Annotated in this window: 47 protein-coding genes (2 of these 47 running past the window's edge); 30 read left to right on the top strand and 17 right to left on the bottom strand. The window is 71.8% G+C overall.

What is annotated here, in order from left to right; genetic code table 11:
• The 7 genes in view from ACWDRB_RS31710 to ACWDRB_RS31680 are tightly spaced (at most 38 nt apart) and all read left to right on the top strand, a layout consistent with a single transcriptional unit that may run on beyond the window.
• Positions 1–171: the 3' portion of a type III PLP-dependent enzyme gene (locus ACWDRB_RS31710; protein WP_449899833.1), read on the top strand. Its footprint begins 1,077 nt before the window's first position; only the last 171 of its 1,248 coding nucleotides appear in the window; its start codon lies off the left edge, out of view; it ends in the stop codon at positions 169–171.
• 2 nt (positions 172–173) lie between these two features.
• Positions 174–428 (top strand): phosphopantetheine-binding protein, encoded by a 255-nt coding sequence (locus ACWDRB_RS31705; RefSeq protein ID WP_449899831.1) that lies wholly within the window; start codon positions 174–176, stop codon positions 426–428.
• Positions 425–1,639 carry an acyl-CoA dehydrogenase family protein gene (locus ACWDRB_RS31700; protein ID WP_449899829.1) on the top strand — a complete coding sequence of 405 codons (1,215 nt, stop codon included), beginning with the start codon at positions 425–427 and terminating at the stop codon, positions 1,637–1,639. The genes ACWDRB_RS31705 and ACWDRB_RS31700 overlap by 4 nt, the downstream gene beginning before the upstream one ends.
• 38 nt (positions 1,640–1,677) lie before the next feature.
• Positions 1,678–2,331: a 4'-phosphopantetheinyl transferase family protein gene (locus ACWDRB_RS31695; RefSeq protein ID WP_449899827.1), complete on the top strand. Its 654-nt coding sequence runs from the start codon at positions 1,678–1,680 to the stop codon at positions 2,329–2,331.
• Entirely contained in the window at positions 2,328–3,305 is a 978-nt protein-coding gene (locus ACWDRB_RS31690; RefSeq protein ID WP_449899825.1) for a hypothetical protein, read from the top strand. Before ACWDRB_RS31695 ends, ACWDRB_RS31690 begins: the two co-directional genes overlap by 4 nt.
• Positions 3,302–5,656 carry an amino acid adenylation domain-containing protein gene (locus ACWDRB_RS31685; protein ID WP_449899822.1) on the top strand — a complete coding sequence of 785 codons (2,355 nt, stop codon included), beginning with the start codon at positions 3,302–3,304 and terminating at the stop codon, positions 5,654–5,656. The genes ACWDRB_RS31690 and ACWDRB_RS31685 overlap by 4 nt, the downstream gene beginning before the upstream one ends.
• Complete coding sequence (locus ACWDRB_RS31680) at positions 5,649–6,626, top strand: Gfo/Idh/MocA family protein (protein ID WP_449899819.1); 978 nt, start codon at positions 5,649–5,651, stop codon at positions 6,624–6,626. Before ACWDRB_RS31685 ends, ACWDRB_RS31680 begins: the two co-directional genes overlap by 8 nt.
• Before the next feature lie 6 nt (positions 6,627–6,632).
• Here the strand turns inward: ACWDRB_RS31680 and ACWDRB_RS31675 are convergent, their stop codons facing one another.
• The 5 genes from ACWDRB_RS31675 to ACWDRB_RS31655 form a co-directional block, all read right to left on the bottom strand.
• Entirely contained in the window at positions 6,633–7,283 is a 651-nt protein-coding gene (locus ACWDRB_RS31675) for a hypothetical protein (protein WP_449899817.1), read from the bottom strand.
• Positions 7,273–8,439, bottom strand: a complete 1,167-nt coding sequence (locus ACWDRB_RS31670; RefSeq protein ID WP_449899815.1) for a hypothetical protein — start codon at positions 8,437–8,439, stop codon at positions 7,273–7,275. Before ACWDRB_RS31670 ends, ACWDRB_RS31675 begins: the two co-directional genes overlap by 11 nt.
• The gene (locus ACWDRB_RS31665; protein WP_449899813.1) at positions 8,426–9,736 is read right to left on the bottom strand and encodes a DegT/DnrJ/EryC1/StrS family aminotransferase; all 1,311 of its coding nucleotides are present in this window, start codon (positions 9,734–9,736) and stop codon (positions 8,426–8,428) included. Before ACWDRB_RS31665 ends, ACWDRB_RS31670 begins: the two co-directional genes overlap by 14 nt.
• 61 nt (positions 9,737–9,797) lie before the next feature.
• A complete protein-coding gene (locus ACWDRB_RS31660; RefSeq protein ID WP_449899811.1) occupies positions 9,798–10,916 on the bottom strand; it encodes a DNA glycosylase AlkZ-like family protein in 1,119 nt (372 codons plus the stop codon).
• Between the two features lie 83 nt (positions 10,917–10,999).
• Positions 11,000–12,109, bottom strand: a complete 1,110-nt coding sequence (locus tag ACWDRB_RS31655) for an acyl-CoA dehydrogenase family protein (RefSeq protein ID WP_449899809.1) — start codon at positions 12,107–12,109, stop codon at positions 11,000–11,002.
• A gap of 166 nt (positions 12,110–12,275) precedes the next feature.
• On the opposite strand from ACWDRB_RS31655, the gene ACWDRB_RS31650 reads away from it, so the two are divergent.
• The 16 genes from ACWDRB_RS31650 (at position 12,276) to ACWDRB_RS31575 (ending at position 32,656) form a co-directional block, all read left to right on the top strand.
• A complete protein-coding gene (locus tag ACWDRB_RS31650; RefSeq protein ID WP_449899806.1) occupies positions 12,276–13,880 on the top strand; it encodes a GMC oxidoreductase in 1,605 nt (534 codons plus the stop codon).
• The gene (locus tag ACWDRB_RS31645; RefSeq protein ID WP_449899804.1) at positions 13,834–14,157 is read left to right on the top strand and encodes an acyl carrier protein; all 324 of its coding nucleotides are present in this window, start codon (positions 13,834–13,836) and stop codon (positions 14,155–14,157) included. The genes ACWDRB_RS31650 and ACWDRB_RS31645 overlap by 47 nt, the downstream gene beginning before the upstream one ends.
• 11 nt (positions 14,158–14,168) lie before the next feature.
• The gene (locus ACWDRB_RS31640; RefSeq protein WP_449899802.1) at positions 14,169–15,419 is read left to right on the top strand and encodes an MFS transporter; all 1,251 of its coding nucleotides are present in this window, start codon (positions 14,169–14,171) and stop codon (positions 15,417–15,419) included.
• Positions 15,420–15,423: 4 nt separating this feature from the next.
• Complete coding sequence (locus ACWDRB_RS31635; RefSeq protein WP_449899799.1) at positions 15,424–16,662, top strand: sedoheptulose 7-phosphate cyclase; 1,239 nt, start codon at positions 15,424–15,426, stop codon at positions 16,660–16,662.
• A gap of 1 nt (position 16,663) precedes the next feature.
• A complete protein-coding gene (locus ACWDRB_RS31630) occupies positions 16,664–17,782 on the top strand; it encodes a sugar phosphate nucleotidyltransferase (protein ID WP_449899797.1) in 1,119 nt (372 codons plus the stop codon).
• Positions 17,779–18,825: an ROK family protein gene (locus ACWDRB_RS31625; RefSeq protein WP_449899795.1), complete on the top strand. Its 1,047-nt coding sequence runs from the start codon at positions 17,779–17,781 to the stop codon at positions 18,823–18,825. The genes ACWDRB_RS31630 and ACWDRB_RS31625 overlap by 4 nt, the downstream gene beginning before the upstream one ends.
• Entirely contained in the window at positions 18,822–19,745 is a 924-nt protein-coding gene (locus ACWDRB_RS31620) for an SDR family oxidoreductase (RefSeq protein WP_449899793.1), read from the top strand. Before ACWDRB_RS31625 ends, ACWDRB_RS31620 begins: the two co-directional genes overlap by 4 nt.
• Positions 19,742–20,878 (top strand): VOC family protein, encoded by a 1,137-nt coding sequence (locus ACWDRB_RS31615; RefSeq protein ID WP_449899790.1) that lies wholly within the window; start codon positions 19,742–19,744, stop codon positions 20,876–20,878. The genes ACWDRB_RS31620 and ACWDRB_RS31615 overlap by 4 nt, the downstream gene beginning before the upstream one ends.
• 42 nt (positions 20,879–20,920) lie before the next feature.
• Positions 20,921–22,153, top strand: coding sequence for a glycosyltransferase (locus ACWDRB_RS31610; RefSeq protein WP_449899788.1), 1,233 nt, complete (start codon positions 20,921–20,923; stop codon positions 22,151–22,153).
• Positions 22,143–23,120, top strand: coding sequence for an isopenicillin N synthase family dioxygenase (locus ACWDRB_RS31605; RefSeq protein WP_449899786.1), 978 nt, complete (start codon positions 22,143–22,145; stop codon positions 23,118–23,120). The genes ACWDRB_RS31610 and ACWDRB_RS31605 overlap by 11 nt, the downstream gene beginning before the upstream one ends.
• 34 nt (positions 23,121–23,154) lie before the next feature.
• Entirely contained in the window at positions 23,155–25,074 is a 1,920-nt protein-coding gene (locus tag ACWDRB_RS31600) for a glycosyltransferase (protein WP_449899783.1), read from the top strand.
• 46 nt (positions 25,075–25,120) lie between these two features.
• Positions 25,121–27,196 (top strand): aldo/keto reductase, encoded by a 2,076-nt coding sequence (locus ACWDRB_RS31595; RefSeq protein ID WP_449899781.1) that lies wholly within the window; start codon positions 25,121–25,123, stop codon positions 27,194–27,196.
• Positions 27,197–27,224: 28 nt separating this feature from the next.
• Positions 27,225–28,451 carry an MFS transporter gene (locus tag ACWDRB_RS31590; RefSeq protein WP_449899779.1) on the top strand — a complete coding sequence of 409 codons (1,227 nt, stop codon included), beginning with the start codon at positions 27,225–27,227 and terminating at the stop codon, positions 28,449–28,451.
• Between the two features lie 261 nt (positions 28,452–28,712).
• Complete coding sequence (locus ACWDRB_RS31585) at positions 28,713–28,958, top strand: SDR family NAD(P)-dependent oxidoreductase (protein WP_449899777.1); 246 nt, start codon at positions 28,713–28,715, stop codon at positions 28,956–28,958.
• Between the two features lie 300 nt (positions 28,959–29,258).
• Positions 29,259–31,079 carry a flavin-containing monooxygenase gene (locus ACWDRB_RS31580; protein ID WP_449899775.1) on the top strand — a complete coding sequence of 607 codons (1,821 nt, stop codon included), beginning with the start codon at positions 29,259–29,261 and terminating at the stop codon, positions 31,077–31,079.
• Positions 31,076–32,656, top strand: a complete 1,581-nt coding sequence (locus tag ACWDRB_RS31575; RefSeq protein WP_449899773.1) for an SMP-30/gluconolactonase/LRE family protein — start codon at positions 31,076–31,078, stop codon at positions 32,654–32,656. The genes ACWDRB_RS31580 and ACWDRB_RS31575 overlap by 4 nt, the downstream gene beginning before the upstream one ends.
• A 174-nt stretch (positions 32,657–32,830) precedes the next feature.
• On the opposite strand, the gene infA is transcribed toward ACWDRB_RS31575, so the two are convergent.
• The 6 genes from infA to ACWDRB_RS31545 form a co-directional block, all read right to left on the bottom strand.
• Positions 32,831–33,055 (bottom strand): translation initiation factor IF-1, encoded by a 225-nt coding sequence (gene infA, locus ACWDRB_RS31570; protein WP_350734166.1) that lies wholly within the window; start codon positions 33,053–33,055, stop codon positions 32,831–32,833.
• Between the two features lie 53 nt (positions 33,056–33,108).
• Positions 33,109–33,897, bottom strand: coding sequence for a GNAT family N-acetyltransferase (locus tag ACWDRB_RS31565; protein WP_449899769.1), 789 nt, complete (start codon positions 33,895–33,897; stop codon positions 33,109–33,111).
• Positions 33,898–34,138: 241 nt separating this feature from the next.
• Positions 34,139–35,782, bottom strand: a complete 1,644-nt coding sequence (locus ACWDRB_RS31560) for a RecQ family ATP-dependent DNA helicase (protein ID WP_449899766.1) — start codon at positions 35,780–35,782, stop codon at positions 34,139–34,141.
• Between the two features lie 146 nt (positions 35,783–35,928).
• Positions 35,929–36,834, bottom strand: a complete 906-nt coding sequence (locus tag ACWDRB_RS31555; RefSeq protein WP_449899763.1) for a carbohydrate ABC transporter permease — start codon at positions 36,832–36,834, stop codon at positions 35,929–35,931.
• Positions 36,831–37,745: a carbohydrate ABC transporter permease gene (locus tag ACWDRB_RS31550; protein WP_449899761.1), complete on the bottom strand. Its 915-nt coding sequence runs from the start codon at positions 37,743–37,745 to the stop codon at positions 36,831–36,833. The genes ACWDRB_RS31555 and ACWDRB_RS31550 overlap by 4 nt, the downstream gene beginning before the upstream one ends.
• Positions 37,742–39,100 carry an ABC transporter substrate-binding protein gene (locus ACWDRB_RS31545; protein ID WP_449899758.1) on the bottom strand — a complete coding sequence of 453 codons (1,359 nt, stop codon included), beginning with the start codon at positions 39,098–39,100 and terminating at the stop codon, positions 37,742–37,744. The genes ACWDRB_RS31550 and ACWDRB_RS31545 overlap by 4 nt, the downstream gene beginning before the upstream one ends.
• A gap of 177 nt (positions 39,101–39,277) precedes the next feature.
• Here ACWDRB_RS31545 and ACWDRB_RS31540 point away from each other — a divergent pair, with 177 nt between their 5' ends.
• The 3 genes from ACWDRB_RS31540 to ACWDRB_RS31530 are packed head-to-tail and all read left to right on the top strand — an operon-like array spanning position 39,278 to position 42,007.
• Positions 39,278–39,952 (top strand): GntR family transcriptional regulator, encoded by a 675-nt coding sequence (locus ACWDRB_RS31540; protein WP_357748999.1) that lies wholly within the window; start codon positions 39,278–39,280, stop codon positions 39,950–39,952.
• Positions 39,939–40,874, top strand: coding sequence for a dihydrodipicolinate synthase family protein (locus ACWDRB_RS31535; protein WP_449899755.1), 936 nt, complete (start codon positions 39,939–39,941; stop codon positions 40,872–40,874). The genes ACWDRB_RS31540 and ACWDRB_RS31535 overlap by 14 nt, the downstream gene beginning before the upstream one ends.
• Positions 40,871–42,007: a mandelate racemase/muconate lactonizing enzyme family protein gene (locus ACWDRB_RS31530; RefSeq protein ID WP_449899753.1), complete on the top strand. Its 1,137-nt coding sequence runs from the start codon at positions 40,871–40,873 to the stop codon at positions 42,005–42,007. Before ACWDRB_RS31535 ends, ACWDRB_RS31530 begins: the two co-directional genes overlap by 4 nt.
• 227 nt (positions 42,008–42,234) lie before the next feature.
• Here ACWDRB_RS31530 and ACWDRB_RS31525 read toward each other — a convergent pair whose 3' ends face one another.
• Complete coding sequence (locus ACWDRB_RS31525; protein ID WP_449899751.1) at positions 42,235–42,660, bottom strand: DUF4267 domain-containing protein; 426 nt, start codon at positions 42,658–42,660, stop codon at positions 42,235–42,237.
• A 42-nt stretch (positions 42,661–42,702) separates the two neighbouring features.
• A complete protein-coding gene (locus ACWDRB_RS31520) occupies positions 42,703–43,134 on the bottom strand; it encodes a hemerythrin domain-containing protein (protein WP_449899749.1) in 432 nt (143 codons plus the stop codon).
• Positions 43,135–43,236: 102 nt separating this feature from the next.
• Here ACWDRB_RS31520 and ACWDRB_RS31515 point away from each other — a divergent pair, with 102 nt between their 5' ends.
• Positions 43,237–46,479 (top strand): BTAD domain-containing putative transcriptional regulator, encoded by a 3,243-nt coding sequence (locus ACWDRB_RS31515; RefSeq protein WP_449899746.1) that lies wholly within the window; start codon positions 43,237–43,239, stop codon positions 46,477–46,479.
• A gap of 131 nt (positions 46,480–46,610) precedes the next feature.
• Here ACWDRB_RS31515 and ACWDRB_RS31510 read toward each other — a convergent pair whose 3' ends face one another.
• The gene (locus ACWDRB_RS31510; RefSeq protein WP_449899744.1) at positions 46,611–46,883 is read right to left on the bottom strand and encodes a hypothetical protein; all 273 of its coding nucleotides are present in this window, start codon (positions 46,881–46,883) and stop codon (positions 46,611–46,613) included.
• Between the two features lie 100 nt (positions 46,884–46,983).
• On the opposite strand from ACWDRB_RS31510, the gene ACWDRB_RS31505 reads away from it, so the two are divergent.
• Entirely contained in the window at positions 46,984–47,748 is a 765-nt protein-coding gene (locus tag ACWDRB_RS31505; protein WP_449899742.1) for a DUF4328 domain-containing protein, read from the top strand.
• A 246-nt stretch (positions 47,749–47,994) separates the two neighbouring features.
• On the opposite strand, the gene ACWDRB_RS31500 is transcribed toward ACWDRB_RS31505, so the two are convergent.
• Entirely contained in the window at positions 47,995–48,450 is a 456-nt protein-coding gene (locus tag ACWDRB_RS31500; protein ID WP_449899739.1) for a peptidase inhibitor family I36 protein, read from the bottom strand.
• A gap of 510 nt (positions 48,451–48,960) precedes the next feature.
• Between ACWDRB_RS31500 and ACWDRB_RS31495 the strand changes: the two genes are divergently transcribed.
• Positions 48,961–52,512 (top strand): nSTAND1 domain-containing NTPase, encoded by a 3,552-nt coding sequence (locus tag ACWDRB_RS31495; protein WP_449899737.1) that lies wholly within the window; start codon positions 48,961–48,963, stop codon positions 52,510–52,512.
• Between the two features lie 160 nt (positions 52,513–52,672).
• On the opposite strand, the gene ACWDRB_RS31490 is transcribed toward ACWDRB_RS31495, so the two are convergent.
• Entirely contained in the window at positions 52,673–56,161 is a 3,489-nt protein-coding gene (locus ACWDRB_RS31490; RefSeq protein ID WP_449900079.1) for a WD40 repeat domain-containing serine/threonine protein kinase, read from the bottom strand.
• 702 nt (positions 56,162–56,863) lie between these two features.
• The gene (locus ACWDRB_RS31485) at positions 56,864–57,190 is read right to left on the bottom strand and encodes a hypothetical protein (protein WP_350734145.1); all 327 of its coding nucleotides are present in this window, start codon (positions 57,188–57,190) and stop codon (positions 56,864–56,866) included.
• Positions 57,191–57,589: 399 nt separating this feature from the next.
• Here ACWDRB_RS31485 and ACWDRB_RS31480 point away from each other — a divergent pair, with 399 nt between their 5' ends.
• Positions 57,590–57,671: the beginning of a hypothetical protein gene (locus tag ACWDRB_RS31480; protein WP_449899735.1), read on the top strand. The gene runs 782 nt beyond the window's last position; the window shows 82 of its 864 coding nt (coding positions 1–82); it begins with the start codon at positions 57,590–57,592; the stop codon falls past the right edge of the window.

Below are 57,671 nucleotides of genomic sequence, written 5' to 3'. Positions count from 1 at the left end.
GGTGACGTGTTGGAGGTGCCCAACGTGGGGGCGTACGGCCTGACCGCCAGCCTGACCGGGTTCCTGGGCCATCCGGCGCCGCTCGAGGTGATCGTCGAGGGCGGCGAGATCACCGAGGTGTCACGGCTCGTATGGGAACGTCACGCGCTTGACCGTACTGAGGAGAGCTGACCATGGACGCACAGTTCGTCGACATCCTGCGGCCGTACCTGAAGTACGCGGGAGACCAGGAGATCACCGACACCGCACGCCTGCGGGACCTCGGACTCGACTCCATGCGTGAGATCGAGTTGCTCTTCGCCATCGAAGACACCTACGGCATCTTCTTCCCCGAGGAGCGGATGGTGGACCGGACGTTCGAGACGGGCGGCACCCTCTGGACGGCGGTCCAGGAGCTCCGCGGCGCGACGCAGGCGGCGGCGTCATGAGCTCCGGGACGCTCACGACGGACCTGCCGGGGGCGCGCCCGGTGCCGGATCCCGGCTGGCGCGAGGCCGCCGAGGCCGTCGCGGCGGTCGCGGGCGAGCACGCCGACCAGGCCGACCGGGACGCCGCCTTTCCCGCGGCGGCCCTGGCGGAGATGCGCAGGACCCGGCTGCTGGGCCTGCCCGTGCCCGTCGAACACGGAGGCTGGGGTGGCGGCTTCACCGAGCTCGCCGACGCCACGATCACCCTGGCGCGGGCGGACATGACGACCGCTCTGGTCTTCGCCATGCACTGCCAGCAGGCCACCGCCGTCGTACGGCACGGCGATCCCCAGCTCCTCCGGGACCTGCTGCCCGCACTGGCGCGTGGCGAGATCTACCTGGGCTCGGTCACCACCGAGCCCGGTACGGGCGGGCAGCTGCTGACCTCCGAGTCCCCCTTGTGGGAGAGCGACGGCACGCTCGTCATCGACCGCGTCGCTCCCGTGGTCACCGGCGGCAGGCACGCGGACGCGTTCCTGGTGACCATGCGGTCGGCAGGCGCCGCCTCGCCCACGCAGGTCGACCTCGTGTACGCCGCGCGGGACCACCTCGAGGTCGAGGTCACCGGTGGCTGGGACCCGCTGGGCATGCGCGCCACCGAGAGCGTGCCCCTCCGGCTGCGTGGCGCCGTTCCGGCCACGCACCTGATCGGCGGTCCCGGCGGCTTCCCCGACATCGCCGCCGGACTCTTCGGGCCTGTCGCGCACCTCGGCTGGGCCGCCGCCTGGCTCGGCACCGCGGCCGGGGCCCTCGCCCGGGTCATCCGGTACGTACGGGGACAGAGCGGTCCGCGGCGGCTCGACGTCTCCTCGCCGCTGGTGCTGTCCAACCTGGCCGTGATCCGCGAACGCGTGGACACGGTGCACGCGCTGCTGCGGCACACCCTGCGGGTCGTCGCCGACGAGGAGACCCGGCACGGCGCGGTCTCCTCCACGTCAGCACGCCTCCTCGTCAACACGCTCAAGACGCGGGCCTCGGAGGAGTGCTTCGCGGCGGTGAACGGCCTGGTGGAGCTGGTCGGCCTGCGCCACGGCTACCTCAGGGGCTCGCCCACGGGGCTGGAGCGGGCCTTCCGCGACCTGCGCTCGGCATCGCTGAACTTCGCGAACGACCGGCTGCGCACCGCCGACGGAGCCATGGCGCTGCGCGACGTCTCAGTCCGGCTCGTGTGACCTGCACCCATCCTCAGACGCGTTCCGGAGGGCTGCTCATGCCTGGTGGAGTCGAATTCCCTGACGCCGCGCCGGAGTTCGCCGGCTCCGGCGCCCTCGTGCGCGTGTCCGCCTGCCCGATCGGCGATGCTCCCATCGGCCTCTGCGTACCCGACGATCTCGCCGCGGCCGGCGGGCTGCCCGCCTGGCGGGCCGCGGAGCGGATCGCAGCGCGCGCTCTGCTGCGCGGTCTGCTGGCGGTGACCGCGGACGAGGAGGCGGCGGCCGCGCCCGTACGCGGCCGGAGATCCGGGCGTCCCTTCCTGAGCGGACGGCCCGACGTCGACGTGAGCCTGTCGCACAGCGACGGGTGGGCCGCGGCCGCCGTCGGGCTTCGCGGCCGGGTCGGGGTCGACGTCCAACTGCCGCGGCCGCGCATCCCGCCGATCCGCGGCGGCGAGGGAAGCCGGAGCGTCGCGCCGCGCCTGCCGCGGACCGGCGCGCCGGTCGTGGAGGCGGCCTGGATCTGGTCGGTTCAGGAAGCATGTGTGAAGGCGACCGGCGAGGGACTGGCCGGTCGTCCCTGGCAGATCCCGGTGGAGCCGGGCGCGAGCACCGGCCGGTGGGGGAGGCTGCGCTGGGCGGCGTTCAGGGAGCTGTTCCCGGCCCCGGTCAGTTGCGCCTGGGACCCGGGCGCGGAGGCCGGCTCGTGACCGCGGCCACGATCATCGACTGTGACGGCCTGAGCTGCTACACCGCCAACCTGGCGGCGTATCTGGACGGCGAGTTCGACGCGGCCGGCCTCATCTCCCGCAGCGTGCGATCCGCCGCGCGGACCGATCTGCCGCCGCCGCTGCTCGCCTTCTCCCACCACCGCGTCCGCCTGGAGCGGCTGCCCGACGGCAGCCGCCTGCGCTACCGGCACGCGTCGTCCGCCGCGGACGCCCTCCACGCCGTAGCGGACCAGCGGCACCGGTTCGGCCGGGTGCTCGTCCTCGTCGACAACCGCCGGCTGCCGTGGTCACCCGCCCTCCCGGACGGCCCGAGCGCCCCGCACTGGCTGCTGGTGGACGGCGCGGAGGGAGGCGACTGGCAGGTGCGGGACGAGTTCGCCGGCCTGCTGCCGGACGGCCCGCAACGGCCCTTCGCCGGCCGGCTCTCCTCCCGCCGGCTCGCTGAGGCCATGGAGACGCCCGAGTGGAACGAGCAGCAGCGGATGCGCAACAGGCTCGCCTGCGGCTTCCCGCTCGCCGGAGCCGACGCGCCGGGGTGGTGGTGGCTGGAGCGCACCCGGGAACGTTCAGCCGAAGAGACCGAGGCACTGCCGGGGCGGTGGCTCGAAGGTGAGCGGGCGGCCCTGACGTTCCTCGGCGATCGGCTGGCCCGGTCGGCCGAGTCGGCCGCACTCCACCTCGACGACTGCTGGGCCCTCGCCGGGCACCACCGCTTCGCCCTGCGGCACCGTCTCACCGCCGCGGCACCTGGTGATCCGGCCCGCCCGATGCTGGCAGCGGCGGCGGAGCGGTGGGCGGCGATGCCGCGCCTGCTGCGGTACGCGGCGGAAAGCGCCGCCCGCGGCCGGCCCCGCCCGGGAATCATCCGCCGGGCCTTCGCCGACGCCCTCGCCGCCCAGCTCGCCCTCGGGCAGACCGACGCCGACCAACCTCTCCCAGGAGACCAGACGTGATCACTTCACCAGGAGACGTCACCTCCCGCACCAGCACCCTGTGGCACCTGTTCTCGTCGAGCGCCGAACGGGCCGCCGACGCGACCGCACTCGAGATCGGCACGCACAAGCTGACGTACGCCGAGCTGCACACCAGTGCCGAGCGGCTCGCCGCCACGATCGGGTCGCGGGTCGCCGGCCCGGCACCCGTCGGGCTGCTCGCCGGACGGGACGTCAGGACATACGCGGGATACCTGGCCGTGCTGCGCACGGGCCGGCCGGTGGTTCCCCTCAGCCCCCGGTTCCCGGCGGCGCGTCTGGCGCAGATGTGCCGGTCCGCGGGCGTCCGCGTGCTGCTGACCGATCCCGGCTCCGCCGAACTCGCCGCCGGCATCGCGCGGGACGTCCCGGGCGTGGAGGTGTGCGTCCACCCCGGCGACGGCGAGCCGGGCCCGGCCTCCACGTATCGGGGGGAGCCTCAGGACGTCGCCTACATCCTCTTCACCTCGGGCTCGACCGGCAGGCCCAAGGGCGTTCCGATCCGGCACCGCAACCTCTCGGAGTACCTGGCCGCCGCCCTGGAGCGGTACGCGCTCACCCCGGAGTGCCGGGTCTCCCAGCACTACGCCCTGACCTTCGATCCCTCGGTCCTCGACATGTTCCTCGCCTGGGGGTCAGGCGCCACCCTGGTCGTGCCCAGCCGCGAGGAGGAGCTGACACCGGTCTCGTTCGTCAACGAACGTGGGATCACGCACTGGAGCTCCGTCCCCTCGGTGATCTCCCTGGCCCGCCGGATGCGGATGCTCACGCCCGGCGTGCTGCCAGGGCTGCGGGTCAGCATCTTCGCGGGCGAGCAACTCACCCTCGACCAGGCCACGGCGTGGGCGGACGCGGCACCGGGCAGTGTCATCGACAACCTCTACGGGCCGACCGAGCTCACCATCACCTGCACCGCCTACCGGCTGCCCGGCGAGCGGTCCGCGTGGCCGCGCACGCCGAACGGGACGGTCCCCATCGGCCGGCCGCTCCCCCACCTGGAGGCGGTCGTCAGGGCGAGCGGCGAGGACGGCGGAGAGGGAGAACTGTGCGTCCGCGGCTCCCAGCGCTTCCCCGGCTACCTGGACCCGCGGGACGACGAGCACCGCTTCCTCACGGGTGCGCCATCCGACCTCGCCGACGTCGCCGGGCGACCGGCGGACGGCGACTGGTACCGCACCGGTGACCGGGTCCGGTGGTGGGAAGGCGAGCTGCTGCACCTCGGCCGCGTCGACGACCAGGTGAAGGTGAGGGGGCACCGTGTCGAGCCCGGCGAGATCGAAGGTGTGCTGCGACGGCACGACGGCGTCGCGGAGGTCGCCGTCGTGCCGGTCGAGGCCGACGGCGGCGTGGAGATACACGCCGTCTACACCGGGCTGCAGGGACTCGGCGACGACCTGCGGGCGGCGGTCGGGGCCGCGCTGCCGCCGTACATGATCCCCAGCGGCGTTCACCACGTGCCGGCGATGCCGGTGAACGAGAACGGCAAGACCGACCGCCGCCGGCTGGCGGCGGACCTGCGGCGCGGCGCGGCGCGCACGGAGCCGCTCGCCGGCGCCGGCCCGGACCTCGGCGAGCTGGCGCTGGCGGCCGCTCGGGCCGGCCGCGACCAGGTGCTCGCCCGGCTGGGCACGGTATGTGCGCACCGGGACCGGGCCGCCGGGGATCAGCACGACCGCGACCCGGTGACGGCCGCCGACCTCGCCGCCGACGAGGCGATCCGGAACGTGATCAGCGCCGCCCGCCCGCGCGACTCCTGGCTCACCGAGGAGTCGGGGCACCGGCAGGGAACGTCGGGCCTGCGCTGGGTCGTGGACCCCCTCGATGGCACGGTCAACGTCACGCACGGCATCGACAGGTTCGCCGTCAGCGTGGCGGTGGAGTCCGAGCGGGACGGCGACGTGCTGGCGGCGGCCGTGGTGCTGCCGGCGACGGGACACTGGCTGGCCGTCTCCCACGGCGTGGCGACGTCCAGCCTCTCCCGCCCGGTGCGGGTCGCCGGCCGGGACCCGGGCTCCGCCCTCATCTCCTTCGCGGTGCCCAGCTCCTCCCAGGCCCGCGCGGCGGCGTACCGCTGCTTCGCCGAACTCGCGGGCCGCGTGCAGGACCTGCGCAATTTCGGGTCGACCGTCTGCGACCTGGTAGCGGTGGCCACGGGCGAACTCGACGGATTCGTCAGCATCGACCCCAAGCCCTGGGACATCGCGGCCGGTCTGGCTCTGGTCGAGGCCGCGGGCGGCACGAGCCGTCGCTGGCGCAGGCCCGACGGTCACCACGTCCTCGTCGCCGGCGGTCCTGCCACGGTCGCGGCAGTCAGCGGGTGGCTCGATGACTGAGCAGACGTACGGGACCGGCGCGTCCGCGGCCCCTGACGGACCGGACCGCGACGGCCGCTTCCGGCTCGCGCTCGTGGGAGCGGGAAGGATGGGCCGCACCCACCTGAACGCGCTGGCCCTCAGCGAGAAGGTCGCGGTGACGGACGTCGTCGAGCCGAGGGCCGAGACCCGCGCGGTCCTGGCCGAAGCCGGGCTGCGCGTCCACGCCGGCCTCCGCGAGCTGCTCGACGAACGACCGCCGGAGGGCGTCCTGGTGGCGGCTCCCACGGGTGAGCACGCGCGGCTGACGCGGGAGGCGGTGGCCGCGGGCGTACCGGTGCTGTGCGAGAAGCCCGGCGGCGGCTCGGCCGCGGAACTCCGCGAGACCGCCGATCTCGCGAGCCGGCAGCGGGTGCCGATGCGAGTCGCGTACTGGCGCCGGCACCTGCCCGCGCTCACCGCGCTGCGCCGCCGGATCCGGGCCGGCGACCTGGGCTCTCTGTACCTCGTCGCCGCGTCCCAGTGGGACGAGGAACCGCCGGCCGCCGGGTTCCGGTCCACCAGCGGTGGCATCTTCGTGGACATGGGTGTCCACGAGGTGGACCAGATCCGCTACCTGACGGGACAGGAGGTCATCGAGGTGCACGCCATGGCGGCCGCCCACGTCGAGGATCCGGCCGCGAGCGGCGACGTGGACGGTGCGTGCGCGTCACTGCGCCTGTCCGGTGGGACGCTCGGAACGGTCAGCCTCGGCCGGTACCACCCCTCAGGGGATACCGTGATGGTCGAGGTCTTCGGCTCGCGCGGGCACGAGCGGCACTGCCTCATCGGTCCCGCGGAGCCCACGGCGTTCGAGACCGCCCTGATCCGGCAGGCCGAATCGTTTGCCGGCCTGGTCAGGGCCGGCGGGTCCTGCGAAGCGGGGCTGCGGGACGCGATCCGGACCCTGGAGGTCGCCGAGGCGGCGACGGCCGCGCTGCGGGCGTGCTGAAGCTCCTCACGCGCCGTTCTGGCCCTTGCCCGCCTGCTCGAACGCGGCCGTGACAGCGGAACGCCGCCACGTCATGTAGGCGTCGTTCAGCGCTCGGGTCTCCTCCGCCGCCAGATGCGGGCTGACCATGTGGGCCAGCCCGAGCCTGCGCGACGACGCCGGGAGCACCGGCTCCGCCGGCCAGGCGTCCGCCGTCGGGGGAACGTCCGCGATCGCGAGTGTGCCGTCGAGCCAGCGCTCACGGGCGTCAAGTTCGGGAAGCGCCGCCACCCACGCGCCGGGCGTCGTACGGGCGAGGAGCCGGACGAGTGCGGCGGCGCGCGTCGTGATGGTGCGGGGGACGCGTCCGCCCAGGGCGAGCGGGAGCAGTGAACGGGCGCTCAGCCATTCGCAGGACAGCGCCCTGAGCGTGACGGCTCCCTCAGCGGGACGCTCGCCACGACCGGGCGATTCCGCGGCCGCGACGGGCAGCAGACCCGTGGGAGTGGGCGGTGCGGCGCAACCGGGCCACGGGCACGGTATGGCCTGGAGCGACACCGTGACGGCGGGTGCCGTGAGCCACGCTTCGAGGCGCGGGTGCAGCAGCAGCGCGGCGGCTTCCCTGCGCGCCATCGACCTGACCGCGCGAGGCAGGGCTCGCGGCGTCTCATCTCGCATGGGCGGCCTCCTGTCCGGTTCCTGAGCATCGTGTCCGATGGCCCGCCGCTGCCGCTGACAGCGCGAGGTCGAGCAGCGCGGCGAAGTCGCCGGCCGTCAGCGCCTTCCGGTCCGCCGCCGACAGGCCCGTGTCGAGCATGGTCTCCAGGGCGCGGCGCCGGACCAGCGCCTCGAACCCGGTGCCGCGGAGCGAGGTGGAGAGCCGGGGCGGCAGCCCGCCCGTGAGGAACGACGCCGCCCACACCTCGAGGGTGAGGCAGGGCGAGTGGATGGGATCAGCACGCCGCTCCGCAGCCGCGACGGCGCGTTCCCACGCGGACACCACGCGCTCGCCGTCGAAGCCGGCGAGCGCGGCCCAATCGTGCCAGTCCCAGGTGTAGGGGTGCTCCAGCGGCTCGTCGGTGCCGGGGCGGAAGAACCGCAACCCGCACCGGGACTCGCGCAACTCGACGGCGACGTCCCCCCGCCCGGTCTCCACCAGGGCGGGGGCCGGGCCGCGCGCCGGATCCGACCAGTGGTCCTGCGGGATCGGCCAGCGGGGGTCGTAGACGGTGACGGGCCGGTGGCCTTCGGCCTCGTACCCGGACAGGCTGGGCAGACCGGCGTGCTCCACCAGGTTCGGCACCGTCGCGAACACCCGCAGGCCGCGTGCGACGCAGAACGGCGTCACGAAGTCGTCGTCCTCGAGGAGTTCGTCCGGGAACCCGGAGAAGTACGCCGCCAGGGCTCGTGCGTCCGCCGCCGGCAGCGCGAGCCCGAGAGTGGAGGTCCACTCGACCACGGACATGGGCGCCCACGCCTGGCCGGCCAGCGCCGCCCGGCGGACGGCGTAGGAGTTGCGCGGGCTGGTCTGCTGGACCGAGAGCGTGACGCCGTCGCCCGGCCGCGCCGCGACCGCCCGGGCCAGTTGCCCGGCGAAACCGTGCACGGGCACCGCGTCGTCCTGGAGGACGACGTGGTGCGTCGCGCCTTCGGCCACCGCCGCCCAGGCCCGTTTGGCGGTCCGCAGGGGGCTCGGCGGCCCGCCGGGGTCCGGGTCCTCCACCACCCGCACCGGCAGCGGGTCGCAGGCCGCGAGCAGCGCCGGCAGGGCGTCCCGGCGGGCGGGGTGGTGCATGATCGCAACGCTGAGCGTGATGTCCTCACGGACCGTCATGGGACCCTCGCCAAGCCGACGGCGGCCGGTATGTCGTGGTGACCTTGACGATCGCGTCGGCGATGTCGTGCATGTCCCGCTCATCGCCCAGGAAGGCACTGTGGTGCGTCTGGACGCAGTGGTTCGCCCAGTAGTCCGCGTGCGGGTAGGAGCGCCCCGCGTGCAGGTCGACGAACCGCTTGGCGAGCGGCGCGAGCGCCGGCTTGGTCCAGGGCGCGAGCAGCGGGCTGCGGTGCAGCGGGGTGTCGGTGACGTAGAACCGCCGGCCGAGTTCGGCGGAGAGCGCGTCGGCGACGCCGTCGATGTCCATGCCGCCGGGCAGCTCGTCGAACACGATCGTGGCCTCGTACATCGCCATCTTCGTCTGCTCCGCCGCGGGTTCGAGCAGGCGGACCCCGGGCACGCCGTCGAGCAGCTCCCGCAGCCTGCGCCAGTTGCGGGTCCGCACTCCGACCTCGTGGTCGAGGACGGTGAGCTGCGCGCAGAGCAGCGCGGCGCCGAACTCGCTCATGCAGTGGTTCGCGCCCTGGATGGTCGCCGTCTCCTCGAGGTCCAGTCCGCCGGACGGACTCGGCGTGTGGCGGTAGCGGCGGGAGTCGGCCCGCAGCTCCTCCAGGCGCGGTGCCAGTTCGGAGTCGTCGGTGACGACGGCGCCGCCTTCACCCGCGGTGAGCGCCTTGCCGTTCTGGAAGCTGAAGCACCCCAGCCGTCCCATGGAGCCCGCCTGGCGGCCGCGCCACTCGCCGCCGTGCGCCTGAGCGGCGTCCTCGATGACGGCCATGCCCTTGGCCGCCGCGGCGGCGGAGAGCGCCGGCATGTCCGCCATCCTGCACGCCCAGTGGACCGCGATCACCGCACGGGCCTCGACGTCGACGTCGAGGTACTCCGGGGTCACGCAACCCGAATCGGGGTCGACGTCGACGAGGAGCGGGACCAGGCCGGCGCGGAGCGCCGCCGTGGCGCAGGCGGTCCAGGTGAGTGCGGGTACCAGGACGATGTCCCCGTGCTGAAGGTCGAGCACCTCCATGGCGACGACGAGCGCGCTGGAGCCGTGGTCGACCGGCACGCAATGACGGACTCCGAGGTAGCTCGCGAACTCGCGGGCGAACCTGCGTTCGAACAGCTCGCTCCCCTCCGGGCTGGTGATCGCCCACCGGCCGCTGTGCAGGACCTCACGCAGCAGGGACTCGGCTTCGGGTGCGGGCTTCGGCCACGTGGGCCAGCGACGGGTGGACGGCCTTACGGGTTTCCCACCGGAGACCGCCAGCCGGGCCGATGGGGTCATCAAATTAGCCATGCGTCCAGCGTTGGCGGCGCCGATACGGTCGCGATACGTGCGTGCATACGTCCCGGCCTTCTCATGCCTCCCACGTGAGCGCCAGGCGCCGCCCGGAGAGGGCGGCCAGCCGTTCCGCCTCGTGTTCCGCGGCCCGCATCGCCCATCGCGGCAGCCCTCGGCCGAAGTTTTCGAGCGTCACCAGCAGCCCGCCGCCCTGCCGGGTCGCCCGCCATACGCCGCGGATCCGGTGGCCGACCAGGATCACCGGGGAGAGCCATCCTTGGGGCCGGTAGACGCGAGGGCGGTGTACCGGCGCCAGGCCGGCGTCGGTGTCGCGGGGCAGGGTGACCGTCCACTGGTCGAACGCGGGCAGCAGCCGCACGGTTCTGGGCTCCGTCGCCGCTCGCAGGCCCGGGAGGTGCTCCGCGAGAGCGTAGCCGGGCCGGCCCTCGATCGTCACCGGGACCACCGCCGGGCCCAGCGAGGCGAGCAGCTCGGCTGCCCGGCCCGAGCCGGTGCCCAGCCAGCGGGTGAGGTCTTCCAGGCCGGCGGCGCCGTGCATGGCGAGGGCGCGGCGGGCCACCGCCGGGCGGGCGTCGTGCGGGGGTACGGACGACGGGTCGGCTCCCACCCAGGAGCCGGGGTGGGAGAAGCGAACGGTCGTGCCCTCCCCCGGCGCGAAGCAGAGCCGGCCGCTGAACGACGCGGGCTTGAGCGCGGTCCCCCAGCTCTCCGTCAGCAGCCGGCCGTACTCGGCGCCGCCGCAGAGCCGTTCCACCTCCCGCGCCAGCTCGACCCTGGTCAGGAGCCTCCCGTACAGAGCGCGCCCGACCATGTCCACCAGGCGGCGCACGTCGGGCTTGCCCATCCCGTAGTTGCCGAAGGTCCCGAACACCGACAGCCACTCGTCGAGCTCGGCGGCCGGGAGGAAATGCAGGGTGCCGCGTACGCCCCAGAGCTTCACCAGGTCCCGCCGGTTCCAGAGGGACTCTTCGAGCTCGTTCTCCCTCGGGTTCCGCAGCCGCGCCACCGCGGAGAGCTCCGCCGAGGACGTCAGTTGGGCGTGCAGCCCGCACAGCGCGGACGCCACGTCGGCGACGCCTCCGGACGGCATCCGGGGTGCCAGGTGCTGCCGGACGAGACGCCAGCTCAGCACCTGCGACCAGGTAACGTGTTCGGCCTCTTCGCTCGCGGGCACACCGACCTCACCGTCTCGCGTCCGCGCGCCGCCGTCCGGGCGCGCCCGGCCACGATAGCCGGACGCCGGCCGGCGCCGGGCGATCACCGCCGAAGCAGCTCGTCCGCGTGGTCGGCGAGGCCGGTCAGCAGCGCCCCGGTCGCGCCGCCGGCGACCGCGAACATCGCGGTCTGCATGCTGACGAACGCCAGCCCGCCGTCGCTGAACGCGTCGGCGCCCCGCAGGTCAGCGCACTCACGGACGATGCGCAGGGCTCCCTCGCCGGCGGCGGCCTTCAACGCCATGGCGCGCGCCGGAGTCCGCGGATCTCCGGACACCGCCCACCGGCACATGGCATCCAGCCGGGCGTACTCCACGAGGCAGGCCGCGTACCGCTGGCGGACGGCCTCGCTGTCCCACAGCACGCCCGCGCCGGAGCGCCGGCCGGTCAGCCACTCGCGCGTGTCGGCGAGCACCCGGCGGCACAAGGCTCGCGACCACAGCGCGCCGGCCAGCCGTTCGGTGGCCACGTGCCGGGCGAACATGGCCAGACCCCGGCCGGACGGGCCGATGAGCCCGGGCCCGCCCGCGCGGGCGGCCTTGAACTCCACGTCCGCGAGGCCCGCCGCCGCGAAGACCTGCCGTCCGACCGGGCGCACGGTGACGCCGTCCGCCCGCGCGGGCACGACGACCCAGCCGAAGCTCGTGAAGTGCCGGGCGGGCCGCCGCCGGACCAGAACGAGGAAGTGGTCGCAGTCGGCGCCGTTGGTGATCCACTGCTTGGTGCCCGTCACCGCCGGCGGATCGCCCGTCACCTCGGTCTGCGCGCTCATCACGTCCGATCCGGCCGCCGCGGCGTCGGTCACGGCGAGTGCCACCACCGCGTCCCCGCGGACGGCGGAGTCGATGAGGTCGATGAGGCCGTCCGGGCCGGCGTCCCCCGCGGCCTCGGCCAGCAGGGGCACCACCGACGCGGCCTGAACGCACACCGACAGCACGAGACCGACGGACAGCCGCGCGTCCAGCTCCTCGAGCAGGGCGGCGAGCCGGCCCGGCTCCGGCACCCCGCTCCGGTCCTGCGCGAGCGCCGCCACCAGGCCGCGGGAGCCCAGCAACCGCCACAGGCCGCGGCCGTCGAGCCCGCGCTCGGCGGCCTCGACGGCCGCCGCGGCCACTGCGGCGCGGTACCACTCGGAATTCTGGTGGGAAGTCACCCAGCGATGGTCCGGCTCGCCGATACGGGGACGGTACGTCGGCGGCCCGTGCCGGCGGTGCGTACGCCGCGCGTATCGGCGAAGGCGACGCTCTCCTCCTGGCCCGGCCACCGCGTCCGCGCCGTGGCGGGGCCGACCACGAGCCCGGAAAGGACGGAGGCCACGAGTGAACGAGCAACCGCACGGCCCGACGACAGAACCGCGCGTCATCGTCATCGGTGGTGGCATGAGCGGCCTGGCCACGGCGCAACGGCTGGCGGCCCGCGGCGTACGCGAGATCATCCTGGCCGAGGCAGGTGAGCGGAGTCTGGACGACCACATCAACGCCGTCATGTCAGAGGAGGAGATCGAGGACCGCTGGCGGGTGCCCGGCGAGGACCCCGTCCTGTGGCGTCCCTGGTCCAGTGCCGCCCCACCGCATTACGACGGCGCCACCGGGCTGCGCTGCCAGCTCGGCGGGCGATCACTCTACTGGCACGGCGTGGTCCTGCGGATGGACCCGTGGGCGCTGAGCGACGCCACCCCGTGGCCGGCGGCCCTCGGCGACGGTCTCTACCAGGAGGTCGAACGGGAGCTGACCGCCTGGTGCGGGCAGCCGCCGCAGGCGCCCCGGTCCGACACCGAGGAGTCGCTCCTTGAGTGGTTCAGGGACTCCATCCGCGCCGACGTCGAGCGCACCCCGCTCGCCGTGCGGCGCTTCGCGACCGACGCGGGACCGCGCTGGCGGGCCTTCAGCCCGCTCTACGCCGGCTGGGGCGGGGCGGCCACCGCGGCCGACAGCCCCGCGGTGCGGCTGCGCACCGGCGCCCGCGCCATCGACCTCGAGGCCCACCATGGCGGCCTGCGGGCGCTGCTGCACGACCCCGGCGCGGCGAGGCCGCGGTGGACGACGGCCGACGCGGTGGTGCTCGCCGCGGGCACGGTGGAGAACACCCGCCTGGTCGCGCAGTTGCTCGGCGACCGCGACCCACGGCACGGCCGGTACGCGGGCCTCAGCGACCACATCCTGCAGGGCTTCACGGTGCACCTGCCGCGGAACCCGTGGGGTCGCGGCGGCGGCGAGGGCGCGTGCCTCCTGGTCCGCGGCGACGCCGACGCCCGCAGCAACCTCTTCGTGAAGCTCATCGACGTCCCCGGAGCCGGCGGAGTGCTCCTCGACGCGTGGGAGATGGGCGAGCAGGAGCCCTCCGAGCTGAACGCCGTCGAGTTCCCCGGCCGCGTCCGGCCGCCGTGGCGCGCCGTCATCCAAACGGGTCTCACAGCGCGTGACGCCGACCTCGTGGCCGGGCAGCGGGCGCGCCTGCAGCAGCTGTGGGACTCGGTGGCCGGCGCGCTGGCCCTGCCGGCCTCGCGCCTCGACTTCGGGGACTACCTGACGGCCACGCGAGAGGTCACGGGCTATCTCGACCGCGCCGTCACGGCGCCGGGCATGGCCGAGAGCTACGTCAACACCCTCGGCGGCACCGACCACGAGAGCGGCACCCTCCCCTACGGCCGGATCCTCGAGCCGACGGGCCAGATCAGCGGCGTGCCAGGGGCGTTCGTCGTCGGTCCCGCGGCCTTCCCCCGTCCGGGTGCGGCCAATCCCACTCTGACGACCCTCGCCCTCGCGCGGCACACGGCCGACCAGGTCTTCGGCTACCTGCACGACGGCGGCGGGCCCGGGCCGCAGGCCGTATCGGCCGCGTACGGACGACGTATCGGAGCGGACGAGCATGGCCGCCATGGCATCCACTCCCTCGCACCGAGGTTTCCCGGCGGAGCCACGTGACCGCACCCGCTCGCAGGCCATCGTGGATCTGCTGCTCGCCGAGGCCTGCCCGGCCGACGGCGTGGTGCCGACGCCGCAGACGCCGCTCTCCGACGGCGGGCTCGAACTCACCTCACTCGCCCTCGTCCGCGCGATCGTCAACATCGAGGAGTCACTCGGCCTCGACTTCAGCGACACGACATTCATGGACGCGGAGCTCCGCACCGTGGCAGACGTGCTCGCCCTGGTGGAGAGCGAGTCTCGGTCCGACGAAGACCCGAACCACACGGATGACTGAGGAGAGGCGACGTGGCCCAGGAAGCGATACCCGCCCACCGCGACGGCGCGTCCGGCCCCGCCGACACGCGAGCACGTCTGGCCGTGCTGCTGCTGTTCTTCATCGAGGGCATGACGCTCGGCAGCTGGACGTCCCGGGCACCCGACGTACGGCACGGAGTCGGCCTCGGGGACACCGGCTGGGGACTGTCCTACTTCGCCGCGACGGCGGGCGAGCTGGTGGCGCTCGCCGCGATCACGCTGCTCATCGGCCGCACCCGCACCCCCCGCCTGTCGCTGGCCGGCGCCGCCCTCGTGCTCTTGAGCGCACCGCTGGCGGCGTCGGCGCCGACCCTGCCCGCGCTGCTGATCGGCATCCTCGTGTACGGGTTCGCCGCCACGCTGCTGTCCACACCGGCGAACGTCCAGGCGGTGGAGGTGGAGCGGCGGTACGGGCGGCCGCTCATGTCCACGTTCCACGGCAGTTTCAGCATCGGCATGCTGGCCGGCGGGGGCCTGGGGGTCGTGGCCGTCGCGCTGGGGGTGCGACCCGGGGCGCAGCTCGCGGTGTCCAGCGTCCTGCTGTGCTTCCTGCTGGTGATGAGCTATCGGTGGCACCCCGACGACTCCTCCTCGAAGCCCGCGAGCAGCGGCCCGCGGCGCCGTCTGCGGGATCGGTTCACGCCGCAACTGGTCCTGCTCGCCGTCCTGGCGTTCCTCGCGTCCTTCTCCGAAGGGGCGGGCGCCTACTGGAGCGCCATCTACACCGCCGACACCATCGGCGCGGGCGCGGCGATGGGGGCGATCGCGTACACGGGCATGTCCGCGGGCCTGGCCGCCACCCGCCTGGTGGGAGATCAGGTGGCGGCGCGCCTGGGCCGACGGCGGCTGATCCAGGTTTCCTCGGTGGTGACCGCCGCCGGCACCGCGCTGGCCCTGTCGGTCGCTCATCCGGCGGCGGCGATCGCCGGTTTCGCGGTGTTCGGCGTCGGGGTCGCCTGCACGCTGCCGACCATCTTCGGCCTGGTCGGCGAACAGCGCGGCGTCAGCGCCGGCGAAGGGGTCTCGGTGGTGGCCCTCGGGCAGTGGCCGGCGTTCCTGGCCGCGCCCGCGCTCATCGGGGCACTCGCCGGCGTCGTCCAGCTGCGCGCCGCCCTGCTGCTGGTGATCGTCTCCGCCGTCGCCGTGATCGTGCTGGTCGGCCGGGTCAGGCCCGCGCGTGCGGACGGGGACGGCCCTGCTCACCAGCCGAAATCGTCGGCGGCGCAGGGAGAAAAGGCTTGACGACATGACGGTCCAGCCCGAATCGATGCGCCCCTGCCCGCACACCGTGGCGGCGCCGTCGCGCCACACCTGGCAGGTCAGCACCAGCAAGTCCGTCACCTACGAAGTCGTCCTGTGTCCAGGCCTGCTCGACTCCTCGGATCCGACGCTGGCCGCCGCGGGCGTCCCGGGGAAAGCGCGGCCCGGGCGCCGTCTCGTGGTCGTCGATGCCACCGTGCACGCGCTGTACGGCGCGCGGATCGGCAGGTACTTCACGCGACAGGCGATCGAGCACGAGGTGTGCGTCGTCGACGCGCACGAGTCCGTGAAGAGCATGGAGACGGTCTTCGAGATCGCCGCCTCGATGGACGCCTTCGGGGTCTCCCGCCGGCACGAGCCGGTCATCGCCATCGGCGGCGGCGTGCTCACCGACCTGGTCGGCCTGGCCGCGAGCCTGTATCGCCGGTCGACTCCCTACATCCGCGTACCCACCACCCTCATCGGCATGGTGGACGCGGGAATCGGCGCCAAGACGGGGGTCAATTTCCGTCAGCACAAGAACCGCCTGGGGACCTACCACCCCTCGGTGGTCACCCTGATCGACCGGGAGTTCCTGGCGTCGCTCAGCCACCGGCACCTGCGGAACGGGCTCGCGGAAATCCTCAAGATGGCCATCGTCAAGGACGCGGCGTTGCTCGACCACCTCGAAACCCACGGTCCGCGCCTGGTCGAGGAGCGGATGCAGTCCTCACGCTCCGCCGACGGCGCGAAGATGGCGGAGGAGGTGATGGCCCGGGCCATCACCTCCATGCTGGAGGAGCTCCAGCCCAATCTCTGGGAGCACGAGCTGCAGAGACTGGTCGACTTCGGGCACTCCTTCTCGCCCGCGATCGAGATGGCGGCGCTGCCCAGATTGCTGCATGGCGAAGCCGTCTGCATCGACATGGCGTTCAGTGCCGTGCTCGCCCACCGGCGAGGGCTGCTCGACCGGCGCGACCTGGCGCGGATCGTGCACGTCATGGACAGTCTGAAACTGCCGACCTGGCACCCGGTCTGCACGCCGGAACTCATGGCGCGAGGGCTCGCCGACACCGTCAAGCACCGGGACGGCGAGCAGCTTCTCCCGTTGCCCGACGGGATGGGCCGCGCCCGCTTCGTCAACGACGTCAGCCGCGCGGAACTGGACACGGCCATGGACATGCTGCTGGACATCAGCGGGAGCACCGGCGCGCTGGCCGTGACGTCCGGAAACCGAGGAGCGTGACATGGACGGCGTACGCGCGGTTCTCCTGGCCGGCGGCGAAGGCCGCCGCATGGGCCCGCTCGGCCACGGCCGGCTGAAGCCGCTGGTCCCCTTCGGCGGCACCAGCCGGCTGATCGACTTCAGCCTCGCCAACACCCGCGGCTCCGGCTTCCGGGAGGTGCTGCTGCTGTCGCAGTACGAGGAGCGGCGCCTCATGGACGATCTGCACACGGTGTGGAACGGCAGCCCGCGGGACTTCCGCGTGCACTTCGGGCCGTACGACGAGGCCTATCGGCAGGCCGCGGGAGGGGTTCCCGAAGCGCTGCCCGACCGCACCTGGCCGAGCGAGCGCGGCACGGCCGACGCGCTGATCAGGAAGGCCGATCACGTCTTCGGTGGAGACCCGTCCGAGGTGCTGATCCTGCACGCCGATCATGTCTACCGGATCGACTACGGCGACATGATCCGGCGGCACCGTGCCGACCTGGCCGCCCTGACGGTGTCGTACCAGCGCATCGAGCGCCGCTACGTGCGGCTGTTCGGCATGGTGGACTTCGACGCCGACGGAAACCTCACCGCGTTCGCCGAGAAGCCGGCGGAGCCGACCAGCGACCTGGTGTTCGCCGCGTTCTGCGTCTTCGACGCGCGTACGCTGCGCCGTTACCTGGAGCAACTGGACGGGACTGGCTGGCGGCACGACATCAGCCGCGACGTCATCCCGGCGATGCTGGCCGCGGGCGAGCGCATCCGCGGGTACGAGGTCCCCGGTTACTGGGAGGACATCGGAACCGTCGACCGCTACCACCGGGCCCACCGCGGCCTGTTGAGCGAGTCCCCGACCATTCCTCTGGCCCGGTTGCCGCTCACCGTCCGCCCCGCGGTGCGGCGGCGGTACGTCGCACGAGAGGGAGCCGTCCGCGCCAGCATCGTGCCCGCCGACCTGTCCAACGCCGGCCGGGTGGAGTGGAGCGTCGTGTACCCCGGCGTCACGATCGGTGCCGGCGCGCACGTACGGGACTGTGTGCTGCTGCCCGGGACGACGGTCCCCGAAGGGGCCGCGCTGGAGTCGGCCATCCTCCTGGAGGACGGGACCGTGCGGCGGTGCGAGCCGGCTCCGGTGCTCGGAGGTGTCGCCTCATGACCCCGGTGTCGCCGGGCGCTTCGCGGGCGTACGTCGTGGCCGATCTGGGCGGCACGACGCTGCGGATCGGCCGGATCGCCGAAGGGGCGGGATCGGCCGAATCGGTCCGCCGCGTGGCGACCGAAGGACTGGACCGCTACCGGGAGCTGCCCGCCCAGACGTTGCAGGACATGGTCGTGGAGCAGCTCACCCGGGAGCTGGAGGCCTACCTCGCCTCTCCGGAAGGGGCGAGGGTGAGTGCGGTGGGTGTCTCGTTCGCCGGGCCGATGACCAAAGACGGCACCGTGCTGGCCGGGCCCACGCTGTGGGGAGGGGACGCGGCTCCCCTGCCCATCACGGACATCCTGACCCGCCGGCTCAGCGTGCCGGTCGTCGTGGCCAACGACATCACCGCCGCCACCTGGCGCTACGCGAGCGCCGCGGCGGACCCCTTCTGCCTGATCACCGTCAGCTCGGGAATCGGGCACAAGGTCTTCCGCAACGGCGAGGTGCTGATCTCGGATTCCGGGCACGGCGGCGAGATCGGGCACTGGCGCGTCGACCCCGGCGAGGATGCCGTGCCCTGCGAATGCGGTGGCCAGGGCCACCTGGGCGGGATGGCGTCCGGCCGCGGCGTGCTGCGGGCCGCCGGCCGGGCCGCGGTGGCCGACCCGGAAGGCTTCGGCCGTTCCGCGCTCGCCGGGCCCGCGGGTGGCAGGCCGGCCGGGATCACGAACGAGCACCTGGCCCGTGCCATCCGCGCGGACGACACGTTCGCGACGCGAGTGCTGCGCACCTGCCTGGTGCCCCTGGCCCTCGCGGTCAACTGCATCTTCACGGCGATCGGTGTGCGGCGCTATCTGTTCATCGGCGGCTTCGCCATGGCGGTCGGGCCCCGCTTCGTCACGTTGCTCGGCGATGAGCTGACGAAGCTCGGCTGTTTCGGGCTCACCGACGCGGAGATACGCGACATGCTCTCGCTGGGCGCCGCGGATGACGACCACTGCCTCATCGGGATGGCACGGATGCTGTCCCGGGCCCTGCCCGCCGGGGGTGACGCATGAGGACGCTCGTCGTCGGCAGCGGGTTCGTGGGCCGCGCGCTGGCCCGTCACCTGACCGCGTCGGGCGAGGAGGCGGTCCTCGCCTCGCGGACGCCTCCCGCACCACACGATGACGGTGCCGTACAGGACTGGATCGGCCTCGACATCACCGAGGACGGCGCGTTCGGGGATGCGTTGCGGCAGGCGCGGCCGGACACCGTCGTCCTGGTGCACGGCCCGTCGGATGTGACCTGGTGCGAACAGCACCCCGCGGCGGCGATGCACGGCCATGCCGAGGCCGCCAGGCAGGTGGCGCGGGCAGCCGGGGACCGGCGCGTCGTCCTCATCTCCACCGACAACGTCTTCGACGGGGTGTCCGAGGCACCCGACGAGTCCGTTCCGCCCCGGCCCGCCAATGCCTACGGGCGGGCGAAGCTGGCCGCCGAGCGGATCCTGGCCGGCCTGCCGGCCCGCACCCTCCTGCGCGTCAGCCTGATCTACGGGTGGGAGCCCGCCGACAGCTCCAAGTGGCTCAACTTCTTCGCCGCCTGCGTGCACCGCCTCCGGGCCGGCCGGCCGGTGACCGCGCCCGTCGACCAGTGGACGACCCCCGTGCTCATCGACGACGTGGTCGAGGTGATCGTCGCGCTCGCCAAGGCGGAGGCGCCGCCGCGGCTGCTCCATCTCGGAGGCCCGGACCGGATCTCCCGGGCCGACTGGGCGGCTGCCATCGCCGAGCAGCTCGGTGCCTCGCCCGGCCTGGTGGTGGCGGAGCCGCGGGCGAACGGCCGTTACGCCGGCCGCCCCGCCTCCACCGGTCTGTCCAGCGGGCTGCTCGCGACGCACCCGGCGACGGCCGGGCTGGCCGCGCGGCCGGTTCGCGAGGGCAGCCGCCTCCTGCTCGACCGCCACACTTCCCCGACCCCGAGGAGCACCGTGTGACAGCGAACACCGGCACGCCGGCCCTCACCACCTCGTCCCAGGGTGTGCCGGGCGCCCACCGGGTCGATCACATCGCCTTCACGGTCCCGGACCTCGACGTCGCGATCGACTTCACGGTGCGGGTGCTGGGCGGCGAACTCGTCTACCGTCTGCCCCCGCTGGCCCACGACGACGACTGGATGCGCGAACACCTCGACGTCCATCCCCGGGCCGGCACGGAGATAGCCCTGGTGCGGCTCGGCCCGGTCACGAACCTGGAGCTCTTCGCGTACGACTCGCCCGACCGCTGTGAGGCTCCGCCGCGGCCGCACGACCTGGGCAGCACGCACCTGGGTCTGCACGTGACGGACGTGGACGCCGCCGTCTCGGCCCTGAGGGACCGCGGGCCGTGGCACCCCTACGGGCCCGTACGGACCGTGCCTCACGGGCTGCCCGAAGCCGGGATCCGATGGGTCAGGGTGACCACTCCCTGGGGCATGCCCCTCGAACTGCGCTCGGTGCCGGCCTCGCTGCCGTACGAACGGCACACTCCGGCGCGCCGTTTCGGTCCGTGCGCGGCCTGGCGCAACCGCGACGACGGCTCCGCGACGGCCGGCGCGCTACCCGGCGCGCGCAACGTCGACCACCTGGCCTGCACGGTCGCCGACCTGGACGAAGCGGAACGCTTCTGCACCCAGGTCCTGGGCGCCGAACGGATCTACCGCACGACGGCCGACCTCACCGACCCGGACCTGGCCGCGGCCCTGGGCGTGCCGCGGGGAGGCACCCTGCGCCAAACGGCCCTGCGCATGGGTCCCACCGACAACATCGAGCTCAACTGCTTCCCCGACTCGCCCGGCGAGCGCCGCGCCTGGCCCCGCAACAGCGACGTGGGCGGCAACCACCTGGCGCTGTACGTGGACGACGTCGACGCGGCGGCCGCGTATCTGGCCGCGCAGCCGGGCTGTACGGTGCTCGGCACCCCCGAGACCATCCCGGAAGGCCCCCTGGCCGGCGACCGCTGGGTGTACGTCCGCACCGGAATCGGGCTGTACATCGAGGTGGTGCACATGCCTGACGGCAGCCTGCCCTATGAGCGCGGCACCGCCGCCAGACGCCGTCCGGCCGGTGGGAAGCGATGGTGGGACCGTTGAGCGCCCGGCATCGCATCCGGCCGGCGACAGAAAGGATGCCCCGTGGCAACGCTGACACCCGTTGATCCAGAACTCCTGGCCACGACCGTCGTCACGACTCTGGCCGTCCACTTCGACCCACAGGCCCGTGAGGCCAGCGTCTTCTACTGGGAACGGGGACTGCGCTACCGCCAGGCGGTGGTGGAGGCGGCCGAGCGGACCCCGGACGAGACCGTCACCCGCCTGGTCGGCGACCTGCGCGCGGACCCGGCCGACCCGGCCGTACACCTCGCCCTGCACACCCGGCTGAGCCGGCTCGGGCCGGCCCTCGGCACTCTTTTCGCGCGGGCGTGGGAGGCGGAGTCCAACTCACGCCTGGGCTACCATCTGGGCCGGCACTACGCCGCCACCGGCCAGGCCGAGGTCGGGGCGGCGCGGCTCGCCACCCTGCCGCCGGGCGAAGGGCTCAGGCCCGGCGACGCTCCCCAAGTGCTGGTCGTGGTGCCGTTCCGCCACCGGGGCTCAGGGCCGCGGCTGCGCAACCTGCTGGCCTGTCTGCTGGCTCTGCGGGACCAGTCCGTACCGCGCGCCTTCTACCAGGTCGCGGTCGTGGAAACGGACGAAGGCCCGCGGTGGCGTGACGTCATCCTGCCCCGTACGGACCACTACCTCTACGCGTACAAGCCCGGCCGCTTCAACAAGTCCTGGGCGGTGAACGTCGGAGTGGTCAACACTCCCGCCCAGGCGGAGATCATCTGCGTCCTGGACGCGGACGCCCTGGTCGACCGCGACTTCATCGCGCGGAACGTCGCCCGCTTCCATCAGCCCGGCGCCATGGGGCATCTCAGTTACCGCGACATGTGGTGCCTCGATGAGTCCGCCACCTCCAGGGCCATCGAGGAGCGGCTGTGGCGGCGTGCCGCCGAGGTGAACCCGGACCGGCTGCGGGCCTTCGTGCTGCGGCGACCGCCCGGGTGCTGCGTCTGGGTACGCGCAAGCGCCTTCCACCGGGTCGGCGGGATGGACGAACGCTTCGAGGGCTGGGGAGGCGAGGACAACGACTTCGCCTACCGGATGGACATCAACTCCGCCTTCGACCACTACCACGATCCCCTGCTGCACATGTACCACCCGTCCTCCGCGGTGCTGCGCGCGGACGGCGAACTGGTCAACGCCCACATACCCGCGTTGAGCTGGGGGCCTTCCTCAGCACCCATCGGCGACGTCCACCGGTTCGCGCACACGACCGGAACCGGCCGCCGGCCCGAGCGAAGGGAAGACAGCCGTGTCTCGTGACATCCCCGTTCTGGACCTGACCGAGTGGCGGACGTCGGGCCCCGCGCGCCGCTCCGAGATCGCCGCGGCGCTGGACACCGCCCTGCGTGAAACCGGCCTCTTCCTCCTGCGCGGCCACGACGTTCCGCCGGAGCTCACCGAGCGCATGCGCACGCAGGGACGGGTGTTCTTCGCGCTGCCCGCCGAGGTGAAGCAGCGGTACGCGGTCAGCCGCCCCTACGACAACGGCTGGCGTGGCCTGGGCGCGCTCGACGTCGGCGCCGTGGACGGGCAGGCCGGCGCACCCGATCTGCACGAGGCCTATCACGTCGGTCCCTCCCATCGCACCGGCGACCCGTCGTACGACGCGTCGTACTACCCGGACAACAAGTGGCCGGCGGAACAGCCCGGGCTGCGGGACACAGCGCTGCGGTACACCGGCCACATGACGCGGGTGGCCCACGAGGTGCTCGGTGTCCTCGCGGCCGTCCTCGGCCTGCCGGCGGATTTCTTCACCGCCAGATCGCAGCGGGCGACATGGACCCAGAACGTCAACTGGTATCCCTCGCTCCGGACCGTCGGCGGCGTGGTGGAGGGACAGATGCGGGTCGGTCCGCACACCGACTTCGGCACGCTGAGTCTCCTCGACCGCCAGCAGGGCGTCGGCGGGCTGGAGGTCTGGAACGAGGCGGACGGCTGGTTCAAACCGCCCTTCGAGCCGGGCACCCTGGTCGTCAACCTGGGCGACCTGATGCAGCTGTGGACGGACGGCCGTTGGCGCTCGCTGCGGCACCGGGTGCTCGCGCCCAGCGACAAGGCTCCTGACGAGGAGCTGGTGTCCCTGGTCTACTTCTTCGAGACCGATCCCGACCTGGAGGTCGTTCCGCTGGCGGCGCCCGCCGGAGGCGGTCAGGGGATGAGCCCGGTCATCGCCGGCGAATCGATTCTGGAGAAGGTCCGAGGGTCTCTGACGCTCGAGGCCCGGTGATCGTCGCCCATCGAACGAGAACAGGACTGATCCCTTGCGGATTGTTGAGTGCCACTACGAGTTCACCGGCTTCGACGACAGCCTCGTGCGAGCGGGGACCTCGGTATATCTCTGGAACCTGGTCCGGAAGTTCCGGGATGCCGGACATGAGATATGCGCGATCACTCCGGCCCACGGTCTGCTCGACTCCCTGGCCGCGACCCACTCGGTCGAGGAACTCCCGTGGGCGATCGACGAAGAGGTACCGATCCGCCTGGATCCCGGCGTCTGGACCGGCCACCCGGAGACCGTTCACCTCCGCCTCTCCGTTCGCGCCGCGCGGATCGCGGTGGAGGGCATCCCCATCGTCTTCTTACGCGGCGGTCTGCTCGATCTGTACCCGGACACCCGTTACCCGCCGGCCGAACTCGAAGGCGAAGACCTCGGCTTCCTCAAACCGCTGGCCTTCCAGATCGCCGCCGCCCGTTACCTGGCGGACCGCGAACCACCGGGAACGGTGGTGCATCTCCACGAGCCCCGAGACCACTACCTGCTACCGGCCGCACTCGCGGATCGCGGGCTCACTGTGGTGTCCACGGTGCAGACCAACCATCCGGTGAACCAGAAGGTGTACGAGCCTGAAGCGCGGTCGGTCCTCGACCACCTGGGCGCCACCACCTCGGTGCTGGACGGGCTCGCCGATCCGCCGCTGGAGTCTCACCTGCACCAGGCGATGCGGTCGTTCCTGCCGCGCACCGCCCCCTACTCCGGCTCCTACGGCGGCGACACCACGGCCTCGGCGGCGAACTACGTCAGCACGCTCGCGATCGTGCTGCGCGCCGTCGCGGCCATGGACTTCCTCTCCGAGGGCCAGCTGCAGCACCTGCTCACGCAGGGCGGCACCCCGTTCGAGCAGCTCTTCGGACAGCTCGCCATCGCGCGTGAACTGCGCAGGCACAAGGACCGCCTGGTCGTGTGCGGGTGCGCCATCGGCGATGAGTGGCGGACCGTCGAGCGAACCGCCGACCGGCGCCGGCGTACGCTGCACGCGCTGGGCCTGGACCCCGGCCTGCCGACCATCTACCACAGCGGGCGCTACGCGCCGCAGCACAAGGGCCAGCAGGAAGTGGTCCGGGCCGTCGCGCGACTCCTGGACGACGGTGTCCGCTGCAACGTGCTCCTGCACTTCCTGACCGCGCGACCGCTCGACAACCCCGAGCTCGCCGACCTTGCCTCCCGGCACCCCGATCTCGTCCGGGTCCGGACCGAGGCGAGGGCGACGGACGACCTGATGGACTGGGCACTCGCGAGCGATCTGTCGGTGTTCCCGTCCAAGTTCGAGCTGGACACGTTCCTGATGGCGATGGGCGAGGCCATGGCCGCGGGAACGATCCCGGTGGCCACGGCACAGCGGGGAATGGCGCACTTCCAGCACGCGTACGACCTTGAGTCACCGGGAGCCGCCGGCCTCGCGGTCCGGCGTTCGTTCCGGGTCGATGATCCGCTGCTGACCCAGGAGGTATATGAGGGTCTGCGCCATCTGGTGAAGCTGATCGAGACCGATCCTGAGCGCGTGTCCGCCCTTCGCGCGCGATCGGTGGCGGTGGCACGCCGATTCACCTGGGACGTCGTGGCACGACGGTTCCTGTTGTTGTTCGAGGCCTGCCTGCGAGGCGCGGTCCCCGCGACCGCGATGGGGACGACGTTTCCCGACGTCGCGGCGGACGTACCGGCCGCCGAACCGTGCGGAGCAGCCGTACGCAAGGCGGACCTGGTCTCCGTTCGGTGGGACGGCACCGAAGCCACGCGGGTTGAGGTCGTGTTCCCCGGTTCTCCACCGGAGATCGTGGCGCTCGATCGGCAACCGGACGGCTCGTTTGCCGCAGACATCCCGCATCGGGGCACCTCACGGCTCGCGATGCTCGTGACCCGGCACGACGGTGAGCTGGCCTGGGCGGAACTGGCCGTCCCATAGATCCAGGTGCACCCTTCTTACGCGCCTTTGCGCAGGAGGATTCGAGATGGACATGCTGACGACCAACCACGAGGCCGAACTGCGCCTGGCGCTGATCGGGACGGGCAACATGGCCCGCCGATTCCTGCGGCAGTTGCCGGACAGCCGGCGGTGCAGGTTGCGCGCGATAGGCGATCGCGATCCCGATCAGGCCCGAGCGCTCGGGGAGGAGTTCGGCGACCTCTGCGAGAGCGACCTGATCTGCGGCACCGAAGATCACGCGATCACCTCTGATCAGGTGGACGCGGTCTACATCGCGACCGTCCACACCACCCACGCCCAGCTCACCATGCGTGCGATCGCCGCCGGCAGGCACGTCCTGTGCGAGAAGCCGCTGACCGTCAACCACGCACAGGCGATGACCGTCGTGGACGCCGCGCAGCACGCCGGGGTCCGCCTGGTCGAGGCGATGATGTTCCGCTTTCACCCGCAGATGGCGGCGATCCGCGATCTCGTGCGCGGCGGCGAGATCGGGGAGGTACGTCACATCGACGCGGGATTCGCGTTTTTTGTACCTTCCGCCCCGAACGCGGTCACCGAAGTCAGCGCCGACCTGGTCATCGAAGATGCCGGCGGGCTCGACGGGCGGCTGTTCGATCCGAACCTCGCCGGCGGCGGGATCCTCGATGTCGGGTGCTATCCGATGTCGATGGCGCGGGCGATCGCGGGCGCCGCGGCCGGGGTCGGCTTCCTGGACCCCGTGAGCCTCACCGGCGACGGGAGCCTCAGCGACGGCGGAGTCGACGAGTGGGCGACCGCGCAGCTGCGCTTCGGCAACGGGGTGACGGCGTCCGTGCGGACGGGTGTGCGGATGGTCGACAACAACACCGTGCAGATCGTCGGGTCGAAGGGCACGATCGAGATGCTCGACCCATGGGCGCTCTCGACGAGCCCTCGCGTCATCGTCCGCCGTGTCGGCCACCTGCCGCAGAAGCTGACGTTCCCCGCGCCCGGGGCGTACGCCCTGCAAGTGGACGCCTTCGCCGAAAGCATTCACGGCTCGGAGCCGGAGCAGGTCAGCAACGCCGACTCCCTGGGCAACAGCGCGGCTCTCGACCGATGGCGTACGGCGGTCGGGGTCTGCTACCCGTTCGAGCGGGACAACGCGACGATCCCCACGGTGTCCGCGCTGTCGCTACGTGCCCCCGCGCCGCCCGGCGGCGTGGACCACGGCGGCGGCACCGGCCGGATCGAGGGTCTGAGCAAGCCGCTCTCGCGGGTTGTCATGGGATGTGACCACCAGCCCGATCTTTCCACGGCGTCCGCGCTGTTCGACCACTACGTCACGCTCGGCGGCAACGTGTTCGACACCGCGCACTTCTATCTCGGCGGACAGGCCGAACGCCGTCTGGGCCGGTGGATCGCCAACCGTGGCATCCGTGACGACGTCGTGGTGATCGGAAAGGGCGCGCACACGCCGGACTGCGACCCGGACGGGCTGACCCGTCAGCTCCTGGAGTCGCTGGAGCGGCAGGGAACGGGCCACCTCGACGTCTATCTGCTGCACCGCGACAACGAGGACATACCGGTCGGCGAGTTCGTCGACGTCCTCAATCGGCACGCCGACGCCGGCCTCGTGCGCATTTTCGGCGGCTCGAACTGGTCGATCCGACGGGTGGACGAGGCCAACGCCTGGGCACGGGCCCATGGCAAACGCGGCTTCTCACTGCTCAGCAACTACTTCGGCCTGGCCGAACCCAACGAGCTGCCGTGGCCCGGCTGCCTGGACGCGTGCGACGCGGAATCGATCCGCTGGCTCACCGAACGGCAGCTGCCACTGCTCGCGTGGTCGGCCCGGTCCCGCAACTTCTTCACCCGAGCCGATCCTTCGGACCGGACGGACGCGACGCTGGTGCGGTGCTTCTACGGGCCGGAGAACTTCGAGCGGAAGCAGCGAGCCGAAAAGCTGGCCCGCGACTATGGCGTCTCACCCTCGGCGATCGCCATGGGCTACGTCCTGCACCAGCCTTTCCCGACGTTCGCCCTGTACGGGCCGAAGACGCTGGAGGAGTCGAGAGCCGGCTTCAGGGCCGGCGAGATTCACCTATCCGCCGAGCAGGTCGCCTGGCTACGTGGCGGGTGAGTAAGATCGCAACGAGGATGATGCTCTCGTGACGATTCCGGCGAACGGCAGCCGGCGGATGCCCGCCGGGCTCATCGCGCTGACCCTCGGCAGCTTCGGGATCGGCCTGACCGAGTTCGTGATCGCGGGCCTGCTCCCCCAGGTGAGCCTGAGCTTGGCCGTGTCCGAGGCCGCGGCGGGATGGCTGATCTCCGGATACGCGCTGAGCGTCGCGGTCGGCGCCATCGTGGTGACCGCCGCCACCAGCGGGCTGTCCCGCAAGTCGGTCCTCATCGGGCTGGTGGCGCTCTTCGTCGCCGGCAACCTCCTTTCCGCCGTCGCGTCCGACTATCCGGTGATGCTGCTCGGCCGCGTCGTCGCCGCCCTGTGTCACGGTTCGTTCTTCGGCATCGGCTCGCTCGTCGCCCGGCGCATGGTGCCGCCGGAGCGGGCGTCGAGGGCGGTGGCGGTGATGTTCGCCGGGCTGACCCTCGCCAACGTCCTGGGCGTGCCGTTCGGCGCGCTGGTCGGCGAACGCTGGGGCTGGCGCGCCACGTTCTGGGCGATCACCGTGATCGGCGTGATCGCCCTGCTCGCCATCGCGGCACTGGTGCCGGGCTGGGCCGGCGCGGTGGACCGTACGCATCCCTCGGCGGCTTCCGGCCTGAACGGGCTGCGCGTCCAGCTCCGCGCGTTCCGCTCCGCGCAGGTCTGGCTGACGCTGGCGGCCACCGCGCTCGGTTACGGCGGGATGTTCGGCGCGTTCAGCTACATCGCCTACACCTTCACCCAGGTCACCGGCTTCTCCAGCGCCGACGTGGCCTGGCTGCTCGTCGTGTACGGCACCGGCCTGGTGATCGGGAACCTGGCCGGCGGGCGGGCCGCGGACCGCAACCGGGACCGCACGCTGATCGCCTCCCTGGCCGGCCTCGCCGCCACGCTCATCGCGTTCGGCCTGCTGGCCGGCAGCCCCGCCGCGTCGGTGGTCCTGGTCTTCCTGCTGGGCCTGTTCGGGTTCGCCGCCGTCCCCGGCATGATCACCCGCGTCACCGACTACGCGAACGGCGTCCCGCTCGCCGCCAGCGCCAACGTCTCGGCCTCCAACGTCGGCAACGCGCTGGGCGCCTGGCTCGGCGGCCTGGCCATCAGCGCCGGCCTCGGCTACACCGCTCCCCTGTACGCCGGCGCCGCCATCGTCCTGGCCGGCCTCGCGGTGATGACGATCAGCGCACGACGAGCATCGGGAGAGCGCGAACAGACCGCCGTGCCTGGGTGAGCACCCACCCGTCGGCGTGGCGATCAGGCGACGCGTACGGCGGTGCTGGCGAACTGTTCGACGATGGCTCTGAACTGGGGTTTGACGGGGTCCGTTCCCGAAGGCAGGATCGCGTCTTGCTCTCATACCACCAACCGGACAACAGCGTCCGCATGCTCAACATCAGCAGGCCCCGCATTCGACAATGATCAGTCAGACGGGCTACATTGTTACCGGACAACGTTGTCCGGTTGTGATACTCGCTCCAGACAGGAGAGGACGTTGAGCGCTTTCGGCAGCAAGATCTGCCTGGTCACCGGCGCGGGCTCCGGCATTGGCCGGGCGATGGCGGTCGCCTTCGCCAAGTCCGGCGCTCGCGTCGTGGTCTGTGATGTCAACGAAGAGAGCGCTCATCGCACGGCTGCCGACATCGGCGACGCCGCCCTCGCGGTGGCCGCGGACATCGGCGAAATGGGCCGAACTGCGCGAGGGCTGCCCGGTGGCGCCGATCCGGCCGACCGGTGCTGACCCGCTGGCAGGTTCGCGTACTGGTCCGACACGCTGGTCAGCCTGGCCGAATTCACCTCTGAGGAGAAGGACGCCGCTCAGGCCGAGTTCGCCGCGTACATGAGCGCCCACGCCAAAATGATCGGCATGCTGCTGGGCGACCGCGCCAAGCGGGACCGACTCGCCACCGGCCGCTCGCTCATTCGTACGGCCAAGAGCGCAGCCTGCCTGCCGCCAATCGCAACGAGAACGCCTTTGAGCACGCCGCCGAACTGAGCTTCACCCGCTCCCCACCTGATCACCCGAATCGGAAGGGCATCCATGGAACACTCTCCGACGCCGCCTGCCCGCCTCACAGTCGCGGACCTGGGCTTCGACCCGGACGTGCTACGCGCCAGGTACCGCCACGAACGCGACCGCCGATTGCGGCCCGACGGCAACGCCCAGTACCAGGGCGCCCGTGGCGAGTTCGGCTACTACGCCGCCGACCCGTACACCGAACGCGCCGAGCGGGAACCGGTCCGCGACCGAGTCGAGGCGCTGGTGGTGGGTGGCGGCTTCGGCGGGCTGCTCACCGGCGCCAGGCTCCGCGAGGCCGGCGTGGACGGCATCCGGATGCTCGACGAGGCCGGCGACTTCGGCGGCACCTGGTACTGGAACCGCTACCCGGGCATCCACTGCGACATCGAATCATCGGTCTACCTGCCGCTGCTCGAAGAGGTCGGCTACCTGCCCACCATGCGGTACGCGCCGGGCGAGGAGATCCGCCGGCACGCCGTCGCGATCGCCGAACTCTACGACCTGTACCGCGACACGCTGTTCCACACCCGCGTCACGGAGTTGCGCTGGGACGTCGCCGCGGCCGAGTGGCAGGTGCGCACCGACCGCGGCGACGACTTCCGTGCCCGCTACGTCGTCATGTCCTCCGGCACCCTGACCCAGCCGAAGTTGCCCGGCATCCCCGGCATCGAGACGTTCCGCGGGCACACCTTCCACACCAGCCGCTGGGACTACGGCTACACCGGCGGCGACCAGAGCGGCGGCCTGCACCAGCTCGCCGACAAGCGGGTCGCGGTCGTGGGCACCGGCGCCACCGGGATCCAGGTCATCCCGCACCTGGGGCGCGACTCGCAGCACCTGTACGTCTTCCAGCGCACCCCCTCGTCGGTCGACGTGCGCGACAACCGCCCCACCGACCCGGCCTGGGCCGCCTCGCTCAAGCCCGGCTGGCAGCGGGAACGGATGGCGAACTTCCTCACCGTCGTCACCGGCGTGCCCGCCGGACAGGACCTGATCAACGACGGCTGGACCAGCACCGCACGGCTGCAACGCCACCTGATGGCCGGCACCGTCGACACCGACCTGTCACCCGAGCAGCGCGAGTACCTCGACGAGATCGCCGACTTCCAGAAGATGAACCAGATCCGCGCCCGCGTCGACGAGATCGTCGACGACCCGGCCACCGCGGAGCTGCTCAAGCCCTGGTACCGCTACATGTGCAAGCGGCCCACCTTCAGCGACCACTACCTGCAGACGTTCAACCGGCCCGACGTCACCCTGGTCGACACCGCCGACCACGGCGGCATCACCGCGATGACGGAGTCGGCGGTCGTGGTCGGCGAGCACGAGTACGAGGTCGACTGCGTCATCTTCGCCACCGGCTTCGAGGTCGGCGTCTCCGGCATCCTCTCCGGCGCCCTGCCGGTGTACGGCCGGGACGGCGCGCCCCTGCTCGGCACCTGGCGGCAGGGCCCCCGCACGCTGCACGGCTTCTACGGCCACGGCTTCCCGAACCTGTTCCACCTGGGCCCGCTGCAGAACGCCTCCGCGGTCAACTTCGTGCACATCCTGCAGGAGCAGGCCACCCACATCGGCGCCGTGGTCGCCGAGGCCCGCCGGCGTGGCCTCGGTGTGGTCGAGCCGACCAAGGACGCCGAGGACGCGTGGGTCGCCACCATCCGGGAGCTGGCGCCGGACCACAGCCGGTTCCAGGCCGAGTGCACGCCCGGCTACTACAACAACGAGGGCAAGCCCCGCCGGGTCAGCCAGACGTACGGGCCCGGTCCGGTCGCCTTCCACGACCTGCTGCGCCGGTGGCGTACCGAGGGCGGCATGGACGAGATCCTGGCGGGCAACCGATGAACCGCCGCAAGACCGAGCTGCTGGTCCGGGCGAGTCCGCTGTGGGGGTCGAACGGCATGGCCTTCGGACCCGACGGGCGCCTGTACGTGGCCCAGTTCCTCGCCGGTCAGATCAGCGCCGTCGACCTGGCCACCGGCGACGTCGAGGTGGTCGTGCCACCGGACGGGCCGCTGCACTCCCCCGACGACCTCGCCTTCGACAGTGACGGCGCGATGTACGTGACCGACCTGGTCCCGGGCCGGGTGTGGCGACGGGGCCCAACCGGGGACTTCACGCTCGTCACCGGCGAGATCACCGCGCCCAACGGCATCGCCTGCGTCGGAACCAGGGTGTTCGCCAACGAGATGATCCCGGGTGGACGCCTGCTGGAGCTGTCCCCGGCCGGCGGCGAACCCACGGTGCTCACGGCGGGTCTTGCCATGGGCAACGCGATGCAGCTCGGCCCGGACGGGCAGCTCTACTACCCGCACATGCTCACCGGCGAGGTGTTCCGCATCCCGCTCGACGGCGGCGAGCCGGAGCTGGTGGCCGCGGACGTCCCCGATCCGGTCGCCGTGCGCTTCGACCGCGCCGGCGCCCTGCTGGTCCTCGCCCGCGGGGCGAGCGGGATCGTCACGCGCGTCGACCTGGCCGCCACCGGCGACCGGTCGGAAATCGTCAGCGAGCTCAACGCCCTGGACAACGCCGCCTTCGACGCCGACAACCGGATGTTCGTCTCCAGCTACGCGCATGGCGGCGTCGCCGAGCTCGCGGCCGACGGACGTACCCGCCAGATCGTGCCCTGCGGCCTCGGCGGCCCTTTCGGGGTGACCATCGATCTCGGCGGCGGCGTCCACGTGGCCGACCACTACCGCCTCACCCAGCCCGCCGACCGGCCGGACGAAGACGTCACCACCACCGAGCAGCTGACCTTCGTGCACGGCATCGCCGCCGACGGCGACCTGCTCCACACCACCTCCCAGTACGGGCACGTACGCACCTACGACCGCAGCTCCGGCACGGTACGCACCCGGGCCGACGGCCTGAACCGGCCGCTGGGCATCGCCGTGCGCGCCGACGGCACGCTGCTGGTCGCCGAATCCGGCGCCGGCCGCATCGTCGCCATCGACCACGACGACCAGGTCAGCGTGCTGGCCGAGGGCCTCGGCCGCCCGGTCGACGTAGCCGTCGACGCCGGCCGGCACTGCTACGTCAGCGACGAGCAGCTCGCCGCGGTGTACCGCGTCGAGCACGGCGTACCCGTGCTGCTGGCCGACGGGCTCGGCACCCCGCAGGGCATCACCGTCCACGACGGCACCATGTACGTCGTCGAGACCGCCCACCGCCGCCTGCTCGCCATCGACCTCGCCACCGGCGACGTGGAGGTCGAAGCCGGCTCGCTTCCGGTCGCGTCCGCGGCCGGCCTGACCGGCCCGGAACCGGGCCTGTTCATCCCGCCCGGCCTGCCCGGAATGCCGCGGCCGTTCGCCGGGATCGCGGCCACGGCGGACGGCTCCCTGATCATCGCTGCGAACGGCGACGGCAGCGTCCTGCTCCTCCACCCCGAAGAAGCCGCACCTGGCCGGAGTGACCGCTGAGCCCGCGATGCCTGAACGTGGAATCCGATGGTCTCGGGGACGGGGTAGTCGGAGCGATCCAGCCGGCCCGAGGAGATCGCGGCCCTGGCCGTGGAGCGATGGCGGGGCATGACGGCGGGCGGCCGACGCGCGTGAGCGCGGCCGCCCGCCGATATCCGCTGCCCCGGGCGGTGACTACGTCCTGTAGCGGTACAGGATCCGGCCGCGGGTCAGGTCGTACGGGCTGAGCTCCACGAGCACCCGGTCGTATGGCAAGATCTTGATGTAGTTCTTCCGTATCTTCCCGCTGATGTGCGCCAGTACTTTGTGCCCGTTCTCGAGCTCCACCCTGAAGGTGGCGTTACGCATGCACTCGATGACCGTGCCCTCTATTTCGATACCGTCTGGTGATCTTGCCATCGTTCTCCCACCTCTTCACTACGAATGCCGTTGACGCGAGCCGCAGTGCGGTCTCAGTGGAGCACCAATTCCAGATTGCTGCCCGTACGCCGGGCGCCGACGCCCTCGAACAGCGCCATGGCCGCCTGGTTGGACTCGTTCACCTCGGCCGAGGCCGCTTCGGTGCCGCTGTGGTGCAGGGCACCCAGGACGTGGGCGAGCAGCGCCCGGGCGATGCCGCGGCGCCGCCGGCCGGACCGGACCGCGATCAGCCCGATCCGTGGCCGCCTGGTCACCGCTGCCAGCCGGACCAGGCCCACGTACTGATCGGGCCCTGCGGCCACCGCGTACTTCGACGGATCCAGCACGATCGGGCCGGGCACCACCTCGGCGGGCATCTCCTGCCAGCCGACGGTGGCCTCGACCTCGTCGCGGATCGCGCGGTCCAACGTACGCAGAGGGGCCTCTTCCACCTTGCCCGCGGCCACGATCGTCATGCCCTCCGGTGGTGGCACCGAGTCGAGACCCGTGATCCGCGGGTCGGTGGGCACGAGGTACTCCCACTCGCGGCGTCGGATCGCGAACCCGGCGCGCTCCCACTGCGACGTCAGGTCAAGGTCGGCCTCGTCGACCACCGTGTGCAGCGGCCTCGGCAGGTCCGCCAGCATGGCGTCGGCGAGCCGGTCGAAGACCTCGCCGTCCCACGCGTCGATGCTGAGGAACATCCGTCCGTCGGGCCTGCGTGACACGTCGCCGCGGCCGACCACCCGGTCGCCCTCGACGGCGTGCCATTGCCGCTCCGCAACCCGGCTGATCGCTACGGCATGCTCGCCGGTGCGTGACGGGAAACAATCAGAATTCATAGGTTGTCGCCTTTCGGGATCGCCTTGTCGAGGCGCTCCCGGCGACATCTATGTCAGTCGCCCGACCGTGACGACGAGGGGAGCACCCACATCGATACAGCGTTCATGGGTCTCACCTCCTCGTGCGGTGTCACGGTTCGCAGGAGGCTATCAACGCGCGGATCGTCCCGTCCAACCATTTTCCCGGGCCGCCCGGGCCGCCCGGGCCATGGCCGAGCGGATCCACGGGACGGTACGGGACCTACCCGCGGTGGAGGACGTCATCCACCACGGCCAGCGACAGCGTCTTGTAGCCGACCGAGTCGAACAGCACGGTGATCCGGTCGTGTTCGCGGCTCATGACCGTCCCCGCCCCCCACATCTTGTGCGTCACCCTCGCCTGCACAGGTAGCTCCCCACCGTCCGAGGCGGGCGCCGGTCCGGGTGCCGGGCCGTTCTCGCAGGTGTCGCAGGTGCCGCAGGTGCCGCAGGTTCCGGCGTACGGCTCGCCGAAGTAGTGGAGCAGAAACCGGCGGCGGCAGCTCCTGGTCTCCGCGTAGCCGCGCATCATGTCGATCCGCGAGTCGTCCACGCGTCGTCGCGCCTCGTCCAGCTCGGACGCTCGCGCGGCGGCCCGCTCCGGCGTCAGCGTGCGGGAGGCGTACCGCAGGTCGCCGGTGTGGGTCACGGTGAGCGCGCCCGCGCGTTCCAGCAGGTTGACGAGCCTGGCGAGGTTGGACGTGCTCACCTTGAGCAGCGCGGCCAGTTCGCCCGCGGGCACCGTGCCGGCGTGTTCGCGAACCAGCGTCGCCACGCGCAGCAGCGCCTCGGCGTCGGCTCGCCCGCCGGTGAAGAACCGGCGCAGGCCCAGATCCTCCTGCCGGTAGAACAGCACCGCCGAGGCCGGGGCGCCGTCCCGTCCCGCCCTGCCGATCTCCTGGTAGTACGCGTCGGGCGACTCCGGCGGCTCGGCGTGCAGCACGTAGCGCACGTCGGGCCGGTCGATGCCCATGCCGAACGCCGACGTCGCCACGACGGTGTCCACCTCGCCCCTGGTGAACAGCTCGTGCACGCGGGTGCGTTCGGTGGCCCGCATGCCGCCGTGGTACGGCTCGGCCCGGCGTCCCTTGCGGGTCAGGGCGGCCGCGTACTGCTCGGTCTCCTTGCGGGTGGCGACGTACACCAGGCCGAGACCGCTCTGGGAGGCGGCGTGCTCGACCAGCGCCCGCTTCTTGTCCTGGGCGGAGACGAAGCGGCGGACCTCCAGCGAGATGTTCGGGCGGTCGAACCCCCTGATGATCTCCGCTGGGTCGGTCAGCCCCAGCGAGCGGATGATCTCCTCGCGGACGTTCGGGGCGGCGGTGGCGGTCATCGCCACCACCGGCGGATGGCCCAGGCGCTCGATGACCTTCCCGAGCCGCAGGTAGTCGGGCCGGAAGTCGTGGCCCCAGGACGAGACGCAATGGGCCTCGTCGATGACGATCAGCGCGGGCCCGGCCTGCGCGAGGCGTTCGACGACGTCGGCCTTGGCGAGCTGTTCCGGGGACAGGAACACGAACGCCGCGTCCCCGGCCGTCACCTTCTCCAGCCCGGCCGCTACGGAGGAGGTCGAGTTCACCGCCACGGCGCCGCCCGCGTCCGCCTTGAGCAGGTGGGTCACCTGGTCGCGCTGGAGCGCGATCAGCGGTGAGACGACGATCGCGGGGCCGTCGAGCAGCAGCGTGGGCACCTGGTAGACCGCTGACTTGCCGCCGCCGGTCGGCATGACGAGCAGCACGTCGCGGCCCTTGAGTAAGTGCTCCATCGCCTCCTGCTGGCCCGGGCGCAGCTCTCTCCAGCCGAAGCGCCGCAAGGCCGTGGCCCGCAGCTTGCGCCCCCGCCGCCCGAACCGGCCCTTCAACCTCATCCACAAGCCCATGCCACCCCTGCCCTCCGCTCGGTGGCGGTCATTACCCGCGCTGGCGGGCCGCATGCCTGCGACCGATCGGGCCGCAGCTTACGGCAACTCGCCCGCCAGGCCGGGCACTCCCCACATCGAACCGCACACCGGCGTCAGCCCTTGACCGCGCCGGCGCTCAACCCCTGGATGAGGAAGCGCTGGACGTACGCGAAGAGCACGACGACGGGCGCGACGGCGATCAGGCCCCCGGCGGCGAGAGCGCCGAAGTCGGTGCCGAACTCCCCCAGCAGGTAGCTCAGCCCGACGGGCACGGTGAACCGGTCCTGCGAGCTGATGAACATGATGGCGAACAGGAAGTTGTTCCACGCGCTGATGAAGGCGAAGGACCCGACGGCGACGATCCCGGGCTTCAGCAGCGGCAGGACGACCGCGCAGAACGCCTGGATCCGGCCGCACCCGTCCACCTGGGCCGCCTCCTCCAGGGAGACCGGCACATTTCTGATGAAGCCCGCCATGAGGACGAGGGAGAGCGGCAGGTGGAAGACGGTGTCGGCGATGATCAGGCTCCACAGGCTGTTCGTCAGATAGAGCCCGTTGAAGATCTGGAAGAGCGGGATGAGCATCATGGCGCCCGGGATGAACTGCGTGCACAGCATGATGACCAGGAAGACGTTCTTGCCGCGGAAGGTGAGGCGGGCGAGCGCGTACCCGCCGAGCATGCCGATCACCGTCGACACGAGGAGGCTGGCGACCGCGACGACGATGCTGTTGCGGAAGTAGACGCCGAAGCCCGAGCCCTCCCAGACCCTGCGGAAGTTCTCCAGGGTGATGGGCCACGGCACGAGGGCCGTGGAACCCGGCGGCCGGAAGGCGAACAGCACCATCCAGTACAACGGGACGAGCGTGAAGAGCAGGAACAACGTCAGCGGCAACCACAGCATCAGGCGGCCGCCGACCGAGCGCCGCCGCTCGCGGGCCGCGTGCGCGCCGGTCGCGTGCCCCCGGGTCGGTGGTGTCGCCGGGGCCCGCCCGACGTCGTCGCGGGTGGCGAGGCTCACTTGCCCTCCTTGGAATCGCCGGAGCTGATGCGCAGGTAGACCAGGGACGCGAACGTCAGCAGCAGGAACGCCGTGACGGTGAGCGCGGAGCCGTAGCCGAAGTCCTGGTCGTGGATGGCGGTCTGGGCCACGTAGAGCGGCAGCGTGGTCGTCGAACCCGCCGGGCCGCCGGCGGTCATCGTGTACAGCAGGTCGACGTTGTTGAACTCCCACACCGCCCGCAGCAGCGTGGCGATGACCACGGCCCTGCGGATGTGCGGCCAGGTCACCGCCGAGAACCGGCGCAGCGGCCCGGCGCCGTCGACGTTCGCAGCCTCGTACAGCTCCAGCGGCACCGACTGCAGGTCGGCGAGGATGAGGATGGCGAAGAACGGGATGCCCTTCCACAGCTCGGCGATGACCAGGGCCCAGAAGGTCGTGCCGGGATCCGACAGCAGGGAGGTCCCGTACTCGCCGATGCCCATGGACGCCAGGTAGTGCCCGATCCCGGTGGTCGGGTTGTAGAGCAGGATCCAGATCGTCGTCGTGAGGATGCCCGACACCGCCCATGGGCTGAAGGCCAGGGCGCGGGCCAGCCCGCGGCCCACGAAGGTGCGGTTCAGCACCAGCGCCAGCGCCAGGCCGAGCACGAACTGCAGCCCCACCTCCACGAACACCCACTGGGCGGTGAAGCGCAGGCTCCGCCAGAACCGCTCGTCGGCCAGCAGCGCCCGGTAGTTGTCCAGGCCGGCGAACCCGTCGTCGAGGGGCCGGGTGAGGTTGTGGTGGCGCAGGCTCTCCCAGAAGACGCTGAGCACGGGATAGAGCAGGAAGACCAGCACCAGCACGACGGCTGGCGCGATCAGCAGGTACGCGTGCCCGGCCCGGGACCCGGCCGGGCGGTGCACCGGTTCGGCGGTCGTGGAGCTCATCCGTGCTCCTTGTCGTACTTGCGCTTGGCCGTGGTCAGGGCCGTGGCCGCGGCGGTGAGGAAGTCACGGGGCGTCAGGCTGCCCTGCAGCACCTTCTGCCACTCCGGAAGCAGGTCGGTGACGGTGATGGAGGTGAATTCCGGCAGGTAGTAGGGCTGTTCCAGGGTCACGACGCCGGGCTTCGCGGCAGCGTCCAGCGCGGCCTTCATGGCGGCGTTCTCGGTCACCCACTTCTCTTTCGCGACCGTCTTGTTGCCCGGGAGGTATCCGGACTTCTGGGCCCAGAAGCTGTTGCCCTCGGGCTCCATCGTGTAGGCGAGGAACTTCCAGGCCTCCTCCTGGTGCTCGCTCTCCTGGAACATCGCGAACCCGGTCGTCATCCAGCCGGTCAGCACCTGGCCGTCCGGCCCGGGGAAGGGCGCGACGGCGCCGACCTTCTCGGCTCCCAGGGCGGCGACGTGGTTGGGGTAGGAGCCGATGCTGTGGCTCAACATGGCCGCGCCGCCGTTGCCGAACTGGGCCACCATGGTCTTGAAGTCTGCGGTCAGATCGCTGCGCGCGGTCTGCTTGCCGAACAGGGCCACGTACTTCTCGCAGGCGGCGATGACCGCGGGGTCGTCCAGCGTGGAGGACCCGTCCTCGCGGAAGAACGTGCTCACGCCCGCGCGTGGATAGACCATCTGCACGAACTGGCTGAAGAAGCCGTTGCCGCCGCGCAGCGTGTAGCCGAAGCGGCCGGAGGAGGCGTCGGTGAGGCGGCTCGCGGCCGCGTCGAAGTCCGCCCAGGTGGCCGGCGGCTTCAGCCCGGCCTCCTGGAACCAGTCGGCGCGATAGTAGATCACGTCGGCGAGGCTGGTGGTGGGCGTCAGGTAGAGCTTGCCGTCGGGGGCGGCGGCCCGGGAGGACTTGAGCATCTGCTCGGAGATGTGCTGTTCGAGGCCGGCCTTCTTCAGGCGTTCGTCCAGGGGGGCAAGCGCGTTCTGGGCCACCAGGGCCGCGAGGTCGGACGCCTTCGGGGTGAGCAGGTCGGGTGTGGAGCGCGTGGCGATCGCAGTGTTGATCTTCTGCATGTACTGGTCGGTGGGCAGGCCCAGGTAGTTGATGCGGATGCCGGGGTTCTTGGCCTCGAACATCGAGATCAGCTTCTTGAGGTTGGCCGTGCGCTCCGGGCGGGTGTCGGTGTCCCACAACTGCAGCGTGACGCTGCCGCCGCTGCCGCCGCCTGAACCGCCGCAGGCGCTCACCGCGGACGCCAGACCCATGGCGACGCCGGCCTGTGCCGCCGTCCGGATGAAGCTGCGCCGGGACAGGGCGGGCCGGCCGAGGACCTCGGCCGGGTGGTGCTGACGGGTCATGGGTCTTTCCTCTCGTTCACCAAGAACTGCGCTCCGCTGTGCGGTTGCCATACGGTACATGAGATATGAGATTTAGGGTATGGTCGGTTCTATACAATGGGCCATATGCCCTCCGATCCCCCCGGCGGCCAGACGGAGCGCCGGTTGCGGTGGTCGATGACAAGTGAAGGAGCGCGGGTGAGTGAGACAGCGTTGGGCGCGATCAAAGCGTCTTCGAGGACGGCCCTCGTCCTCGAAGCGCTGCGTCGCGGCATTCTGAGCGGCGAGCTGCCGGCCGGGCGTGCCCTCGTGGAGGTGGAGCTCGCCAGCCGTTTCGGTGTCTCCAAGACTCCGGTGCGCGAGGCGCTGAAGACGCTCAGCGGGGCCGGCCTGGTCACCATCAGCGAATACACCGGGGTGACGGTCCGCAAGGTCGACGAGCGCCTCACCCGGAGCGTGTTCGACGCCCGGTGCCTGATCGAGCCGGCCGCGGTGCGGCGAAGCGTCGAGGCCGGGCTGCGCGACGGCGGCCGGCTCGCCCGCGAGGCCCTGCGCAAGTCGGACGAGGCCACGGACGAAGTGACCCGCAGCCTCGCCAATCGCGACTTCCACCGCGCCCTCTACGCCGACTGCGACAACGAGGTGCTGGTCGGCGTGCTCGACCAGCTGCGCGACCAGACGGCCCTCATCTCCGTCAACGTCTGGTCCCAGCGTCCCTCCTGGGAGGACGAGGCGCAGGAGCACCGGCAGATTCTCGAGGCGGCACTGAACGGGCAGGCCGACGAGGCGGCCCGGCTCGTGTTGCAGCACATCAGCGTGTTCCAGGAGCGGGCGCTCCAGCAGATCAAGGAGGCCGGCCGTGAGGTTCGGTGAGCTCTCCCGGGCCCTGCGCGACGTCGTCGCCATCCCGGTCACGCCCTACGCCGGCGGCGTCCCCGACCTCGCGCTGTACCGTTCCCTGCTGCGCCGCCTGGTCGACGCGGGCGTCAACGTGCTCACCCCGAACGGCAACACCGGCGAGTTCTACGCCCTGAGCGCCGAGGAGCGGCTCCAGCTGATCACGGCCGCCGCGGAGGCCGTTCAGGGAGAGGCGCACCTCATGGCCGGGATCGGCCTCGACGTCGCCACCGCCGTCGAGGAGGCCCGCCACGCGGCGGCGCATGGCATCCGGATGGTCATGGTGCACCAGCCGGTGCACCCGCACGTGTCGGCCCAGGGCTGGCTCGACTACCACAGGGAGATCGCCGAAGCGGTGCCCGACCTGGCCCTGGTCCTCTACCTGCGCAACGCCTGGGTGGACGGCCGGCTGCTGACGCGGCTGGGCGACCTGTGCCCCAACGTGATCGCCCTGAAGTACGCCGTCGCGGACGTGAACCGTTTCGCGCAGCTCCGCGCGGAGACAGGACCCGACCGGTTCGTCTGGATCGCCGGGCTGGCCGAACCGTACGCGCTGTCCTACGCCGTCCACGGGGCCGAGGGCTTCACCTCCGGGCTGGTGAACGTCAACCCCGCCTTCTCGCTCCGGCTCAGGGACGCCCTGCGCGAGGAGCGCTATCCGGCGGCGGAGCGGATGCTCCACGACATCGCGCGGTTCGAGCACCTGCGCGCGGTCGACGGCGGAGCCAACAACGTCAGCGTCGTCAAGGAGGCGATGCACCAGCTCGGCCTGTGCGACCGCGCGGTCCGGGCGCCGAGCACCGTCCTCGGCGAACCCGAACGGCAGGAGGTCGCGCGGATCCTCACCGAGTGGGCGAAGGCCGACGACCTCGGGCCCCTGCCCGTGGCGGCGTCATGAGGATCAGCGGCCTCCGCTCGTTCGTGCAGCGCGTCGGCGATCGTCCCCGGGTGCTGGTGCGCGTCGACACCGACGAGGGCGTCAGCGGCTGGGGCGAGGCCTACAACCACGGCCCCGACCTGGCGCTCGGCCCTCTGCTCGACTACCTCGGCGGGCAGATCAGGGGTAAGGACCCGCGGCGCGTGGAATACGTGTCCCAGCTCCTCCTCCGCACCGCCAGGTTCCCGCAGGGGGCGCTCGGGCTGGCGGCGATCGCCGCCATCGACCACGCGCTGTGGGACATCACCGCCAAGGCGCTCGGCGTGCCCGTCTACCAGGTGCTCGGTGGCGCCGTACGGGATCGGGTGCGCGTCTACTGCGGGCTCTACTCCGCGCCCGACCCCGACGAGTGCCGCCGCCAGACCACCGAACTGCACCGGCAACACGGATTCACCGCCTTCAAGCTGAGCCCGTTCCGAACGGACCTGCACGCCAGACGCTGGGGCCTCGTCGTCGCCGAGACGGCGGAATGGGCTCAGGAGGTCAGGCGGTGCTGCCCGGAGGAGTTCGACTTCGCCTTCGACGCGCACGCCAAGATCTTCGAGCCCTACCAGGCGGTTCAGCTCGGCAACGCCCTGGCGCCGGTGGACCCGCTCTTCCTGGAGGAGCCGCTCCGCCCGGAGCACTTCGCCTCCTGGGGCCACCTGCGCCGGCAGTTGGAGGTGCCCCTGGCCACCGGCGAGAGCCTGTACTCTCCCCACGAGTTCCTGAACCTGCTCACCCACGGGGGCGCCGACCTCGTCCAGCCGGACATCTGCGTGGTGGGCGGCATGTCCCAGATGCGGCGCATCGCGATCCTCGCCGAGACCTTCAACACCATGGTGGCGCCCCACAACCCGATGGGGCCACTCGCCACCGCGCACAACGTGCACTTCGCCGCGGCCTGCAGCAACTTCTCGATCCTGGAGTACAAGCCGGAGACGACGAGGTGGTGCCCGGACCCGTACGTGCCGGTCGACGGGCACCTGGACCTGCGGCCCGACCGGCCCGGCTGGGGGATCACCATCGACGAGGACGCCCTGGCGGAGGACGACTACGTGCACTGGGAACGCCGGGTTCCCGTCCGGCCGGACGGGTCCCTCGCGTTCTGCTGACACGGCGGGGCCCTGGCAGGTGCGGGGCGTCTCCGGGTCGGTGATCATGTCGCCGCCGGCACCTGCCCCACTTCACGCCACCGGTTGCCTGACGGTCAGATTCCACGCGGTGGCCGCCTGTTCGAAGCCGTCGTCATCCGCCAGGAGCGCGCTGATCGCCGGCATCACCGCGGCGGTGGCGCCGTGGATGCCGTAGGCGACCGCCCTGGGACCGTCGCTGCGCGGCGTCAGGCGGGCTGCGGGGCGGGCGTCGCCGGAGCGGCCGCGACCTTGCGGGTCTCGCGCATCATCAGCAGGCCGTTGACCATCATCAGCGTCGCGGTCAGGGCGTGGACGCCGAGCGCGGTGGCCACGGAGCCGTGGTGGGCCAGCACGGTGGTCATGTCGCCGTACGCGGCGAGGGCCTCCACCAGCAGCACCCAGCCCAGCGCCCGGCGGTGGCCCGTCACCAGCAGGATGCCAAGGACCAGGGCCAGGACGACGTCGCGGATTCCCTTGATGATCAGGAAGCCGCCGCCGTCGCCGGACGGCCAGCTCGGCAGGCCGAACCCCGGCGCCGTCGTCTCCGGGCTCAGGATGAAATCCGTCCCGAACCAGAGGATGAAGAGGATGAAGGCGGCGGTCAGGACGGTGTTGATCTTCTTCAGTGACATTGTTCTTCTCCTGCGAGGGCTTGGGAGTTCTGTGGGGTCTGGTCAGGCGGCGCGGACGCGGCTGATGTGGCGGGCGTAGCGGGGGCGGCCGATGATGTGCCAGATGCCGCGTACCGGAGCGGGAAGGGCGGACAGGAGCGTGGCGCGCTCGTCCGCCCCGGCGGCGGCCTCCCACGCCGGGACCGCGGCGTCCAGCCTGGTCAGCGTGGCCGCGACGCGCTCGTGCTGTGCCTCCATGCGCAGGACGATGTCGGCCTCCAGATCGACCCGGGACAGCAGCGGCGGCCACAGCAGCTCGTCCTCGCCCTCGTGATGGTTCTTCAGTCCCAGCCGGTAGTCGCGGAAATGGTCGGCGATCACCTTGGCGCGAGCGGTGTCACCCGGGGCGACCGCCGCGACGAGCTCCGTCAGCAGCCGCGACTCGCGACGGAAGGCGCGGTGGACGATCTCCATGTCCTGGGTGTTGACGCTCATCTGTTCCTGCCCTTCATCGGTGGCGATGTGTTCAGGCTGCTCCCGGGTATTTGGAGGGGGCTTGGAGCCGATTTGGAAGCGTCCACGTACGATGTGCGAATCATGGTTTTCATCCGGGTGCTGGGCTCGTTCGCGACCGAGGTGAACGGTGCGGCCGTTCACCTCGGCGGGCCGCGGCAGCGGGGCGTGCTGGCGTTGCTGGTGGCGGCGCGTGGGCAGGTCGTGCCGGTCGATCGGATGATCGAGGATCTGTGGCGCGAGGAGCCGCCCGCGCGGGCGCTGATGTCCTTGCAGGCGTATGTGTCCAACCTGCGCCGGCTGCTGGAGCCCGGGCGCCCGCCGCGCACGTCGGCCCGGCTGCTGGTGAGCGCGTCGCCCGGCTATGCGCTGCGGCTGCCGCCGGAGTCGGTGGACGCGTGGCGGTTCGAGGACCTGCTCGACCAGGCCCGTACGGTCACCGACCCGCGTGCCGCCCGGTCCCGGCTCGCCGAAGCGTTGGGGCTGTGGCAGGGACCGGCGTTCGCCGAGGTCGCCGACGAGCCGTGGGCCGCCGCCGAGACGGCCCGGCTGAACGAGCTGCGCCTGCTCGCCACCGAGCTGCACGTCGCGGCGGGTGTGCGAATCGGCGACGCTGCCGCGGTGGTCCCCGAGGCCGAGCGGCTCACCCGCGATGAGCCGCTGCGCGAGGAGGGCTGGCGGCTGCACGCCCTGGCACTGTGGAGCAGTGGCCGCCAAGCCGACGCGCTGGCGACGCTCCGCCGCGCCCGCGGCATCTTCGCCGAGGAGCTCGGGCTCGACCCTGGCCCGGACCTGACGGCGTTGGAGGAGGCGATCCTCACCCAGCGCACGGACGTCCTGCGCGAGACCGTGCCCCCGCCACCGCCGACCGCGCCGCTGCCGCGGCCGGCTCCGATCAACGAGGCGCCGTTCGTCGGACGCGAGGCGGAACTGTCGGCGCTGGTCACGGCCGCCACTGAGGCCGCCACTGAGGCCGCCACCGACGGCGCCCGCATCGCCCTTGTCACCGGCGAGGCCGGGCTCGGCAAGTCGACGCTGCTGGAACACCTGGGCAGGCGGCTTGAACGTGACGGATGGCTGGTCGCCGTCGGCCACTGCCCCGAGGTCGACAGCGCGCCGCCCGCGTGGGCCTGGACCGAGGCGCTGAGAGCCGTTGCCGCGGCCACGTCCCCGGGCGAGTTCGCCGACGACCTCGCGCCGCTGCTCACCGACGCCGAGCCGGTGAACGCCGACGCCACCGCGGGACGGTTCCGCCTGCGCCAGGCCGTGTGGAAATGGCTCGCGGCAGTCGCCGCGGAACGCCCGGTCGCCGTCGTGCTGGACGACCTGCACTGGGCGGACGCCGCCACGCTGGAGCTGCTCGGCGGCGGCCTCGGCATGCGGGCCCCGATCCTGGTCGTCGCCGCGTACCGCGCGGACGAGAGCGGGCACCTCACCGAAACGCTGGCCTCCCTCGCGCGCGCCACGCCCCTCCGCCTGGCGCTGCCGGGGCTGAACGACGAGGCTGTCGCGGAGCTCGTACGGACCGAATGCGAGGCCGACGAGGAGACCATCGCGGGGATCGCCGAGCGCACCGGCGGCAACCCGTTCTATGTGCGCGAAAGCGCCCGGCTGCTGAATGGCGAAGGCGCGCTGGTCGCCCTCTCCGAGGTCCCCGAAGGCGTACGGGACGTCCTCCGCCGCCGGCTCGCGCGCCTGCCCGAGGGAGGCGTGTCCATCCTCCGGCTGGCCGCGGTCGCAGGCCGGGAAAGCTCGGTGGACGTCCTCGTCAAGGCCGCCGACACCGACGAGGACGGCGTGATGGACGCGCTGGACGCGGGCGTCATCGCCGGGCTGCTGAACGAGCCCGCCCCCGGACGCGTCCGCTTCGTCCACGCCCTCGTCAGGGACACGCTCATCGCCGACCTCAGCCGCCTCCGCACAGCCCGCATGCACGCCCGGATCGCCGCCGCTCTTGAAGGCACCCACGACATCGCGGCGCTGGCTCACCACTACGCGCGCGCCGGCTCACCAAAGGCCGTCGGCTACTGCGTCCAGGCCGCCGAGCTTGCCGAGGCCCGCTACGCCCACGACGTGGCGGCCGCCCTCCTCACCGACGCCGTCGCCAACTCGACCGGACCGGACGAACGCGTCGAATTGCTCGGCAGGCTGCTGCGCGCGCAGATCCGGGCGGGAGCCGTCGGAGCCGCCCGCGAGACCCGCCGTGAAGCTGTGGAGTACGCGGAGTCCCTGGGCCGCGACGACCTGATGATCGCCGCATTCACCGCGTGGACGGAGCCGACCACCTGGCAGGCCCGTATGTACGGCACGGTCGACCGGTCCATCGTCGACCGCCTGAGCCGCCTGCTGAAGCGCGACCTGACCCCTTCGGTGCGGTCCCGGTTGCTGATGGCGTACGTGGACGAACTGGTCGGCGAGGACGACCCGACCGTTCTGGAGGCAGCGCAGGAGGCACTCGACCTCGCCACCGGACCCCGGCTGCGGGCCGCGGCACTCCAGAGCCTGGCCCGAGTCCACGGCGACGCCGAGCTCTGCCGAGAACTCGTGGCGATCGGCACCGAGCACGACCTGCCCGTCTACCGCGTCACCGGGCTGATCAACCTTGCCACCGTCGCCGCCGCCGCCAACGACCCGGTGACCATGCGCCAGGCGACCACCGAGGCCCTGGACCTCGCGCGCACCTACCGAATGCGCGAGGCGATCGCCGTCGCCGAGATCACGCTGGCGACCCTGGCGCTCGTCGAAGGCCGATTCGCCGACGCCGAGCGCCTCTACATCAAGGCCGACGAGGGCATGCAACGCGCCGGATCGGTGCACGCCACGGGCTTTCTCCAACTCGCCCTGGCCACGATCTGGCTGAACGACGGCACGCTCGGTGCGCACCTGGACGACGTGCGCGCCCTCCACACCGCGCTCGACCCCATGACCTCCGACCTGCTCGCGCTCGCCCTCCACGCCAACGGCCTGGACGCCGAAGCCCGCGAGGTCCGCGCGTCACCCAGCCCGATCCGCCCCGACTTCTTCTTCACCTTCCTCACAACGTTGCGCGCGATGGCCATCGTCGCCTTGAACGACCGCGACGCCGCCGAGGAGATCTACGCGACGCTGCTTCCGCACCGCAACGGCCCTCCGGCGGGCGCCGCGAGCCTGGCGGTGGCGCTGCGCCCGGTCACCCACACCCTCGGCGAGCTGGCCCTCTTCCTGGGCCGCACCGAGGCCGCCGCCCACTTCACCCAGGCCGCCACCATCGCCGACCAGTGGAACGCACCCCACTGGGCCGCCGAGGCCCGGTCGCGAACGACCACCGACGATCGCGGCCGCCGTTGAGCGTTTCCTGGCGTCCCGTGCCGCGGTCACCACCCGTGCCGGCTACGCCGAGCCCCTCACCCGGCTGACCGCCATCACCGGCCCGGAGCGTCCGGTCGCCACGCTCACCCCCGTAACCTCCCGGGTGTCGGTCAGGCGGGTGGCGATCTGCAAGGACAGGGCCGCGGCACCACACCACGGCGCAGGTGGCCGCCGCGTGCAGCGGCCAGCTCGCCAGGACTCACCCCGCAGGTCAGAGCCATGAGCGCCAGCGCATCGGCGCAGGCTTGACCAGTCAGCTGTTCGGCCCAAGCGCGCAGGGCGGCCAACTGGCCGGCCGAGCACAGCTCCGACACCTCGGCCGGGGCCTTCATCGGCGACAGTCGCTGCTCGCCGTGTTCCCGCCATACCAGGATCGCGCGCACCGAAGACCATCACCGACAGCGCACAATCCCGACTTCATCACAAGCGGATGGCGGGCCGGACCCAATGATCCTTTCCTGGTTGCTTACCCGACATACTGGTATGCCCCGATTCAGAAAGGGCCGCGCCATGTATCCGCCACCCCCCTCCTACCCTGGCTACCCGCCACCGCAGATGCCCTTACGCCCGGTCCGCGGCGTCGCCATCTTCGCCATGGTGGCCTTGGTGTGCGACTCGCTCATCGGGATGGTCGCGGCCGTGATCGATCTCTGGTACGCCTCGCTTGTGGACCGTATGATCGCCGACGTCGACTCCGTGCCCGAGGCGGAGATCGACACAGGCGATCTCATATACGGCCTGTCCGGCATCCTGGAGACGATCGTCTACGTCGTGGCCATCGTGGCGTTCCTGGTCTGGTTGTTCAGGGTCCGGGCGAACGCCGAAATCCTCTCACCCGGCGGCCACCGGCGCGGCCAACCGTGGCTGATCTTCGGCTGGATGGTGCCCATCGTCAACTTCTGGTTCCCGAAGCAGATCGTGGACGACATCTGGTCTGCCTCCGCCCGCGTTCCCTCGCCTCCTCGGGGGCTGTTCAACGCCTGGTGGGCGGCCTGGCTGATCGGCACCTGGGTGGCCAACGTGGCCGGCCGCCTGCTGTTCAAGGCCGACGAACTGGAGCCGCTGGCCGCCGCCGCGCGGTTCGACGTGGTGGGTATCGCGCTGATGCTCATCGCGGCCGTGCTGGCGATCGGTGTCATCCGCAAGATCACCGAGGCCCAGGAGGAGCACCGCTCAGCCGCCGCCGGCATGCCCTCCGAAGGCATGCCTCTCGGCGGCATGGCTCCCGGCGGCTACCCGGGGCACTGACGGTTGCTCCGCCGGGCGCCAACCGGGTGACGAGGCGACCACCGTGGCGGTCTTCATCGGCCGCGCCGATGAGGCCGACCGCGGAGCCGGCGCCCGCGAGAGTTCGAGCGCCACCGACGAGGCCTGCGAGCGGCCGAAAGTCCCGCACGGGACGCGTGCGGGACTTTCGGGTCGGAAGTGGCTTCCCCAGGACGGACTTCCGAGTTGAAAAGCGACGTGATCAGTGTCTCGGCGACGGCATGGTGGTCAGCAGTCGATCCGGATGGTGGTGGTCCGGTTGCGGATGTTGGTCGCCAGCGTCACACCGGCTCCGTTGTTGACGATGGAGGTCAGGTAGACCGTGCCTCTGTTGTCGTCGTACAGGTGAACCGTCCCTCCTCCTCTGTTCCGTACCGACTCGATGTTGTTGTTGAACGACGTTCCTTCGAGCTGCCAGTAGCCACCGGCCGAGCAGGAGGGCGCGTCCCACCTGCTACCGCTGCCACCGGTCCCCGTCCAGTAGCAGCTGTAGCTGCTCGGGCAGTCGCTGAAGGCCAGGATGCCGACCTCACTGGCGCGAACCGGGACGCTGAGGACGCTCTCCCCCTTCTCGTTGACGAGGACGACCGGTTTCTCGTCGGCCGGGGTTGTGGCGGACGAGGGGGCCGCCAGGCCGAACACCGCGAAGATTACCGCGGCGAACGTGATCAGGGTCCTTCGCATTTTTCTCCTCACTTCGACTGGCATTACCTGCGATTTCCGAATGCGTGTTTCCGGCGATTCACGGGTTGTGCTCGTCGCCATTCCCCGCGATCTCACTCAGTTGTAGGTGACCCGTGGGTTGTCCAGCGAGGGCGCGGCGACTGGATAACCAAAGCGCAGCCCCGCCGAGGCCTGTGACCTGCGGCCGGATCTGATTCTGAGGCGTTGTCCAGAGCTCCGTGGTTCTCCTGGTTCGCCTCGCCGCAGGCCCCGGCGGGGCGGGCGATGGATCGTCAGGAGGACGCGCCTGTGTACCGGAGTTAGACTTGTCCCGCGGTACGCGATTCCTGACTGCGATTTGTGATGACACAGATCTTTACTGTCACCGAGGGTGAGGCGTTGGGACGTCCTGAACGTGTGCTGGATCCGGAGAATGACCCGCTCCACCGATTCGCGTACGAGCTCAGGCAGCTCCGGGCGAGAGCAGGAACACCCAGTTATCGGCAGCTTTCCAGGCGTGCGCATTTCTCGGTGACGGCCCTTTCCGAGGCGGCCGGTGGCGTGGTCGTCCCGAGTCTCGCGGTCACGCTCGCGTACGTTGAGTCGTGCGACGGCGATCGCGACGAGTGGGAAACTCGATGGCATGCCCTGATACGCGCGCTCGCTCCGGCCGATGCCGCCGCCGAAGAAAGCGCGGCCCCTTATCTGGGGTTGGCGTCGTTCGGGCCCGAGGACGCGCCGCTGTTCTTCGGACGCGAACGGCTGGTACGACAACTGCACGAACGACTGGCCGGCTCTTCTTTCCTCGCGTTGTTCGGCCCCTCGGGAGCCGGGAAATCGTCGGTGCTGCAGGCGGGCCTGTTGCCGGCTCTCACGAGAGCCGGAGCAGCGGGGAACGGCGGCGAATGCCTGGTCGTTCTGCTGACCCCCGGCGAGCAGCCACTCCGGCATCTGTCCATTCGCCTGGCGAACGCGCAGGGCCTCGCGGCAGGCCCGGTGCATGCGGCGCTCGACGCCTCGGCCGAGGCCATCCGCACGCAGTGCGCCCAAATGCTGATCGGCGAAGCGGACGGACGCCGCTTGACGATCATCGTCGACCAGTTCGAGGAGGCGTTCACCCTCTGCCACGACGAGCGCGAGCGCGCCGGCTTCGTCGCCGCGCTCTTGGCTGCCGCGCGTGAACCGCGGGTGCATGTCGTCCTGGGCATGCGTGCCGACTTCTACGGGCATTGCGCCCAATATCCGGCGCTCGTGTCCGCGTTGCAGGACAACCAGGTGCTGATCGGGCCGATGGAGGAGGACGATCTGCGTGCCGTCGTCACCGGCCCTGCCCGGTACGTGGGCGCGAAGGTCGACCCGGAGTTGGTGGAACTGGTCGTCGACGAGGGGCGCGGACAGGTGGGTGCGCTGTCGCTGGTCTCGCACGCCCTCCTGGAGACCTGGCGCCGCCGTACGGGCACGTCGCTCACGGTGGCCGCGTTCCGGGCGACGGGCGGCCTCCGTGCCGCGATCTCGCAGACCGCCGAGCGCGTCCACGGCGAGCTCGAGCCCGCTGAACAGGACGTGGCCAAGGACGTGTTCCTGCGGTTGACCATGCCCGGAGACGGGATCGAGGACACCCGGAGGCGAGCGTCCCGCGACGAGCTGGAGGCGAGTCAGCAGGGGCGGCTCACCGCCAAGGTGCTGGACAGGTTGATCGCCGCCCGGCTGGTCGTGGCCGAGGAGAACACCGTGACCATCGCCCATGAGGCGTTGATCAGGAGCTGGCCCCGATTACGCACCTGGTTGGAGGAGGATCGCGAACGGCTGCATGCCCACCGGCGGCTGACCGAGGCCGCCGCCGAATGGGAGCAGCACGGCCGGGACCAGGCGTTCCTCTATCTCGGGACGCGTCTGTCGAGGTGGCGTGACCACCCCCTCGAAGCGCTCAATGACCTCGAACGTGCCTTTCTCGAATCCGGCAATCGCCGTGAGGCGGCCGTGTCCGCCGGCCGACGCCGGCGCGTTCGCCTGGCAGTGGCCGTGCTCGTCTCGGCCACCGTTGTGATCAGCCTGCTGGCGGGTTTCGCCGTGTTCCAAGCCGGCCAGGCTCGCGAACAGCGAGATGTGGCGCTCTCTCGACAGCTCGCCGCCGAGGCGCGCGCCGAGCTGGCGCTGAACCCCAGGCGCGGGCTGGGGCTCGCGCGACGGGCGTACGGGCTGTGGCCGACGGTCGAAGCCGAGTCGGTCCTGCGGCAGGGCATCGTCGAAGATCACCTCCTGGCGACGGTCCCTGGGCTGGGACGGGCAATGGGAGTGGCGTTGAGCCCGGATGGCACTCGCCTGGCCGCCAGTTCGGCCGACGGCCTGGTGCGTGTGTGGCCGTGGCTCTCGGGCAGCCTGTCGGCTGGGCCGCCCGTCGTGCTGCGCGGGCATCGTGGAGAGGCGTTGAGCCCGAAGTTCAGCCCGGACGGGCGGTTTCTGGCAGTACCGGGAACCGACGAGTCGATTCGCGTGTGGGACCTGTCCGGTGGCGCGGAAGCCGTCGTGCTTTCCGGACATGAGGGCCCGGTGTGGAACGTGGCGTTCAGTCCTGACGGACGGCTGCTGGCCAGCGCCGGAAATGACGGCACGGTCCGTGTCTGGAACCTGAAGGGCGCCGGCGCCCCGAGGATTCTGCGTGGGGACAAGGGGGTGAGCGTGGCAGTGGCGTTCAGCCCCGACGGACGCCTGCTGGCCGGCGCCGGCCACGACGCCACCGTACGCCTGTGGGATCTGAAGGGACGCGGCAAGCCACGAGTACTGCGCGGACACACCGGGGCGATCAAGAACGTGGCGTTCAGCCCGGACGGGGGCCTGCTCGCCAGCGTGAGCGTCGACGGCACGGCGCGCGTGTGGCGAACAGGCGGGAACACGCCGCCCGTCGTGCTGTACGGACACGAAGGCGCGGTGGAGGGGCTGGCCTTCAGTCGTGACGGGCACCGGCTGGCCACCACGAGTGACGACTCCACGATCCGCATCTGGTCCCCGGGAGGAACCGGGGGTCCGCTCGTGCTGCGTGGTCACGAGCGGGTCGTTTGGGGCGCGGCGTTCAGCGCTGACGGGACCAGGCTGGTGTCCGCGGGCGACGACGGGACCGTACGCGTCTGGGATCCGGCAGGCATGGGGCTCGTTTCGGTGCTGCGCGGCCATGAGAAGGAGGTGTGGACGGCGGCCTTCGATTCGAGCGGCCGGCGGGTGTTCAGCGGAGGTGTGGACGGCGCCGTCCGGAGCTGGGACTGGTCTGCCGGCACCAATCGCGTGCTGGACCGACACGACGGCGAGGTGGTGGGCCTGGGCGTGAGCCGCGACGGGAGGCGCCTGGCCAGCGCCGCCACCGATGGCACGATACGGGTCGCCGACACGGGCGGCGAGACGAAGCCGGTGGTGCTGCGTGGCCACGAGCGTGTGGTGTGGAGCGCCGAGTTCAGCCCGGACGGGCGGTGGCTGGCCAGCGCCGGCCGTGACGGCACGCTACGTGTGTGGGATCTCACCGGCGCAGCGGAGACTCTGGTCCGGCAGGCGGACGCCGAGCAGATCCGCGATGTCACCGTCAGCCCGGACGGGCGCCGGCTGGCGACCGGCGGGCGGGACGGCACCGTACGGATCTGGGACCCGCACCGCGACCTGCCCCCGCTGATCCTGCGCGGCCATCGAGGTCTCGTGTGGGCTGTCGCGTTCAGTCCGGATGGGCGGCTCCTGGCCAGTGCGGGCACCGACGGCACCGTGCGGATCTGGCCCGTATCCGGCCGAGGCGAGCCTCTGGTGTTACGCGGCCACCAGAACATGGTGTGGTCCGTCGCCTTCAGCCCCGACGGGCGATGGGTGGCGGGAACCGGACACGACGGGACGGCCCGCATCTGGCGCACCGACGTGGCCGCCCCTCCCATGACGGTGGACGGGTTCGCCGCCACCGTTGAAAGCGTCGAGTTCTCCCCTGAGGGACCGGGACCGCTGCTGGCCACCGCCCACGGGGACGGCACCGTGCGCTTGTGGCGCTGCACCGCCTGCGAACCGATCGATGATCTGCTCACCCGCGTCGATCGGCGACTCGCCGGGGAATGACCCCCGGACCGCCGACCACGCTCCATCCGTTCAGGTCAGGCCCCTTCCCGTTGAATTTTCCGCCTCTCGTCCGGCCACCCCCATACCCGCGCCGCCTGACAGGCGCGGGCGAGGTGGCGGTCCATGCTGTGCAGGGCGCGGTCGGACATTGACAGCGGGCTCAGGGCTGGGTGGCGGGGCACACCGTGAAGGGCTCGATGCCCGCCAGGTAGGTCCGCCACTCCTCGGCCGACAGCGCGCGGCCGGCGCGGGCGCACACCTGCGTGACCAGCCGCCGCTCGTCGAGCTCGTGGGTGCGCAGCGTGCCCTCGGACGTCAGGCTGTAGATCTTCGTGCCGTCCGGGGAGAAACCCAGCCAGGAATTGTTGCCGACCGACTCCGTCAGGCCGTCGAACACGACGCCCAGCTCCCGCTTGCCGGCCACGTCCCACAGCCGGATCCGGGGGCCGTCCTCGTACACGGCGATCGTGCGCGCGTCCGGCGACCAGGCGACCGCCGCGACCGGCACGGCCCCGGCCCCGGCCCCGTCCAGTGCGGCCGGGAAGACGGCGAGGCGGGTCTTGAGGTCGCGGTCCCACAGGGTGAGCCGGTTGAACCCGGCGAAGACCACCTGGCTGCCGTCGGGGCTGAAGGCGGCGGCGAGGCCGAGCCGCTGGGCATCCTTCGCGGTGGGCAGGGTGGCCTTGTTCACCGTGTCGTACAGGAGCGGCCCGTTGCCCGCGACGAGCAGCCAGCCGTCCGCGCCGGCGCTCATCGGCGGGAAGCCGGTCTGCCCGGTGGAGGTGGACACCCGGCGCGCGAGGTCGCGCACCTCCAGCCACTCATCGCCGCCGGAGGACTTGGCCAGGAAGGCCAGCGTGCGGCCGTCGCGGGTGAAGGCGAGCTCGCTGATCTGCTCCGTCCCCTTGGTGACGGCCGCGAAGTCGTCGACCGTCCGCCCGGTGGCGACGTCGAGCACACGGACGCGCGCGCCGTCCCCGTAGGCCAGCCGCCTGCCGTCGGAGGTGAACGCCATGGCCTCGCCCCAGCCCTTCCAGGTGATCGGGCCCGCCAGGCGGCGGCCGGACGCCGCGTCCAGGAGGGTCAGGTCGTAGTCCCGTTTGGCCGCCACGACGCGGCCGTCCGGCGACGGCTGCAGGTCGTCCGCCTCGGCGCCAAGCGACGGGTCGAACAGCATGGACACGTCGATCGTGAAGACGGTCCCTTCGCTGTCCAGCCCGCGCACGGCTTTCGCGGCGAGGTCGAACCGAACCTGCATGGATCCGGGCAGCGGCAGCTTCAGCACGGTCGACCAGTCGCTCCAGCGCGTCAGCACGAGCTCGTTGTCCTGGGCGTCCCACTGGGCGACGAATTCGTCGCCGAAGACGGAGTCGACCTCCTGCCCGGCCTTGCCGTCCTCGGCGAATTTGGTCGTGCCGGAGGTCAGGTCGTACACGTGAACCATGGGCTGGTCGCGGCCGGGCACGTCCTGGACGAGCGCCAGCCCGCTGCCGTCACCGGTGAACTTGACCTCGGACACGGTGCCGGAGGCGGGCGGCCTGTCGACCTGCAGCAGGCGGCTCCGGCGCAGGTCCCACACCTCGGCCGCGTCCCGGCCGCGGGCCACGAAGCCGTAGCGGCCGTCCGCGCCGACGCCGTTCAGCACGGCGCCGCGCGGCGAGGTGAGCCACTTGTGCCCGGCGACGTCCCACCATCGCTCGCCGTCGTCCCCGTGCGGGACGGACAGCAGCCGGCCGGTACGGTCGAATTCCAGCTTCCCGGACGTGCCCGCGTTGCCCGCCTCGGCGCCGAACCGGTCCTCGAGCGGCCGGCCCGTGGCGGAGTCCCAGAGTTGCACCCCCTGGTCGTCCAGGACGGCCAGGCTGCGGGCGCCAGGGCTCACAGCGAGCGCGTTCGGGGACTGGGGCAGGCCGGAGAACTCGTGCAGCCGCCGCCCGCTCGTGACGTCCCAGATCCGGACCGTGCCGCCGTCGGCGGAGGCCAGCATCCGGCCGTCCGGGCTGAGCGCCTGCGTGGTCTGGGCGCTGACGCCCGGGGCGACGAAGACGTCGCTCGTGTGCCGGGAGGCCGACTCGTACAGCGCGCCGCGCGTCTCCGTCAGCGCGGGCGCGAGCCGCCAGGCGGCCACGGACAGCAGCCGGGCCAGCCGCGGTTCCTGCTCCCGCAGGCCGTCGGCGCGCAGGGCCAGCTCCTTGGCCAGGGCCTCGTCGCGCTGCCGGTCGGACTGCCTGCGCAGGTACTCGGCGGCGCCGAGCCCGCCGAGCGCGGCGACCAGCAGGACCGCCAGGACCGCCGCGATCAGGTTGCGCGTCCTGGAGCGCCGGCGGGACTGCCTGGCGGCCGCGTCAAGGAAGTCGCGTTCGCGGCGGGTGAGCGTGAGGTCCTTGCGCTCGGTGGCCGCCCACTGCAAGGTCCGGTCCAGGTGGGTGCCCTGCAGCAGGTCAGCGGGTTTGCGACCGTGGCCGTCCCACTCGGCGGCTGCTGCGGCGAGCCTGCGGTGCACGGGCAGCCCGGCGCTGTTGCCCGCCACCCACTCGCCCAGCCGGGGCCAGGCGCGCAGCAGGCCCGGCATGGCCAGCGCGTACGCCGTCCCGGCCCGCGTGACGATGCCCGCGGCGGCGAACACGTCGAGCAGCGCGTCGACGGCCGCCGTCTCAGGCAGCTCGTCCCGGCCGACCGGCCGGAGCGCGTCGCCGTCGATCATCCGCAGGAAGACCTCGGGCACGCTCGCCCGCTCGGTCTCGGTGAGCTCGGCGTAGAGCTCCTCGGCGATCGCGCCCAGATCCGGCTCCGCCCGGCCCTTCAGCGTGCCCGCCAGCGTGCCACCGCGCGCCAGCGGGTCCTCCTCAGCGGCGCCGGCCGCGACGGTGTCGTCGAGCAGGCGCAGCAGCACCTGCTTGGCGGCCGGCCGGTCGGCGGCGTTCCTGGACAGCGCGGCCGCCACGAGGGAGCCGAGCGGTTCGGGCAGCCCGGCCACGTCCGGCGTGAAGTCGAGCAACCGCCCGATGACCGCCATCGGGTCGCCGGGCTCGATCGCCTCAGCCCCCCGGGCCGCGAACAACACGACCAGGCCCCACGCCCACAGATCGGCCGCCTCGGTCACGGCGCGCCCGTCGAACACCTCCGGCGACATGTAGTTCGGCGTGCCCATGACCGGACCGCTCGTGGTGGGCCCGACCTCCCTGGCGACACCGAAGTCGATCAGCCGAGGGCCGTCGGGGCCGAGGATGATGTTGTCCGGCTTGAGGTCGCGGTGAACGATGCCGGCCTGGTGGATGGCGGTCAGCGCGGTCGCCACGCCGACGGCCAGGCGGCGCAGCCGGTCGCCCTCGTAGGGGCCCGACTCGGCCACGACCTGCCGCAGGCTGAGGCCGGCGACGTACTCGCTGACGATGTACAGCGGAGCCACCTCGACCTGCGCCTCGATCACCTTGGCAGTGCAGAACGAGGCCACCCGCTGGGCCGCCGACGCCTCCTTGGCCAGCCTGGCCCGCGCCTGCGCGCCCTCGGACCTGGGCACCTTGATCGCGACCCGCTCGCCCCGCTCGCCGTACGCCTCGTAGACGACGCCCTGGCCGCCCGCGCCGAGACGGCCGACCAGCCAGTACCGTCCCAGGCGGTGCGGGTCGGAAGAAGTGAGAGGAACCATCAAGTCCGCCATTCTGCTCGATCGGAGTCTCCCGGACCGGCCTGGAGCTCCCGAAGCCACGGCGAGCCGCACGATAGGCATCGTCGCGGTCATCCGGCCGGGAAGTTCGGCGCGAGCCGGTGACCGGGGGCGACACTCCTCCTTTGGGGCTGGCCGCACGACCCCCGAACGGAGGGCCTTTTGAAGCACTTACCGCCTGCCTTGCTCTTCGACTTCGTCATGATCGTTTGCGGCCGGTCGACCCGGTCGTTGAGCTCTCTGATCCTGGCTTCTCGCTCGCGATCGTGTTCTCGCGTGCGGTCATGGACGCGGTCATCCGCCCCGTGCGACGGCGCCGCCGGACGGGCAGCGCCGCGCGGGTTCCACACATCCGACCGCGAAACAGGATGATCACTTGCGGCGGAGCCGGGTGGATCTCCGGCTGTCGCGTGGGTTGAACGGGCTCGGCTCGCGGGCGCGGGGCGCTGCCTGGCGGATCGGCCGGCCTGGGCGTGCGGCTCTCCGGCCGGTCCCGGCCGCCGCCTGTCAGGCAGCGCTCCGCGATTTCCTCGAGGCGTCCGCGGACAGATGCATCGCGCGTACGCGAACCCGCTGCCGCCGGATCCCGTTCCGCATCACAGCGATCAAGCACACATCGGCATGACACCCTGGCGGCCCGATCGCGCTCGCTTTCGAGGCGGGCGGTCAGTACCGCCGCAACGGCTAGCAGTAGCTGGCGCCGTTGAACCTGCGCGGCGCCTTGGGCACGGTGCTGGAGATGGTCTGGCCGGGGTCGACGGTGAAGCAGCGGCCGTCGGCCCCGTACGACCAGTCGATGCGGTAACGCATCCGGACGCCGCAGTCGTTGCGGGCGTAGCCGGTCTTGTTGACCCAGCCGCTCTTCTGCCAGATGGCGACGCAGGCGGGGGTGTTGCCCTGCGCCTTGGCGGTGTCGGCGACGGCGCCGGTCGGGGCGGCCGTCAGCATGGCGATGGAGGCCGCGCCACCGATGGCCAGGGCGGTGAGCGACTTACGAAGCTTGATGCTCATCGTCGTCTTCCTCTCGAGTGTTGTAGCTGATGAGAGGAAGGTAGGTGCGGCCGTGTTGAGTCCATGTTGAGGATTCGTTCAGGCCCCTCCGGACCCCGGAACGGGACCCGCATATGACCCAGCGTGAGCGGCCGGTCTGCTTCTTGCCCAGCCACAGCAGGAACAACTGGAGCGGGAAGAGCACAACCGCGAGGGCGATGGCCCAGGCCAGGAAGCTCGGGAAGTCGATCGCCCGGACCAGGGGGCGGCGATGAACGCGTACACGGCGACGATGACCGCGCCGAGCACCAGGTGCAGTGCGATGGAGAACGGGACGGAGCGACGGTCGGCGGGGAGCTTCGCGACGAAGCCTTTCGGCTGGGCGCTTCGGGCGTCGGCCGGGGCTGCATTGCTTTGTCCATGCCGAGAATCGTGGCCGCACGACCCTACACGGACCTGACATCGCTCCGATACGGCTTCGAGTCGCCGTGCATGGGCGGCG

The organism is Nonomuraea sp. NPDC003707, from assembly GCF_053587055.1.
This window is presented reverse-complemented; position numbering and strand designations above follow the sequence as displayed.

What these genes read in the sequence shown, in the direction of transcription:
- ACWDRB_RS31705 (WP_449899831.1), top strand. Translation starts at nt 174, where the DNA reads ATGGACGCACAGTTCGTCGACATCCTGCGGCCGTACCTGAAGTACGCG.
- ACWDRB_RS31700 (WP_449899829.1), top strand. Translation starts at nt 425, where the DNA reads ATGAGCTCCGGGACGCTCACGACGGACCTGCCGGGGGCGCGCCCGGTG.
- ACWDRB_RS31695 (WP_449899827.1), top strand. Translation starts at nt 1,678, where the DNA reads ATGCCTGGTGGAGTCGAATTCCCTGACGCCGCGCCGGAGTTCGCCGGC.
- ACWDRB_RS31680 (WP_449899819.1), top strand. Translation starts at nt 5,649, where the DNA reads ATGACTGAGCAGACGTACGGGACCGGCGCGTCCGCGGCCCCTGACGGA.
- ACWDRB_RS31675 (WP_449899817.1), bottom strand. Translation starts at nt 7,283, where the DNA reads ATGCGAGATGAGACGCCGCGAGCCCTGCCTCGCGCGGTCAGGTCGATG.
- ACWDRB_RS31670 (WP_449899815.1), bottom strand. Translation starts at nt 8,439, where the DNA reads ATGACGGTCCGTGAGGACATCACGCTCAGCGTTGCGATCATGCACCAC.
- ACWDRB_RS31665 (WP_449899813.1), bottom strand. Translation starts at nt 9,736, where the DNA reads ATGGCTAATTTGATGACCCCATCGGCCCGGCTGGCGGTCTCCGGTGGG.
- ACWDRB_RS31645 (WP_449899804.1), top strand. Translation starts at nt 13,834, where the DNA reads ATGGCATCCACTCCCTCGCACCGAGGTTTCCCGGCGGAGCCACGTGAC.
- ACWDRB_RS31635 (WP_449899799.1), top strand. Translation starts at nt 15,424, where the DNA reads ATGACGGTCCAGCCCGAATCGATGCGCCCCTGCCCGCACACCGTGGCG.
- ACWDRB_RS31630 (WP_449899797.1), top strand. Translation starts at nt 16,664, where the DNA reads ATGGACGGCGTACGCGCGGTTCTCCTGGCCGGCGGCGAAGGCCGCCGC.
- ACWDRB_RS31625 (WP_449899795.1), top strand. Translation starts at nt 17,779, where the DNA reads ATGACCCCGGTGTCGCCGGGCGCTTCGCGGGCGTACGTCGTGGCCGAT.
- ACWDRB_RS31620 (WP_449899793.1), top strand. Translation starts at nt 18,822, where the DNA reads ATGAGGACGCTCGTCGTCGGCAGCGGGTTCGTGGGCCGCGCGCTGGCC.
- ACWDRB_RS31595 (WP_449899781.1), top strand. Translation starts at nt 25,121, where the DNA reads ATGGACATGCTGACGACCAACCACGAGGCCGAACTGCGCCTGGCGCTG.
- ACWDRB_RS31580 (WP_449899775.1), top strand. Translation starts at nt 29,259, where the DNA reads ATGGAACACTCTCCGACGCCGCCTGCCCGCCTCACAGTCGCGGACCTG.
- ACWDRB_RS31575 (WP_449899773.1), top strand. Translation starts at nt 31,076, where the DNA reads ATGAACCGCCGCAAGACCGAGCTGCTGGTCCGGGCGAGTCCGCTGTGG.
- infA (WP_350734166.1), bottom strand. Translation starts at nt 33,055, where the DNA reads ATGGCAAGATCACCAGACGGTATCGAAATAGAGGGCACGGTCATCGAG.
- ACWDRB_RS31565 (WP_449899769.1), bottom strand. Translation starts at nt 33,897, where the DNA reads ATGAATTCTGATTGTTTCCCGTCACGCACCGGCGAGCATGCCGTAGCG.
- ACWDRB_RS31560 (WP_449899766.1), bottom strand. Translation starts at nt 35,782, where the DNA reads ATGAGGTTGAAGGGCCGGTTCGGGCGGCGGGGGCGCAAGCTGCGGGCC.
- ACWDRB_RS31550 (WP_449899761.1), bottom strand. Translation starts at nt 37,745, where the DNA reads ATGAGCTCCACGACCGCCGAACCGGTGCACCGCCCGGCCGGGTCCCGG.
- ACWDRB_RS31545 (WP_449899758.1), bottom strand. Translation starts at nt 39,100, where the DNA reads ATGACCCGTCAGCACCACCCGGCCGAGGTCCTCGGCCGGCCCGCCCTG.
- ACWDRB_RS31530 (WP_449899753.1), top strand. Translation starts at nt 40,871, where the DNA reads ATGAGGATCAGCGGCCTCCGCTCGTTCGTGCAGCGCGTCGGCGATCGT.
- ACWDRB_RS31525 (WP_449899751.1), bottom strand. Translation starts at nt 42,660, where the DNA reads ATGTCACTGAAGAAGATCAACACCGTCCTGACCGCCGCCTTCATCCTC.
- ACWDRB_RS31520 (WP_449899749.1), bottom strand. Translation starts at nt 43,134, where the DNA reads ATGAGCGTCAACACCCAGGACATGGAGATCGTCCACCGCGCCTTCCGT.
- ACWDRB_RS31515 (WP_449899746.1), top strand. Translation starts at nt 43,237, where the DNA reads ATGGTTTTCATCCGGGTGCTGGGCTCGTTCGCGACCGAGGTGAACGGT.
- ACWDRB_RS31505 (WP_449899742.1), top strand. Translation starts at nt 46,984, where the DNA reads ATGCCCCGATTCAGAAAGGGCCGCGCCATGTATCCGCCACCCCCCTCC.
- ACWDRB_RS31500 (WP_449899739.1), bottom strand. Translation starts at nt 48,450, where the DNA reads ATGCGAAGGACCCTGATCACGTTCGCCGCGGTAATCTTCGCGGTGTTC.
- ACWDRB_RS31490 (WP_449900079.1), bottom strand. Translation starts at nt 56,161, where the DNA reads ATGGTTCCTCTCACTTCTTCCGACCCGCACCGCCTGGGACGGTACTGG.
- ACWDRB_RS31485 (WP_350734145.1), bottom strand. Translation starts at nt 57,190, where the DNA reads ATGAGCATCAAGCTTCGTAAGTCGCTCACCGCCCTGGCCATCGGTGGC.